Raw genomic sequence first — 56,849 nt, 5'->3', positions numbered from 1 at the left:
GGCGGTGTCACCCCGAACGGAACACCGCACAGCGAATCGATGTTCATCGATCAGCGCACCCGAGCCCAGAAGGTGCACGACGCTTTCGCGATGATCATCACCACCGCTGCTCGTGAGGGAGGCTTCCCACAGATCGGCGGCGCAGCTCCCACTCTCGTAGTGAGCGTCAGGGCCGACGACTACGCCACCGGCTCCGGATGGGCAACCATCGTGAACACCGGAGACCTCATTCCCTCACGGGTTGCCGAGCAGACCGGGTGCGCGGGCGGCATCCAACGCGTTCTGTTCGATGACAACGGCCGGATCGCGTCGCTCGGAACCTCCGCTCGCATCTTCAACGCACTGCAGCGTCGCGCGATCACGCTCCGCGACGGCGGATGCATCATCCCGGGCTGCACCACTCCCGCAAGCTGGTGCGAGATTCACCACGTTCGAGAACATGCCGACGGCGGCCCCACCCACACCGACAACGGCGTGCTGCTCTGCTGGTGGCACCATCGCAACCTGCATCTGTCGGAATGGCGGATCCGCATGAACGACGGAGTCCCCGAGATCCGTGGGCCACTCTGGTGGGACCGCACAAGGCGCTGGCATCCCACCGGCACGCCGCGGCCCCGCGACCGACACCGACAACGCGCGGGCTGATGCGGACTAACCCCGCAGCGCGAGCACGAACGGCAGCACCTCGGCGGCGCCGGCCTGCCGCAGTGCCCGCGCGGCAACAGTGAGCGTCCATCTGCTGTCAGCCTGGTCATCGACGAGCAGCACCGGTCCTGCTGGCACCTCAATCCCTTCCGCGCTGAATCGATCCCACACCCCTGCGAGGCGAAAGGCGCTGTTCCCGCCCGGCTGCCCCGTCGGCCCACCATCCACCATCGCGAGCGCGCCGATGTAGGGAAGCTTGCCGATCTCGGCAATCCCCCGCGCCAGCGAATCGACGAGCTGCGGGTGCGAACGCGACGACATCGCCACCACCGCGACCGGCCGCTCGCTCCAGCCCCAGTCCGCGAGCACTCGCACGCACGCCGCCAGCACCTGCGCCGACGCCGGAGCATCCGGCGCCCCGGCCGCAAACAGCGTTCGCAGCGTGCCGCCCCAGCCGAGATCCGTTAGGCGGGCGAGCGCCCGCCCCTCACTCGCCTGCTCGCCCGCAGGAATGCGCCCCTTCACCGCAACGCCGAGTCGGTCAGCCCCGGTGGGCCACTGGCGTCGCGGTTCGATCGCGACACCCACGCGATCGAGCGATTCGGATGCCGCGGCACTCGCCGACGCCCCGATCTCTGTCGGGAACCACGCCCCCGCGCAGCTATCGCACCGTCCGCACGGGGCAGCCGTGGCATCATCCAGCGAGCGCTGCAGGAACTCCATGCGGCATGCCCCGGTCTGCTCGTACTCGATCATGCTCTGCTGCTCGGCGAGGCGCTCGGCCGCGATGCGCTCGTAACGCTCACGGTCATACGTCCACGGCTGACCGGTGGCGACCCACCCGCCCTGCACCCGGCGCACCGCACCATCGACGTCCAGCACCTTCAGTAGCAGTTCGAGCGGTGTGCGGCGGATATCGACCATCGCCTCCAGCGCAGGAGTCGAGATCGCGGAATCGCCGAGGGCCGCGATCACCCGTTCGGCGCGCCCCTGATCGGGCATGGATGCCGTGGCGAAATAGTGCCAGATGTCGCGGTCTTCCGGCCCCGGCAGCAGCAGCACATCCGCACTGTCGCTCGCGCGCCCCGCACGACCGACCTGCTGGTAGTACGCAACCGGCGACGACGGTGCACCCAGGTGCAGCACGAACCCGAGATCGGGCTTGTCGAACCCCATCCCCAGCGCACTCGTCGCGACGAGCGCTTTGACCTCGTTGCGTTTGAGCATCCCCTCGGACTCTGCCCGCTCATCAGGATCGGTCTGCCCCGTGTACGCCCGCACCTCATGCCCGCGCTCGCGCAGCAGCCGAGCAGTATCGATCGCCGCGGCGACCGTGAGCGTATAGATGATTCCCGACCCCGGCAGCTCGTCGATATGGCTGAGCAGCCAGGCGAGTCGGCGAGCAGCATCCGGCAGTCGCAGCACTCCGAGCCGCAGCGATGTCCGCGCAAGCGGACCGCGGATCGTGAGCACCGGAACCCCCTCGTCGCCGGTCGCCCCCAACTGCTCCTCGACATCTGCCACGACCCGGCTGTTCGCCGTCGCCGTCGTCGCGAGCACCGGCACCTCGGCCGGCATCTGGGCGATCAGGTCGCGCAGGCGCCGGTAGTCGGGGCGGAAGTCATGACCCCAGTCACTGATGCAGTGCGCCTCATCGACCACGAGCATCCCGATGCGCTCCACCAGCGTCGGAAGCCGCTGCTCCCTGAACGCGGGATTGTTCAGCCGCTCCGGCGATACGAGCAGCACGTCGACCTCATCGCGGTCGAGCTGCGCAAGCACGTCATCCCACTCGTGCGCGTTCGTCGAGTTGATCGCGACCGCACGCACGCCCGCCCGCTCGGCCGCCACGATCTGGTCGCGCATCAGCGCCAGCAGCGGCGAGACCAGCACCGTCGGCCCCGCTCCCTGCCGGCGCAGCAGCAGGGTCGCGACGAAATAGACGGCAGATTTTCCCCACCCGGTGCGCTGCACGACCAACGCACGTCGTCGCCCTCTGACGAGCGCCTCGATCGCCTCGTACTGCCCGTCGTGGAAGGAGGCGTCGTCCCGCCCGACGAGCTCGCGCAGCGCGGCGAGTGCCGCCTCATGGGTGGCGTTGGCGTCGAGTGTCATACCCCCACTCTGCCTCAGACCGCTGACACGCCTGGGCGGGTGGTGTTGCGGCATCCGATATGAAAGAATTACTGAACGCACGGTCAGTAAAGACGAAGGAGTCAGGATGACCGACATCACCGCCGAACAGCAGCGCTTCGATGACCTCATCGCCGCCGACTCACGCATCGAGCCGCGCGACTGGATGCCCGACGACTATCGCCGCACCCTCATCAGACAGATCTCGCAGCACGCGCACTCCGAGATCATCGGCATGCAGCCGGAGGGCAACTGGATCACCCGCGCTCCGAGCCTGAAGCGCAAGGCGATCCTGATGGCGAAGGTGCAGGACGAAGCCGGTCACGGCCTCTACCTCTACTCCGCAGCGCAGACCCTCGGCATCACCCGCGACGAGATGACCGACCAGCTCATCACCGGCAGGGCCAAGTATTCGTCGATCTTCAACTACCCCACCCCGACCTGGGCCGACATGGGCGCGATCGGATGGCTCGTCGACGGCGCCGCGATCGTCAACCAGGTGCCGCTGTGCCGCGCATCGTATGGCCCGTACGGCCGCGCGATGATCCGCGTCTGCAAAGAGGAATCGTTCCACCAGCGGCAGGGTTTCGAGATCCTCCTGACGCTCATGCGGGGCATGCCCGCGCAGCGCGAGATGGCACAGGATGCGGTGAACCGCTGGTACTGGCCGTCGCTCATGATGTTCGGGCCGCCCGATGGCGATTCCCCGAACTCCGCGCAGTCGATGGCGTGGAACATCAAGCGCTTCACCAACGACGAGCTGCGTCAGCGCTTCATCGACATGCTCGTGCCGCAGGCCGAGATCCTCGGCGTCACACTGCCGGATGCCGAGCTGCACTTCGACGAAGAGACCCAACACCACCTCGGCGGCGAGATCGACTGGACGGAGTTCTTCGAGGTGCTGGGCGGCAACGGACCGATGAACGCCGAACGCGTGCGCGCCAGGCGCGAGGCGCACGAGGACGGCGCGTGGGTGCGCGAAGCCGCGGCGGAGTACGCGCGCAAGACAGCCCTTCGACAGGCTCAGGGACCGATCGATGGAGCGGCGGCATGAGCGAAACCTGGCCCCTGTGGGAGGTGTTCGTCCGCGCGAACCGCGGGATGAGTCACGTGCACGCGGGATCGCTGCATGCTCCGGATGCTGAGCTCGCCGTCCGCAACGCCCGCGACCTCTATACGCGACGAGGCGAGGGCACCTCGATCTGGGTCGTGCCATCGGATGCCATCGCCGCGAGCGATCCCGACGCCAAGGGCTCCTTCTTCGAGAGCCCCGCCGGCAAGAACTACCGTCATGCGGTGTACTACACCGCGTCCGAGGGGGTGCCGCACCTGTGAGGCAGAACCCGCACGTGACGGTCGACGAGCTCGACCTCGCCGCAGAGCTCACCGGCGAAGCGGATGCCACGGCGAGCGCAGCGGTCGCTGAATATGCTCTCTGGCTCGGCGACGACGCGCTGATCCTGTCGCAGCAGCTCGGCGCCTGGATCGCCCACGCCCCCGAACTCGAAGAGGACGTGGCGCTCGCGAACATCGCCCTTGATCTGCTCGGCCATGCCCGCTCGCTGCTGCGCTACGCGGGCACCGCCGATGGGCGCAGCGAAGACGACCTGGCGTACTTCCGCGATGAGCCGGAGTTCCGCAGTGCCTGGCTCTTCGAGCAGCCGAACGGCGACTTCGCGCAGACGATCGTGCGTCAGCTCGTGGCATCCGCGTATCTTTTCGAGCTGCATTCCGCGCTGCGAGCCTCGAAAGATCCGACCCTCGCCGCGATCGCCGCGAAATCGGTGAAGGAGGTCGACTATCACCTCGACCACGCCGCGCAGTGGACGCTTCGCCTGGCTGGCGGCACAGATGAATCCCGTCGCCGGATGATCCGCGCGGTGACCGATATCTGGCCGTACGTCGAAGAGCTGTTCCGCGATGAGCCGCTGATCGACGAGCTGAAGAGCATCGCGGTGCGACCCTCGGCACTCCGCGCAGGGTTCGACGCGGTGATCGAGGCGGTGTTCGCCGAAGCCGAGCTCGAACTCCCACAGGTGAAAGCGTCCGCGGGCGGTGGCCGTCGCGGCATCCATTTCTCCGCCCTCGGGCACATCCTCGCTGAGATGCAGGTGCTGGCGCGCCAGCATCCGGGGGCGACATGGTGACCCGCGCGCAGACTCAGTCACGCACCCGCGAGCAAGAGGCATGGCGAGTCGCGGCATCCGTCACGGACCCTGAGATTCCCGTCCTCACGATCGAGGACCTCGGCGTCCTGCGCGACGTCGCGGTCACCGAAGAACGAGATGGTGATCGCGTGAGGGTCACGCTCACCCCGACCTACAGCGGATGTCCCGCCATCGACGCCATGCGCGACGACGTGATCCTCGCGCTCACGGCCGCCGGCTTCGCCGATGTCGACGTGCGCACGACGCTCTCGCCCGCCTGGACGACGGACTGGATGTCGGATGCCGGAAAGCAGAAGCTCCGCGACTTCGGCATCGCTCCCCCGACCGGACGTGCCGCGCTCGGACAGGGCCCGGTTCGACAGGCGCAGGGTCCGGTGAAACTCCGCCTCGCGGTGAAGTGCCCGCGCTGTGGATCGATCGACACCCGCGAAGTCACCCGCTTCGGCTCGACCGCCTGCAAGGCGCTGTACGAGTGCCGCGCCTGTCTCGAACCCTTCGACCACTTCAAAGCCATATGACCACCCCAACGCGTCGGCGCGGCCGTTTTCATGAACTCGAGATCAGCGAGGTCCGTCCGCTGACCTCCGAGAGCATCGAGGTGACGTTCGCCGTCCCGCCCGAGCTGCGCGATGACTACCAGTACCTGCCAGGACAGTACGTCGCACTGCGCGCGCACGTCGACGGTCGCGAGATCAGACGCAGCTATTCGATCTGCCGGGCGCCGATCCCGGAGCGCATCAGCGTCGGCATCAAGCGCGATCTGGGTGGACAATTCTCGGTCTGGGCCCACGAGAACCTGAAACCCGGCGACCGCATCGAAGTCATGAGCCCGGAGGGCACATTCACCACCCGCCTGCCCGACCTCGACCACGCGCACATCGCCGGCATCGCAGCCGGGTCGGGGGTGACCCCGATGATGGCGCTGGCCGCGCACGTGCTGGCATCATCGCCGACAGCGCAGTTCAGCCTCGTCTACACGAACCGCTCCACCCAGGACGTCATGTTCCTCGACGACCTCGCCGACCTCAAAGACCGCTACCCCTCGCGCCTCGCGCTGCACCACGTGCTCTCCCGCGAACAGCGCACCGCTCCTCTGCTCTCCGGACGCATCGATGCCGAGAAACTCGATGCCATCTTCGACGGGCTGCTGCCGCCGGCGACCGTCACCGAGTGGTTCCTCTGCGGACCCTTCGACCTCGTCGCCCTCTGCCGCGAGACCCTCGAGCGGCGGGGAGTGCCTGCGAGCAGCATCCGTTTCGAGCTCTTCACGAGCGATGCCGACGGCCCCCGCGTCGACCGCGGACGCCCCATCGTCATCGACAGGGGCGCCGAGGTTCGCACGATCGAGTTCACGCTCGATGGGCTGTCGTCGATGGTCGAGTCTCCGGTCGCTGCTAATGAGGCGATTCTGGATGCTGCACTGAGGGTGCGCGGCGACGTACCGTTCGCATGCGCGGGAGGAGTGTGCGGCACGTGCCGCGCCCGCCTCACTTCGGGCGAGGTGCGGATGACGGAGAACTACGCCTTGGAGCCCGAAGAGCTCGCGCGCGGCTACGTGCTGACCTGCCAGTCCCACCCGACCACCGCGAAGGTCGTCGTCGACTACGACTCCTGACCTCACCTGCTGAACCTCGCCCATTGAACGGAGCGATCATGATCGACCTGACCATCACCGATGACGTCGCCCACATCGTGCTGAACGCGCCAGAGAAGCGCAACGCGCTCGATCCGTCTGCGCTGCACGAGCTCGGTACGGCGTACGACGATGCCGAAGCCGCAGGCGTCCGCGCCCTCGTACTGCGCGGCGAAGGCCCGGGCTTCTGCGCCGGCCGCGATATCGCCGGAGTCGACCCTGCGACCGACGACGTCTCCGGATACCTCGACGGCCTCGTCACCCCGCTTCTGAAGAAGATGTCGGCGTTCCCCGCACCGACTTTCGCCGCCGCTCACGGCGCCTGCCTCGGCGTCGGTCTCGGGCTGCTGATCGCCACCGACGTCGTCTACGTCGCCGACAGCGCCAAGATCGGCTCGCCGTTCGCCGCGCTCGGTGCGACGCTCGACTCCGGTGGGCACGCGCTGTTCTACGAACGCCTCGGCGCCCATAAGACTCTCGACCTCATCTACACGGGCCGGCTCATGACCGGCGCCGAAGCCGTGCAGTCCGGGCTGTTCTCGCAGGTGTTCGCGGCAGACGAAGTACGGCAGGCGACGGAGAGCGCAGCATCCCGCGCCGCGACGGGTGCAACGCGGTCGTTCCTCACGAGCAAGCACCTCGTCGCCCGGTTGCGCGACGAGCGCCTCGCGCTATGGGATGCCGTGGCCGCCGAGAACCTCAACCAGGAGAGCCTGCGCGACACCGCCGATTACCGCGAGGGATTCGCGGCGTTCCAGGCGAAGCGGAAGCCCGATTTCACGGGGCAGTGAGTCAGGCGCGGCGCGAAGAGACCACGCCGGCGATCGCCGTGGCGATCGCTGCGAGCCAGCCGAGGATCGCGACGATCATCGCGATGCCGAAGATGGTCGATGCGGCATCAGAGCTCATCCATCCCCAGGTCGAGACGACCGAGCCGACCGGCCCGGAGTCACCACCGTCTTCCAGAGTGAACATCATCAGCAGCATCGCTGCCCACGTCACCCAGCTGGCGACGTCGTAGAGCACTCGTGTGCTGCGCGTCGCCTTCCCGTCGCGGTCGAAGATCACGATGATCGGTGCGATGTACATCGCGATGGTCACCAGCGGCCCGACGAACAGGCCGATCGCGGCCATCCACCCCAACGGTGCGCCGAAGAGCCCGCGACCGAAGACGATCAACAAGACCAGCAGCACCGGAGCGATCCACTGGAAGATGCGCACGAACCGGCCGCCAGAGATTCTCATGGTTCCGAGACTAACTTCAGGTCGCACTTTCTGCCGGTTTGAGGGGGTCATAACGGCAGAAAGTGCGACCTGGATCGGGGGGGCTACAGCGCTCGCAGGATGTCGTCGACGCGCTCCTTGGCGTCGCCGAACAGCATCTGCGCGTTCTCACGGAAGAACAGCGGATTCTGCACGCCCGCGTAGCCCGCTGCCATGGAGCGCTTGAACACGATGACGTTCTCCGCTTCCCACACTCGCAGTACCGGCATCCCGGCGATCGGGCTCGACGGATCCTCGGCAGCTGCCGGGTTCACGGTGTCGTTCGCGCCGATCACGAGCACGACGGACGTCGATGCCAGATCGTCGTTGACCTCATCCATCTCGAGCACGATGTCATATGGGACCTTCGCCTCGGCCAGCAGCACGTTCATGTGACCGGGGAGGCGACCTGCCACCGGGTGGATGCCGAAGCGCACATCCACTCCGCGATCGCGCAGCTTCTGCGTGAGCTCGGCGACCGGGTACTGTGCCTGCGCGACAGCCATGCCATAGCCCGGCGTGATCACGACGCTCGAGGCGTTCGTCAGCATATCGGCGACGGTCTCGGCGTCGATCTCTCGGTGCTCGCCATGATCGACATCTTCCGATGCGGGCGCGGCGATGCCGAAACCACCGGCGATCACCGAGATGAACGACCGGTTCATCGCCTTGCACATGATGTACGACAGGTACGCACCGGAGGATCCGACCAGCGCACCGGTCACGATCAGCAGGTCGTTGTTGAGCAGGAAGCCGGCCGCGGCCGCGGCCCATCCCGAGTAGCTGTTGAGCATCGAGACGACAACGGGCATGTCGCCGCCGCCGATCGAGGCGACCAGGTGCCAGCCGAGCGCGAGCGCCAGCACGGTCACCACGATCAGCAGCACGAGCGACGGGGTGATGACGTACCAGACCGTCAGCCCGATGAACACGACGAGCGCACCGAGGTTCAGCACGTTCTTGCCGGGCAGTATGAGCGGCTTCGACGAGATGCGTCCCGACAGCTTGAGGAACGCGACGATGGACCCGGTGAAAGTCACGCCTCCGATGAAGATGCCGATGAATACCTCAGCATGGTGGATGTCGGCGAGCGCACCCGTGAGCCCCGGGCTGTGCAGGTGTCCGTTCCAGCCGACGAGAACGGCGGCAAGGCCGACGAAGCTGTGCAGCAGCGCGATGAGTTCGGGCATCCCCGTCATCTCGACGCTGCGAGCGCGCCAGAGTCCGATGACGGCACCGACGAGCATCGCGACCAGCAGCATCACGAGACCGATGATGGCCTGCGGCTCGCCCCAGGCGCCCTGGAACGTGACCCAGATCGTGGCGACCAGAGCGATGGCCATGCCGACCATGCCGTACGCGACGCCAGAGCGCGAGGACTCGTGCCGGCTGAGGCCGGCGAGGCTCATGATGAACAGCAGGGCGGCGACGATGTACGCGGCGCCCGCGACGGATGCGGCAATTTCGAGCGCGCTCACTTGCCGGCTCCCTTCGAGAACATCTTCAGCATTCGCCTCGTGACCGCGAACCCTCCGAAGATGTTGATGGATGCGACGAGCACAGCGATCGCAGACAGGATCTGCACCACGATGTTCGGGGTCGCGATCTGCACGATCGCGCCGACGATGATGATGCCCGAGATCGCGTTGGTGACGCTCATGAGCGGGGTGTGCAGCGCGTGCGACACCTTGCCGATGACGTAGAAGCCGATCACGACCGAGAGCATCAGCACGGTGAAGTGCTGTGGCAGCGGCGCGGGGGCGACAGCATTGACGAGGAAGAGCACAGCGATGCCGACGGCGATCAGCCCGGCCTTCGCGCCAGCCGAGAGGCCCTTCTTCTTCTCGGGGGCTGCGGGTGCGGCATCCGGTGCTTTCGCGACCGGCGCCGCCGATACCTGCACCGGAGGCGGCGGCCAGGTCTCTTCGCCGTCGCGCACGACCGTCACCGCCCGCTGCACGACGTCGTCGAAGTCAATGACGAGCTGGCCGTCCTTACCAGGGGTCAGCAGCTTCAGCAGATTCACGAGGTTCGTGCCGTAAAGCTGCGATGCCTGGGTGGGCAGGCGCCCTGCGAGGTCGGTGTATCCGAGAATGATCACGCCATTCTCAGTCACGACTCGCTCGCCGGCGACCGATCCTTCGACGTTGCCGCCGAGAGCCGCTGCCATATCGACGATCACGCTGCCCGGCTTCATGCTCGCCACATCTGCCGCGGTGATCAGAATCGGAGCTGCGCGGCCGGGGATGAGCGCGGTGGTGATGATGATGTCGACGTCGGCTGCCTGCTCAGAGTAGAGCTCGGCGGCCCGCCTGTTGTAGGCCTCGCTCGTCGCCTTGGCATAGCCGTCGGACGAGACCTCCTTCTGCTCCTCGGGCACGATCACCTCGAGATAGGTGCCGCCGATTGACTTCACCTGGTCGGCGACCTCAGGGCGAGGGTCGGTCGCGCGCACGATGGCGCCGAGGCTGGATGCTGCGCCGATGGCCGCGAGGCCCGCGACACCGGCACCGGCGACGAGCACCTTCGCAGGCGGCACCTTTCCGGCGGCGGTGACCTGACCGGTGAAGAAGCGCCCGAACTCGTTGGCTGCTTCGACGACCGCGCGGTAACCGGAGATGTTCGACATGGAGCTGAGCACGTCCATCGACTGCGCACGCGAGATGCGCGGCACGGCATCGAGCGCGAGCGCCGTGATGCCGCGCGTGGCGAGCGCCTGTCGCAGCTCGGGACGCAGATTCGGGCTGAGCTGCGCGATCAGCGTCGCACCATCCGCGATGCGAGCGATCTCCGCATCCGTCGGTGCGTTCACCTTCAGCAGGATCGGCGACGTCCACGCCTCATCGGCGCTGACGATCTCGGCGCCGGATGCCGCGTACGCGGCGTCGGGATAAGCGGATGCTGCGCCAGCACCCGCCTCGACCACGACGTCGTAGCCGATCTTGCGCAGAGCGCCGACCGTCTGGGGCGTCGCGGCGACCCGCGTCTCACCGACCTGTTCTCGCACGATGCCGATTCGCATCATTCACCGCTCCTGTCTCCGTCAGCATGGACCCGATGGCCCCGCACGACACACATAAGACGAGACTCTATCGACGGCGATTCAAAGCAAAGGAGATGTTTCGCCAAATCCCCCCGAAAGAAATGAGCTTCTTACCCTTGAGTGAAGTTGCCTCGCAGCGTTCGAGCGCGGGGATCAGGAAGCGGTCAGCACCAGCCCTGACCCGTCGGCCGCAACATCCACCCTGACGGTGTCTCCGTCGCGCACGCCGCCCGAGAGCAGCGCGGTGGCGAGCTTGTTCTGCACCTCGGTGGTGATGAGCCTGCGCAGCGGACGCGCACCGTACACGGGGTCGTATCCGCGCTCGGCCAGCCACGACCTGGCGTCGGGCGTGACCGCGAGCGTGAGCCGGCGGTCCCGCAGCCGCCGCTGCAGCTGGTCGACGGTGAGCTCGACGATCTGTGCGAGGTCGTCTTCGCTCAGAGCCTGGAACATCACGATGTCATCCAGACGGTTCAGAAACTCGGGCCGGAACGACTGGCGCACCAGCGCCATCACGGCGTCCCGCTTGTCTGCCATCGACATCACCGGATCGATCAGGATCGGCGAGCCGATGTTCGAGGTGAGGATGAGGATGACGTTGGAGAAGTCGACAGTGCGACCCTGCCCGTCGGTGAGCCGTCCGTCGTCGAGCACCTGCAGCAGCACATCGAAGACCTCGGGGTGCGCCTTCTCGACCTCATCGAGCAGCACGACGCTGTACGGGCGACGCCGCACGGCCTCGGTCAGCTGACCCCCCTGCTCGTAGCCGATGTACCCCGGAGGGGCACCGACGAGCCGCGACACAGAGTGCTTCTCGCCGTACTCCGACATGTCGATGCGCACCATGGCGTGCTCGTCATCGAAGAGGAACTCTGCGAGAGCCTTCGCCAGCTCGGTCTTTCCGACACCCGTGGGGCCGAGGAACAGGAACGATCCGGTCGGGCGACCGGGGTCGCTGATGCCCGCGCGCGAGCGCCGGACGGCGTCGGACACGGCAGCGACGGCCTCTTTCTGCCCGATCAGACGCTTGCCGAGCTCGCTCTCGAGGTGCAGCAGCTTCTCGCTCTCACCCTGCAGCAGCCGGCCGACGGGGATGCCGGTCCACGCGGCGATGACCGCGGCGATGTCTTCATCGGTGACCTGCTCATTGACCATCCGATCCTCGCCCGCTGACGCGGCCTCGGCCTGCTCAGCCTCGGCGATCTCGCGCTCCAGGCGCTTGATCGTCTCGTACTCGAGCTTGGACGCCTTCGTGTAGTCGGCGTTGCGCATCGCGAGGTCACGCTGCGTGATCGCGTCATCGAGCTGCTTCTTGAGCTCGCCAACGCGATTCAGTTCCTGGCGCTCACGATCCCAGCGCTCTTCGAGCCCCGCGAGTTCGCGCTCCAGCTCGACCAGCTGCTCGCGCAGTGCGGCCAGGCGTTCCTTCGAGGCGGCATCCTTCTCGCGCTTGAGCGCGAGCTCTTCGAGCTTCATCCGGTCGACCTGGCGCTTCAGCTGATCGATCTCGACCGGAGACGAGTCGATCTCCATCTTCAGCCGCGACATGGCTTCGTCCATAAGGTCGATCGCCTTGTCGGGCAGCTGGCGGCTCGGCAGATACCGATTCGACAGAGCGGCCGCGGCGACGAGCGCGCTGTCGGCGATCGTCACTCCGTGGTGTGCCTCATAACGACCCTTGAGGCCACGCAGGATCGCGATGCTGTCTTCGACAGTGGGCTCGCCGACGTACACCTGCTGGAAGCGGCGCTCGAGAGCTGCATCCTTCTCGATGAACTCGCGATACTCGTTCAGCGTGGTCGCGCCGATCAGCCGCAGCTCACCGCGGGCGAGCATGGGCTTGAGCATGTTGGATGCCGCAACAGATCCCTCGCCACCGCCCGCCCCCATGAGCGTGTGCAGCTCGTCGATGAACGTGATGATCTGCCCGTCGGACTCGGTGATCTCTTTGAGGACCTGCTTCAGGCGCTCTTCGAACTGGCCGCGGTACATGGCGCCGGCGACCAGAGCAGAGATGTCGAGAGTGATGAGGTCTTTGCCCTTGAGGGATTCGGCGACATCCCCCGCGACGATGCGCTGCGCCAGCCCTTCGACGACAGCGGTCTTGCCGACACCCGGTTCACCGATGAGCACGGGGTTGTTCTTCGTGCGGCGGGTGAGCACCTGGCTCACGCGACGGATTTCGCTGTCGCGACCGATCACGGGATCGAGCTTGCCCTGGCGGGCGCGGTCAGTCAGGTTGATGCCGAACTGCTCGAGTGCGGACTGCTGTTCATCTTGGGCGGGCGTGGTCATCTGTTTCCTCCTGGAGGACTCCTCGCAAAGTTGAGTGTTCTTGACTCAACTTTAGCAAAGCCACTGCCTGGGAGCAAGAGGCCGCGTATCCGAATCTTGGCTATGGTGTGGCCAAGAGAGATGGTGTGGCCAAGAGAGAAGGGGCATCGTGTCGATTCAACAGTCGCGGAGGCGACGCAAAGCTCTGCAGATCCTCGGCCTGGTCGCGATCGCGCTGCTGTTCGTCGTCGCCCTGTGGATCGACCTGACCACGCAGGTGTGGCAGCAGGCGGTCATCCTCGCCGGCATCGCGGCGGGGCTTCTCACCTTCCTGCTCACCGCCCTGTTCTTCGAGCAGTGGATGGCGCGCTCCGCGCACAAGCGCTGGTTCCCCGTCACACACCTCGCCCTCACTGATCTGCTGCATGCACTCAGCGACGAGGAGCGCAGCGAGTTCAGCCGCGGGCAGATCGCGGCTCGGTCCATCAAGAACGCCGGAGATCACGACTCCGCGCTCGTCGCGATCCACCACGAGCGCCGCGCCATCACTCACGCCCTTGCCCGCTGGGCGGGCTTTCTCGCCGCCAGCGCCGACGTGCAGGAGCTCATGGACCACATCGCCGAACTCGCCCTTCTGCTCGACGAGGCGCGAGATGCCGTGCTCGACGCCGAGAGCGCCCCGACCAGCGCCCCCGCTCAAGACGCGATGCGCGCCGCGATCGCGTCCGCGGATGCGTCGATCCAGGCCGCGGTGGATTCGATCCAGGCGACGCTCGGCGCGTTCACCGCACAACGCGCGGCCGCTCTTCAGCCCTGATCGGCGACCACGGCATCCCAGATCGCACCGGCGACCTCGCGCTTCGAACCCTCCACGGATGCCACCACCGCCCCGCCTGCTCCGAGAACCTCGACCGCATTGTCGGACTTCTCGAATCCGTGCTCTGCGTCAGCGAGGTTGACGACGAGCAGGTCGACGCCCTTGCGTTCGCGCTTGCGCACGGCACGCGCGCGGCGCTCGTCAGCATCCGTCAACGTCTCGGCGGCGAAGGCGACGATCTTCTGGCCCTCCCGGCGAGAGGTCGCAAGCCCCGCGATGATGTCCTCGTTCAGGACCAGGTCGATCCGGTCGAGGACGCCGTCCTCCTTGGTGAGCTTCTGATCCACCGAGGCAGCCGGCCGGTAGTCGGCGACCGCAGCCGCCATCACGATGATGTCGGCTAATGCCGCGGCATCCCGCATCGCCTCGCCCAGCTCCGCGGCAGTTCCCACCGCGCGAATGTCGACGAGCGGATGCTTCGCCGCGGCCAGCACGTCGGCCGCGACGTTCGCGGCGACAAGCATCACCTGTGCACCGCGAGCGGCTGCTTCCGCGGCGAGCGCTGCGCCCTGCCGACCGCTGGAGCGATTGCCGAGGAAGCGCACCGGGTCGATCGGTTCACGGGTGCCGCCGGCGGAGATCACGACCGTGCGGCCGACGAGATCCTGCGGGGCGAGCAGCCCGAGGGCGGCGGCGTGAATCTCTTCGGGTTCCTGCATGCGACCCGGCCCTGAGTCCCCTCCGGTGAGTTCGCCTTCTGCGGGTCCGAGGATGTGCACGCCGCGCGCACGGAGGGTCGCGATGTTGGCTTGCGTGGCCGGATGCCGCCACATCTCGGTGTGCATCGCCGGCGCGATCGCGACCGGAGCCATGGTGGCCAGAAGGGTGGTTCCGAGCAGGTCATCGGCAAGGCCCGCGGTCATCTTCGCGATGGTGTTCGCCGTGGCCGGGGCGATGACCACGAGATCGGCGGCTTGGCCGAGCGCGACGTGACGCACACGGGCGACATCGTCGTGCACGCTGGTGGTGACCGTATTGCGGCTGACCGCCTCCCAGGTCGGAGTGCCGACGAACCGCAACGCGTCTGCGGTGGGGATGACCGTGACGTCGTGCCCGCCCTTGATGAGCAGCCGCACGAGCTGCACCGTCTTGTACGCGGCGATGCCGCCCGTGACTCCCACAACGATGTTCATGCCTTGATTCTGCCTCAGCGTCCGGCAGCTAAGCTGGCCGCGTGTGCACCGTCGTCATCGATGTCGCAGAACCTGGTGGTTCGAGACTCCTCGCTGTCCGAGATGAGGACCCAGAGCGCGCGTGGGACTCGCTGGGTCCGTGGTGGCCGCAGCAGTACCCCGCAGTGTCCGGCATCCGTGATCGCCGCGCGGGCGGCGCCTGGCTCGCTGTCGACACCGAGGCCCACCGACTCGCGGTGCTGCTCAACCGCGCTGACGTTCTCGACCTTCCCGAAGATCAGGTGCGCACTCGCGGAACGCTCGCGCTCGAGTCCGTGGCGGGACGCTCACCCGAAGCGCCGCTCGCCATGCACGGCTTCAACCTCCTCGAGGTCACGCCAGATGCTGCGCGCGTACTGTCCTGGGACGGCGAAACCCTCACGGAGACCCCCGTGCCGCACGGCGTGCACATGATCGCGCACGACGGCCTGGACGACCCCGCCACTGCACGCATCGCACGCTGGCTGCCGGAGTTCCAGGCCCGTCCTGCTCGAACCGAGCACTGGGAGCAGTCGTGGGTGGATCTGCTTGCAGCATCCGCAGAACTCGACCCGACCGATGACGCCGCGATCATCCGCGACAACCGTCCGCACGGGTATCCGACGCAGTCTCTGCTCTACTGCGTGGCCGATGTCGGCCACCACGGCGTCACGATCGACGAGTCGAACCTGACCGCGCCGGGCCACTGGGGCTGAGCCGGACCCGAATCAGCGCTGCCAGATCCACCGGCGACGACGGCGGCGCACGAGCACCGGCTCGGGTTCCGGCGGCGGCGGCACCGCCGTGCGATCACCGCTCACCCATCGCAGCCACAGCGCATCCGGGTTGCCCTCGAGGATGAGCGCCCGGGTCAGCAGCGTCAGCGGGATCGAGAGGATGGCGCCGAGAGGTCCGATCACGAACGTCCAGAAGATCACCGAGAAGAAGCTCAGCGTCAGGCTGAGGTCCACCGCATCGCTGACGAACTTCGGCTGCACGAGCACCTGCAGCACCACGTTGACGACGCTGTACACAGCGATCACACCCAGCAGCAGCGGCCAACCGCCGATCGCGAACGCGAGCACAGCCGGTGGCACCAGCCCGAGGATGAATCCGATGTTCGGGATGAAGTTCGTCACGAATGCGAGGATCGCCCAGACGACCGGAGCGGGCACGCCCATCCACCACAGCGCAAGCCCATCGATGATCGCGACGATCGCACCGAAACTCGCGTTGACGATGTAGTACCGACGGATGCCGCGGTTGAGCTGCGAGATCCGCCCGATGACGTGGCTGCGCGTCGCGCCGAAGACAGCAGGTGCGTGCCGGTAGCGTGCCGCATCAACGGCCATGAAGATGATGTACGCGAACACGAAGAACAATGCGGTGGCGACGGCCAGCACGGTCCCGCCGACGCTCTGCACCATCTTGAGCAGGCTCGCCGGTGCCAGCAGCGACGTGACCGCATCCGACGCCTCCTGACCGAAGCCGAGGTCGGTGAGCCAGGTGACGAACACATCGAGCTGACGGGTGACTCCGCCGTCCGCGGCGAGATCCATGACCAGGCGCGTGAACTGATTTCCGGCGAACCAGAGCAGCGCCCCCATCGCGAGGAGGATCACGTAGGCCAGGAGGATCACGATCGTGGATCCGAGCCATGACGGCAGACCACGCCGCATCAGCGGCATCCGAGCCGGTTCGCAGATCACGACGATGACGATCGCCAGTGCGATGGGACCGACCACCTCTCGGGCGAGGAAGAGCCCCGCGATCACGATGACGGCAGCCGCAAGCGCCATCAGCACACGCAAGCTCGAGGAGAGCATGGGTCCCGGTGACGGCGCGGGACTGTTCGCGGAGGAGGAGCTGGTCATGTGGCCAGCGTATCGGCCGCACCGTGGCGGCCGGCGAGCACCCGTTCGTAGATCTCGATCATCGCCGCGGTGCGCGACGACTGCCGGAACTCCTCGCCGACCTCGGCGAGCGGAGACGGCGCCTCACCGGTCCTGATGTCGGATGCGGCGCGCGTGAGCGTGTCGGCAAGGGCAGGCACCGAAGCATCCGGAACCGCCCACAGACCACCGCGCAGCTCATCGGCGATGTCGGGGTCGCTGACGATCGTCGGCGTCCCGAGCGCTGCCGCCTCGAACGGGGTCATGCCCTGCGTCTCGAATCCGATGGAGGTCTGCACGACGGCATCGGCGTCGGCGATCCGCGCGAGCGTTTCGGCATACGGCAGGCGCCCAGCAAAGCGGATGCCGCTGTGCCCGCGTGCGATCTTCTCGGCCGCGCGCAGTTGTCCTCCGCCGCCGATGACCTCGATGTCCGCATCCACCTGAGAGGTGACGACCGCCTCGAGGAAGGGGAGCAATCTCTTCTCCGGGCTCATGCGTCCGAGCCAGACGAAGCGCGGACGCCCCGGCTCGCGCTCCTGGCGCGTGTCGAGGATCGGCGCGAGCAGGTCATCATCGATGCCGTTCCACACCACGTCCACCCGATCGAACACGCCGTTCTGCTCGAGCCTGCGGGCGAAGTGCCCTGACGGTGCGGTGACGGCGCTCGCCCCCTGCGCGAGACCGTGCAGGAACGCCCACCCGTCGCTGCCGGCAACGGGCTGCCCGATGCCACGCATGGACTGCCGCCGCCACATGTTCAGTGCGGCGAGGGCAGGGCGATGCAGCGGGGTGACGGCTGCCATTCCGACGTCGACCCGGTTGTGCATCGTGTGGACGACCGGGATGCCGTGGCGATGAGCGAAGCGGTGACCGATGAACGCGCCCCAGAAGTCGGCCTGCACATGCACGATATCCACCGGTGGCTGCGTCGCGAAGGCACGGTCGAGGAACAGGTCGGTGCGCCTGCCCGGCCACGACATCGAATACTCACGATCGAGCGTGATCGGGATCGAGGGCAGGTCGAAGGGGTTTGGCCACCCGAAGATCCTGTCGCTGTGCATCTTCGGTGCAACCACGGTCACGGTGTGCCCTGAGCGCTCCAGGTACTGCTTCTGCAGCCGCATCGACACCTGCGCGCCGCCGAGCGATGCGAGGTGCTGATCGCCGAAGAAGACGATGTGCATGCGCTGCTCCGTCACTCCGGGAGCGGCTGGTCGCGGTACAGCGCCTCGAAGGTGTCGAGGGTGCGGTTGATGTCGTGGACGGCGACGCCGTCGAGGGACGCGCGCTGCATGCGCTCGTACTCTGCGGGATCGGCCGTGAGCACATCGGTCAGGCGGGCTGCCAGCTCGGTGACGTTGCCCGGCTCGAACAGGTACCCGTTCTCGCCGTCGTGGACGAGATGCGGGAGGGCGACAGCATCCGCAGCGACGATCGGCAGGGCCGAAGCCATCGCCTCCATCGTGGCGATGGACTGCAACTCCGCGATCGAGGCGATCACGAACAGGCTCGCGCGCGAGAGGATCGCGCGCAGCTCTTCGTCGGTGGTACGCCCGTGGAAGGTGACGCGATCGGCGATGCCGAGCTCGCCTGTGAGTCGCTCGAGGCTCTTGCGCTGGTCGCCGCCGCCGACGATGTCGAAGGTCACATCCAGCGCAGGGTCGAGCTTCGTCATCGCCTCAAGGATCACCTCGACCTGCTTCTCAGCCGTCAGGCGGCCGACAAAGACGATCCGGTTCTTCTCGCGCGGTGCGATCACGGGGTCGTACTGCGTGCGATCGATGCCACAGCTGACCGGGATCACGTTCTGCACTTCGACCGTGCGCTCGAGGAAGTCCGCCGCGCGACGAGTGGGCGTGGTGATGGCGCGTGTGAGATCGAACGTGCGCTTGGCGTCATCCCACGCGAACTTCAGCACGAGGTTGTCGATGAACTTAGGCATCGTGGTGTGATCGAGGATGTTCTCGGCCATCACGTGGTTGGTGGCGATGATCGGGATGCCGCGCTGTGCGGCGATCCGCGACAGACCGCGGCCGATCACGATGTGCGACTGGATGTGCACGACATCGGGCTGCACCCGGTCGATCACCTTGCGGGCGTAGTGCTTCGAGCGCCACGGCCAGACGAATCGAATCCAGTCATGCGGCGCCCAGCGCACGGACGGCAGCCGGTGCAGGGTCATCGGCTCGCCCTCGATGACCTCGGTGGCAGGAGCCGTGCGACGGTACTCGCGGTTCGGGGCGACGACGTGCACATCATGACCGCGCTGCACCAGTCCTGCGGCGAGGCGCTCAGCGAACCGTGCGGCCCCGTTGATGTCAGGGGAGAAGGTGTCGCAGCCGATGAGGATCTTCAGCGGAGCGTCAGGTGAAGTCACGAAGTGGCAGCCTTAGGGATACGCGGAGAGCCCGGTTGTGGGCGCACGCCACTTTACCCGAGCGCCCTGCACGATCTCCGCTCCCCCGCCGCTTGCGCCGCGGGTAGCGTGAAGGCATGCGCATCACCGCTTCCGCCGATCAGAGCCTATGGATCCCCGTCACCGATTCGCTCGGCTGGAAGGGGCGCCGCCACCGCAAGGCGGCACTGCGGATGCTGCTGGGCCAGGCCAACCAGATGCTCGGGCGGGGCGAGAAGGAAGGCTCTCGCATGGGCGCCTGGGCGATGAGCCAGGCCGCTCCCCTGCTGATGCGCCGGATGGACGGCCGGCTCCTCGCCTGGACCTGGAAGGCCGAGCCCGACCTCGTGGCGGCCCTTGCCACCGTGCAGGAGCTCACCCCACCGGTGCGGATCGCGCGCGCGAACCGACCGATCGAGTACGACGACACCGAGACGTTCACGAGCGCACTCGGCGCCGGCGAGAAGCTCGTGATGATCACGCCTCCGACGCCTGAGGCCGCCCCCTTCGCCAACTACACCTGGGACACCGGTACGCACCTGATCACGCTCCAGGCGCTCAGCCGCGACCGGGAACGGTTCGGCACGCTCATCCCCGCGCTCGACGACCTGGCCCGCAGCCTCCGGATTTCTGACGATCTGTCCGGCGGCGAATCGCCAGACCTGCTACGCCTCGACCCTGCCTGAACCTGCCAGTGATGGGTTAGATTGACCACACGACGCCCCGGAAGGAGAACGCGATGGAGCGCACTCCCGCACCCGACACCGGGCTGATCGACACGATCGAGCTGAGGCTGTCGCAGCGTGATCTCGCCGCAGCATCCGCGGCGCTCGGTCCAGTGCCCGACCATCAGATCGTGCGGGTGCTCGATCGGCTGAACCCACGACAGTGCGCGATCGTCTATCGTCTGCTTCCCAAGCAGCGCGCGCTCGAGGTCTTCGAGGCTCTCGAACCCGAGTTGCAGGGCGAGCTGGTGCGCGGACTTCAGGATGCCGAGGTCGCCACGCTCTTCGCCGAGATGGACCCGGATGACCGGGTGTGGCTGCTCGACGAGCTTCCGGCGTCTGTCGCCCCGCAGCTACTGCGAGGACTCCCGGCCCGTGAGCGCGAACTCACCGCAGCGGTCCTCGGCTATCCGCTGGACTCGATCGGCCGCCGCATGAGCCCCGAGTACATCACCACCCACCCGCAGCTCACAGTGGCCGAGACGATGACCAGGCTCCGATCGCGCATCGATGACGCCGAAACCATCTACACACTGCCGGTGACCGACGCCGCACGGAAGGTCATCGGCGTCGTCAGCCTGCGCGACCTGCTCACCGCCGATGACGCAGACACCATCGATGCACTCATGCACGACGCCCACACGGTCGTCGCCGACGCCGATGCAGAGAGCGCAGCGCGTGAATGCACCGACCTCGGGCTGCTCGCAGTCCCCGTCGTCGACAGCGAAGACCGCCTGGTCGGCATCTTCACGATCGACGACGCGGCACGCATCCTCAAACGCGAAGAGAGCGAGGATGCCGCGCGCCAGGGCGGTGTCGAACCGCTCGGCCGGCCCTACCTCTCGACCCCGGTGCGCAAGCTCGTGCGCTCGCGCATCGTGTGGCTGTTCGTCCTCGCCATCGGCGCCACGCTCACCGTTCAGGTCCTGTCGGTGTTCGAAGCGACACTGGCGCAGATGACGGTGCTGGCCCTGTTCGTACCGCTGTTGATCGGAACCGGTGGGAACACCGGAAACCAGGCAGCGACGACGGTCACCCGCGCACTCGCGCTCGGCGAAGTGCGCCCCCGCGATCTGCTCAAAGTGCTCTCGCGCGAGCTGCGGGTCGGCGTGTCGCTCGGTGTGCTGCTGGGCCTTCTCGGATTCGCGATCACCTGGGTGGTCTTCGACTGGCACATCGGACTCGTGATCGGATGCACGTTGCTTGCCATCTGCACGGTGGCGGCGACCGTCGGAGGAATCATGCCGATCATCGCGCGAATGATCAAGGTCGATCCCGCCGTGTTCTCCAACCCGTTCATCACGACCTTCGTCGATGCCACCGGGCTTGTCATCTACTTCCTCGTCGCGAAGGCGATCCTGGGGATCTGAGGGTGAAAGCACGGTTCGCATTCGGCGTGCTTCGGCTCGCCACGGCAGCGGTCTGTCTGATCGCGCTCGTGCATCGGCTGTTCTGGGGGCTCAGCTCGCAGACCATCGCCGGCCGGAACTTCTTCGCGTATCTCACGGTGGAGTCGAACTGCGCACTGGTCGTGCTGCTCGTCATCGGCGGAGTGCTCGCCTTCCGCCGCGCGGAGGATCCGCGCTGGTTCAGCATCGCCCTCTCGCTCGTGCTCACCTGGACGATCACCGCGGGTCTCGCATTCGCACTGATCGTGTGGCAGGCGGGGCTCCGCGGCATCCGTGTCGATGTGCCCTGGTCTGATCAGGTGCTGCACTTCTGGCTGCCCGCGTTCACCGCGATCGCGTGGACGCTGACTCCCGGACACCGCTCCGTGACCTGGTGGATCATCCCCTGCTCGCTCGCCTTCCCCCTCGTGTGGGGTGGGGTGACGATGTGGCGCGGGCCGATGATCGGCTGGTATCCGTATTACTTTTTGGACCTGCGCCAGGTGAGCGGATTCGGCGAGTTCGCCGTGACGAGTGCACTGGCACTGGCGATCTTCGCGCTCGTGGCCACGGTGCTGGCGGTGATCAGCCGGGTGAGTCCCTCGCGGCGGAAGAAGGTCAGTCGGTCTGCTGCACGGGCAGGAACGGCACAAGCGACCTGAGCGCCTCGAGCAGTGCCTCCTGCTCTTCGAGTTCGGCGAAGTCCGCGGCTGCGGCGCCGCCCACGACGCCGACGAGGATCGCATCGCCGGTGACCGGCAGCAGGTTGATCCAGGTCCGCACAGTCTGATCGCCGCCGACGGTGTGCCAGATCGCGGCACCTGTCTCCCAGAAGGGTTCGTCGTAGCGCAGCCAGATCGACTCGATGTGGCCCATGCCGAGCGCGTTGATCGCACCGCGGTGCGAGAACGGCAACGGTGGCGAGAACTCGATCCGCTCGGTCTGCAGGACGCCGAGCGGCACGGTGACCACGACCCGATCGAAAGAGGTGGATTCGCCGGTGCCGAGGCGCAGGCTGACACCGGAGTCGTCGTAGGCGATGCGAGTGACGGGAGATGACAGAGTGAGCTGGGCGTTCGCGAGCATCTCGGTGATGTGCGCGTCGAAATCACCGGTGATGGCTCGCCGGGCAGCGGATGGCATTGACGGAGGGAACCAGGACGAGACGGTGTCGGCATCCGCCCCCGACGTCGTCGCGAGGTAGGCCAGGAGCGCCGCGAGATCGGGGTCCTCAGGGTCGGCACCGGTCAGGGTGAGCGCTTCGGCGAGCGAGACGTCGGTCGGAAGAGCCTCTGCGACAGTGATCGCCGCATCCAGTGGTGCGTTCGTGACCGGCTCGATGTCGCCGTCCGGTGTGCGCCACACTGCGGACGCGAGATCCGTCGCCTGCGGCAGGTCCAGCTCGTCACGGCTGATGTCCTCGCCTTCGGCGAGCGCGGGCAGCAGCCATCCGCCGAGCTGAACGGGAAGCGCCCAGTCGTCATCGATCTGCGAGAGCGTGCGGCCGCCGACTCTGTCACGCGCTTCGAACACGGTCACGGAGAGATCGGCGTCGGCAAGGCTCGCCGCGACGGTGGCTCCGGCGAGACCCGCGCCGATCACGGCGATCCGCTCTCCGCTCGTGGCTGTCGCACGCAGGCGCATCGCGGCGCTCTCGCCGGAGTGGATGGCACCGCGGATCGTGGCGGGGTTGTCGACATCCGTCGCCTCACCGGCGAAGAAGACGCGATCCGCGATCGGTTCTGCGAGCGTCGCGCGTGTGGACGACTGCACGCCGATTCGGGTGAAGCTGACCGCTCCGTGCGAGTAGGGGTCGGTGGCCCAGGTGCTCCGGATGCTGCCGGCAGGCGCGGGAACCTCGGTGACCGGCAGCGGCGTCAGACTGCGGGTCGGCGTGGGGGTAGGCGCAGGCTCGGGCGTGCACGACACGAGCAGCACTCCGAGGGCGCCGGCTCCGGCGCCGATCAGCAACTCACGACGCGACATCCTCACCCGCGCCAGACTACCCGCTCTGCCCGTGCGCGTGACGGCGCGAGGGCGCAGCTACGATCGAGGCATGACTGATTCCGCCCTCGTTCTGGTCGCCAACGCTGGGGAAGGTTCCATCAGCACCTTCCGTTTCGAGAACGGGCAGCTGGAGCGTCTGGCCGTCAACGAAGGACTCGACGGATGCTCGACGTTCGCCGTCGACTCAGAGCGCGACCTGGTCTATGCGGGCGTGAAGGGACCCACCGGCATCCTCACACTCGCCCTCGACCGCGAAAGCGGGCGGCTCACGCCGCAGTCGCGCCTCGACCTCCCCGATGGAGGAATGAACTACATCGCACTCACTCGGGGCGGAACGGGGCTGCTCGGCATCTCGTACTCGGGGGGCTTCGGAATCAGCTGCGCGGTCACCGACGGCGTTGTGAGCGAGCCGGTGTCGACGATCACGTTCCCCAACCTGCACTCGGTGCTGCCGAGCGCCGACGGCCGGTTCGCCTACTTCGTGTCGCTGGGTGCCGACCTCGTCGCGCAGTACGCACTCGACGATGATCTTCGCCTCATGCCGCTGGACCCCGAGACGGTCGCCGCTCCCGAGGGAAGCGGTCCTCGACACCTCGTACTGAACGAGGCGCAGGATGCGGTGTATGTGCTCACCGAGTTCTCCGGCGAAGTCCTCCACTACAGCCGCGACGCCTCCACCGGCGCGCTCACACTGCAGGGCACCACGACGGCGTATGACACCACGAAGAGCCTCGGCCACAGCGTGTTCGGAGCAGACCCGCTCGCGCATCACTACATCTGGGGAGCCGACCTCCACTTCGGCGCGAACGGCACACGGCTGTGGGCCACGGAGCGCACCGAGAACACGCTGGGAGCGGTGTCCGTCGCGGCCGACGGATCGGTGTCGGCGGCGGAACGGTTCACCGTCACCGAGCTGCAGCCGCGCGGCTTCGCGCTCAGCCCCGACGGCGCCCACCTCATCGCGACCGGCGAGAGGTCGACGCAGGTCTCGCTGTACGCCGTGCAGGATGACGCGCTCGAACTGCTGCAGCGCGCCGAGACTGGCAAGGGCGCGAACTGGGTCCGCTTCGTCTGAGCAGGCCTGATCGCGGAGCCTACTCCGCGTCGCTTCGCCCGCCAGGGCGCCACAGCACGACCTCGGTCGAACGGCGGATGCGACGTCCACCGGTCACTGGCGTGACTCCCGTGGCACCGGCGGCGAAGACGCGCACACCGGGACGGTTCTGTCGTTCGGCGCGCAGCGCGCCTTCAAGATCGAGGACACGGCGGCGCAGCATCCGCACCTCGTCCTCGAGGTCGAGCAGTCGAGCGATCGCCGGCAGGCTCATGCCCTCAGCGCTCATCCGCGCAACCTCGCGGAGCTGCTCGATGTTGCGCGCCGAGTAGCGGCGGGAGCCTCCACGCGTGCGGCCGGGCACGACAAGACCGATGCGATCGTACTGACGCAGCGTCTGCGGGTGCATGCCCGCGAGCTCAGCGGCGACGGCGATGGCGAAGACTGGAGCATCCTCATCGTCAACCATTGCCATCACCTCCGAGACTCGCGTACATCATCAGGCCTGCGCCTTCGCCATCATCTCGCCGCGCGGATTCTCCTTGGGCTCTGCCGCCTGGAAAGCGAGCAGCGCCTCGCGCGCCGCGTCATCCAGGTGCGAGGGCACAGCCACCTGCAGTTCAGCAAGCAGGTCACCGGTGCCCTTCGAGGTCTTCACACCTCGACCCTTCACCCGCAGGATCCGCCCCGAGGGCGTACCGGGTGCGACACGCAGCTTGACCACGTCGCCGGCGAGGGTGGGGACCTCGATCGTGGCACCGAGAGCTGCCTCGGTGAAGGTCACCGGCACCGTGAGGCGCAGGTTCAGACCGTCTCGCGTGAAGACGGGGTGCGAACGCACCTTGATCTGCACGACGATGTCGCCGTTCTCTCCGCCATCGGGCGACGGACGCCCACGGCCGCGCAGACGGATCTTCTGTCCGTCTGCGACACCCGCGGGGATCTTCACCTTGAACGGCTTGCCGTCTTCACCCTGCAACGTGATCGTCTCACCCTGCACAGCGGTGACGAAGTCGAGCGTTGTGCGCGCCGTGACGTCGGCGCCCTTCTGCGGTCCGCCGAAACCGCGGTATCCGCCGCTCGTCTGGCCGAAGCGGCCGGAGCCGAAGCTCCCCCCGCCCTGGCCCTGGTTGAACATCGCGAAGATGTCCTCGAAGTCGGCGCTCTGGCCACGGCCGCCCTGCCCGAACCGGCTGAAGACGTCTTCGAAGCCGCCCGCGGCGCCCGCACCGCCCGAAGTGAACCGCGCACCCGAGCCCATGGCCCGGATCTCGTCATACTCCTTGCGCTGCTCCGCGTCAGAGAGCACCGAGTATGCCTCGCTGATCTCTTTGAACTTCGCCTCGGCCGCTGCATCCCCCTGATTGGAGTCAGGGTGATACTTGCGCGCCAGCTTGCGGTAGGTCTTCTTCAGATCCGCATCGCTGACATCCTTGGCGACGCCGAGCGTCTTGTAGAAGTCCTTGTCGAACCAATCCTGGCTGGCCATAGATCACCTACTCTGCGGGAACAGCGACGACGACCTTCGCAGGTCGCAGCTCGACATCGCCGAGTCGGTAGCCGACCTCCACGACCTCGAGGATCGTGGACTTCTCCGCTCCCGGAGTCGGCTGCTGGAAGATCGCCTCGTGGTGCTGCGGGTCGAAGTCCTCCCCGGCGGCACCGTAAGCGATGACACCGAGACGCTCCACGACCGCACGCACCTTCTCGCCGATCACGAAGAAGGGCGTGCCTTCCTGCAGATCGCCGTGGGCCGCCGCGCGATCGAGGTCGTCGAGCACCGGAAGCAGACCCTTGGCCGCCTCACCCTTCGCTCGCGCGATCTCGACGTGACGCTGCTCCTCGGTGCGCCGACGATAGTTGGCGTACTCGGCCTGCAGGCGCTTGAGGTCATTGAGCATCGCAGACTCGGCATCTGCGAGAGCCGCGTCACCCGCGGCCGCTTCGTCGCTCTGTTCCGCGTTCAGGATGTCGTCGACCGTCAGTTCGTCCGCACCGTCGGCGGGCGACTCGTCGGCGCCCTCCGCGGCTGCGGCCTCTGCGGCGTCGGGGTTCACCTGCGACGCGGGGCCGGATGCCGTAGCATCCGACCCCTCGTCCTCAGGCCGAACCTCGCCGTTTTCGTCGAAGTTCTTCTCTGCCATGGTTACTTCTTCTCGTCCTCGTCGTCGATGACCTCGGCGTCGACGACATCCTCATCGGATGCTTCGTCTGCCGGAGCCTCGCCCTCAGCGGATGCACCAGCTGCAGCATCTGCCTGCGACTGTGCGTAGATGGCCTCACCGAGCTTGCCCTGCGACTCGTTCAGCTTGTCGAGTGCAGTCTTGACCGCGTCGTCGTCTTCGCCGGCAAGAGCCGCCTTCAGAGCGTCGACGTCAGCCTGGACCTCGTCCTTGACCTCGGCGGGGAGCTTGTCTTCGTTCTCCTTGATCAGCTTCTCGATCGAGTACGACAGGGTCTCGGCCTGGTTGCGCTGTTCGAGAGCCTCGGCGCGCTTCTTGTCTTCCGCAGCGTTCTCTTCGGCCTCGCGCACCATGCGCTCGATGTCGTCCTTCGACAGCGACGAGCCGCCGGTGATGGTCATCGACTGCTCCTTGCCGGTGCCCTTGTCCTTGGCGGACACGTGCACGATGCCGTTCGCGTCGATGTCGAACGTGACCTCGACCTGCGGCATGCCGCGGGGAGCCGGCGCGATGCCGGTGAGCTCGAAGGTGCCCAGCGGCTTGTTGTCACGAGTGAACTCGCGCTCGCCCTGGAAGACCTGGATCGCGACGGACGGCTGGTTGTCGTCTGCCGTGGTGAAGGTCTCGCTGCGCTTGGTCGGAATCGCGGTGTTGCGATCGATGAGCTTGGTCATCCGGCCGCCCTTGGTCTCGATTCCGAGGCTCAGAGGGGTGACGTCGATGAGCAGAACGTCCTTGCGCTCGCCCTTGAGGACACCGGCCTGGAGGGCAGCGCCGACGGCGACGACCTCATCAGGGTTCACGCCCTTGTTCGCTTCCTTGCCGGTCTCGCGCTTGACGAGCTCAGCAACTGCGGGCATACGGGTCGATCCGCCGACGAGCACGACGTGGTCGATGTCGGCGACCTTGACGTTCGCCTCGCGGATGACGTCTTCGAACGGCTTCTTCGTGCGGTCGAGGAGGTCCTTGGTGAGGTCCTCGAACTTCGCGCGAGTGATCGTCTCGGACAGCGAGACGGGGCCCGACTCGGTCAGCGACAGGTAGGGCAGGTTGATGGAGGTGCTGGTCGAGCTCGACAGCTCCTTCTTGGCCTGCTCGGCTGCTTCCTTCAGACGCTGGAGGGCAATCTTGTCGCCAGAGACGTCGACGCCGCTGGTCTCCTTGAACTGCTTGATCAGGTGGTCGACCAGACGCTGGTCCCAGTCGTCACCGCCGAGGCGGTTGTCACCCGAGGTGGAGCGCACCTGAATCGTCGAGAAGTCGTCGTCCTTGCCCACTTCGAGCAGCGAGACGTCGAACGTTCCGCCACCGAGGTCGAAGACGAGGATGAGCTCGTCCTCCTTGCCGCGGTCAAGGCCGTAGGCCAGAGCTGCAGCGGTCGGCTCGTTGATGATGCGCAGGACGTTGAGGCCCGCGATCTCACCGGCTTCCTTCGTCGCCTGACGCTCAGCGTCGTTGAAGTACGCGGGGACGGTGACGACGGCATCCGTCACGGTGTCGCCCAGGTAGGACTCTGCGTCGCGCTTGAGCTTCATGAGGATGCGCGCGGAGATCTCCTGCGGCGTCCACTTCTTGCCGTCGACGTCGAAGCCCCAGTCAGTGCCCATGTGGCGCTTGACGGATGCAACGGTGCGGTCGACGTTCGTGACGGCCTGGCGCTTGGCGGTCTCGCCGACGAGCACCTCGCCGTCCTTCGTGTATGCGACCACCGAGGGGGTCGTGCGGAAGCCCTCGGCGTTGGCGATGACCTTCGGCTCGCCACCCTCGAGGACGCTGACGACGGAGTTCGTCGTTCCGAGGTCGATTCCTACAGCACGTGCCATGCGATTCTCCTTCTGGTTGAAGTACGTAGTGAAGATATGGGGCGAATCAGAAACCTGAGTCGCAATGGCTCAACTGTATCGCGAGCGTGAAATGCTGTCAAGTGAACTTGATATGAACAGGCTCAACTTTTGCACTGACCTAGGATCTCCGTATGCATCGGTCGCGTGTCCTCCCTGCTGCGGTCGCGACGGCGGCCCTCCTGGCATTGTCAAGCGGGCTGTCCGGCTGCGCGCCGGCGCTCGGCGTCGGGGATTGGAAGCTGGAGCCCATCTCGTGGGATGCGCAGACCTTCGGCGACGTCGACGTCGCCTTCGGCATGTCAACAGTCGCCGCAGACGGAGTCGGAGGCTTCTGGAGCGGTTCCGCAGGCTCCTGGCTGCGCGTCGGAGCCGACGGCGAGACGCTCGCTCGATTCAACATCGAGGTGGAGCATCCGCTGCACGGGATCGGGGATGTCGCGGCACTGTCCCCCACCGAGCTGGTCGCGGTGCGATCCCGGAATGAACCGGATGCCACGCCAGGGCTCTCCCTCGTCGACATGGAGACGCTCGAGTACACCGACGTGCCGATGAAGCCGCTGCCGGAGGACGAGCCGGATCCGGCCGGCTTCGACTTCGGCGACTTCATGTTCGGCGCGCTGGCCGTGCACGACGGCGATGCCTACGTGATTCGATATCAACCGACGCCACCCACTCCCGCGATCGACTCCGAGGTCCTGCGCATCGATCTCGACACGGGCGAACGCGAGGTCGTGCACCGCGAAGCGCTGACGTTCGACGAGTCGACGCCGTCAGCTCCCGGAGCGCCGCCGGTCGACATCGATGTCGACGCCGAGGGCCGCATCTACCTGGCCACTCCGGCGAACCGCATCGTGCTCGCGCCCGACGGCACAGAGCTGTCCCGCACTGCCCAATCGGCGACTCGTCCTGTCGTCGCGGTGCGCCCGGATGGTCTCGCGCTGTGGTGGGGCGGCAGCGCAGAACCGTCGACAGCCGAGTCGGTCATCGTCGGCGGATCAGCCGAAGCCCGCGACCTGATCAAGGCGCGGCAGTCGTGCGACGAGCTGTACCGGCAGGACGCACTGCACCTGACATATGCGGACGAGCAAGAGCCGCTATCGCTGCTGTGCAGCCCGAATGCCGCCGCATGGGTGGGAGATGCGTGGGTGGTCGCGGTCGGCGGCGAGGGTGATGGCGTGCTCGTGCGGCTGACGCCGCCGGCTCACTTGCCGCCGGGAGGGCCGACGGTCAGCAGCACGACGTAGAGCGCCACGACGGCGACGGCGATGAGTGCCACAAGCAGGCCGGCGTGATTCAGGAACCAGCGCATCGTCTTGTCGTACCAGGTGCGGTCCTGCGGGTGCTCGCTCTCCTCGAGACGCCAGGCGCCCTCGAGTCGGCCCTTGCGGTGCAGCCAGATCTCCATCGGGATGGTCGCGAAGGGGACGATCGCGCTCGCGACCGCCAGGAGGCCGAGTCCGATCGACCAGCGCTGGTTGAAGGCGACGAGGATCGCCGTCGCACCATAGGAGAGGAACACGAAACCGTGGATGCCTCCGGCGATCGTCACCACGATCCCCGGAGCTCCGACAGCCCTGGCGATGAGCGCGGAGATCAACAGGGTCCAGGTGATCGCTTCGGCGATGGCGAGGACGCGGTAGAGGCTTGCAGGTGTGCGGAACATCGTGCTCCTTGTTCGTGGGACGAATCAACCGTACGTCACCCGGAATAGCAGTCACCTGACGGCGCGTCTGCCCGGCGCGTGGATGGACACCAACCGCCGTCCCACCTAGGCTTGCTCGTGCACCGGGAAGTATCCGGAAGATTCCGCGAGAGAGGAGCTGTGACATGAACGCTGTCGTTGTCGCGCCTCTCGCCGAACATCTTCTTCTCGAGGCCGCCCGCTACTGATCTGCGCGTGGTCTCCCTTCCGGAGCAACCACCGTGACTGATCCTTCTGCGTCCACCGACGCATCCTTCTTCTTCAACGAGAATCTCTCGTTCGCCGACGTCGAGCCCGGCGAAGACCAACGCTGGTCCACATGGCCGACGATCACCCCGACCGAGCGCGGACCTGTGCCCTGGCCGAGCTGGGTCGTGACCTCGGCCGGCGCACTCGACACCGAACTCGGCGTGCTCAAGACCGGCAAGGAGGCGGACGTGTTCCTCATCGAACGCGCCGTCCCCGACGACCCATTCCAGCGCACCCTGCTCGCGGCGAAGCGCTACCGCAGTCCCGAGCATCGATCGTTCCGTCGCTCCGGCATGTACACCGAGGGCCGAAAAGTGACCGACTCCCGCGCCGCGCGTGCCGTCGCGGGCAAGACGGCTTTCGGCCGCGAAGTGGCGGCAGCCGAATGGTCGTTCGCGGAGTTCGAGGCACTGACGCGCATGTGGCAATTGGGTGCGCCGGTGCCGTATCCCGTGCAGGTGAACGGCACCGAAGTGCTGATGGAGTTCATCGGTACGGATGCCTCGGCCGCTCCGCGCCTTGCGCAGGTGCGCGAGGATCGGCGGACGCTGGCGGACTATTACGCGCAGATCGTCGAGATCATGCGCATCTTCGCGGGCGCAGGCTTCGCGCATGGCGACCTGTCGCCGTACAACCTGCTGGTGCACGGGGGGCCGCGTGCGGGTGATCGACCTGCCGCAGATCGTCGATGTCATCGTGAACCCGCAGGGACTCGATCTGCTGCATCGCGACTGCGTGAACATCTGCGACTGGTTCACAAGGCACCGGGTCGAGTGCGACGCCGAAGCGCTGTTCGCAGAGCTGGTGGCCTCGTCGTACGCGTGAGTGAGAGCGCGCCGCGCGAGCTGTGCGGCGCGCCCGGCGCGCCGCAACCCGGCGTTCACCAGATCCGGCCAGACTGCGAGCATGAGTGCATCTGAGGATCCCCGCGTTCCGCGCCCTGAGGCGACAGCGAACAGCGGCGCGGTCGGGGTCGTCGGCCTGGAGCTGCGCGGTGAGACCGAGGCGCCGAAGAAACAGATCTACTCATGGGCACTGTGGGACTGGGCGACGCAGCCGTTCAACACCGTCATTCTGACGTTCATCTTCACGGCCCTCTATCTGACGACCTCGCAGTTCCTGCCTCCCGAGATCGCCGCACTCGACAAAGGCGACGCGATCCGCAAGGCGGCCGAGGCCGACCTGGCCTCTGGTCTCGGGCTCGGCTCGACGATCGCCGCCTTCGCGATTCTGCTGCTCGCGCCGGTGCTCGGACAGCGTGCGGATGCCGCGGGCCGCCAGAAGCTCTGGCTCGGCATCGGCACCGGCGCGCTCATCCTCTGCATGTTCGGGCTGTGGTTCGTCGAGCCGACTCCCACGCTGTTCTGGCTGGGCGTCGTGCTGATCTCGGCGGGAGCAGTGTTCGGCGAGATCGCCGCAGTGAACTCCAACGCCATGCTCGTCGGCATCGCGAATCCGAAGACCGTCGGCAAGATCTCCGGACTCGGCTGGGGCTTCGGCTACATCGGTGGGGTCGTCGCCCTCATCATCGTCATCGTCTTCTACGCGCTGAACTGGTTCGGCATCTCCGACGAGGGCGGCCTGCCGTTCCGCCTGATCGCCGTGGGCTGTGCGGTATGGGCGATCATCTTCAGCATCCCGATCTTCCTGAATGTTCCGGAGCCATCGATGGGGCGCCCCGAGCGCCGAGTCGGGTTCTTCAGGTCGTACGTGCTGCTCGTGAAGGACGTCGTCGGGCTGTACCGCTCCCCTGAGACCCGGCCGACGTTCTGGTTCCTGCTCTCCAGTGCCGTGTTCCGAGACGGGCTGGGCGGCATCTTCGCCTTCGGCGCGATCATCGCCGGGCAGGTGTTCGGCTTCGAGTTCCTCGAGCTCGCGATCTTCGGCATCGCGGCGAACCTCATCGCGGGTGTCTCGACGATCCTCGCCGGACGCCTCGATGACCGGTTCGGCCCGAAGCGCATCATTCTCTTCGCGCTGGCCGCGATGGTGATGGCAGGCCTCGCAGTCTTCTTCCTCGTGGATGCCGGAACGATCGTGTTCTGGATCGGCGGACTGCTGCTGTGTGCTTTCGTCGGGCCCGCGCAGGCGGCATCGCGGTCGTTCCTCGCTCGCGTCACCCCGGCAGGACGCGAGGGGGAGATCTTCGGCCTCTACGCGACGACCGGTCGCGCGGCGAGTTGGATGGCCGCAGGGGCCTGGACACTGCTCATCGTGCTCACGCACGACACGGCGTACGGCATCCTCGGCATCATCCTCGTACTGATGCTCGGATTCTTCCTGTTGCTGCCCGTGAAGTCGCAGCGGGTGGGCTGACTCACTTCGTCCAGTTATCGGCGAGCTTGCCGAGCAGGCGGGCGAGCTCGCGCGCCTCGTCGTCGGTGAACGAATCGAGCGCTTTCGAGAGCACTTCACGCTGCTCGCCGCGTATGCCGCGACCGATGCGACGACCTTCTTCAGTGAGCGCGATGCGCGTGCGACGCGCATCATCGGGGTCGGCCTCGCGCTGCACCATTCCGCGCTGAACGCCCTGCTGCACAAGACGTGACGCGCGGGGACGAGCACGGAAGTGGCAGGCGCGACGACCACTGATCCGCACCACGCGGGCCAGGCGAAGCATGCGGGCTAGATGAAAAACGTCGGTTGCACCCATGCGCAACCGACGTTTTTCATCTCCGCTGACCGTTCGAGTGGGCGTCCCCGCGCGCGTCGAGAACCAGAGCCAGCCGAGAACAGTTTCGTCGGTGGCGAGCGCCTGCGACGCGCGAAAGTGTTCTTCCGTGGCCGCGTCTTCCGTGGCCGGGCCTTCCGGCCGCGCTGAGCTACGCCGGCGACATCAGCCCGGAAGGCCCGAGACCACCATGAATCCGATCGCACCGAAGAACAGCACGGCAAGCCCGCCGTAGATCGCGATCGTCCAGCCGCGGTAGCTCTGCCCTGCCGTTCCGCCGGCAGCCGGGCTGACGTAGTTCCGGGTCGCTTCATCGCGAGCCGTCGCGGCGCGCGACGCAGCAGCGCGCGACTCGGCCTTCTGCGCAGCGGTCGGGGGCACAACCTCCTGCTTGTGGGCGGATGCCGAGGACCACGTGTCATCCGGCGCCCAGGTCCTGCGCTGCCGGAGCGCAGGAGCGGCCGCATCCGGTCCGACGCTCTCGGACGGTGCGGGCGGGATGACCGGCTCTGGGCTGGGTGGCGGCGGCGCGGCGGCGAACGCGGGTGGCGGCGGCACTTCGAACTGTTCGATCGCCGCGTCGGCGTCGGGAGCGGTGACGGTCTCCGGCGCCGGGACCTCGAAGGCTTCCACACCTGGCGTCGTGGTGGGTGCCAGGGTGGACGCCGAGGGCTCACCACCGTACGCTGGCGCATCGGAGGCGGCATCCGCCCCTGGGTTCTGCGGGTTCTCCGTGTTTTCGCCGCTCACGCTCTCGATACTACGTGCGGGCGCGGCGAAGCGCGCCGGGTCATCCGCCGAGCGACCCGACATCGGTGTTTCCGACGTCGGTGCGGTGGAAGTTCTGGAACGACCGGGATGCCGTCGGCCCGCGCTGCCCCTGATAGCGGTTGCCGTACGGGCCGGAGCCGTAGGGGTTCTCGGCAGGAGACGTCAGGCGGAAGAAGCAGAGCTGCCCGATCTTCATTCCGGGCCAGAGCTTGATCGGCAGCGTCGCCACGTTCGCGAGCTCGAGGGTGACGTGACCGGTGAAGCCTGGGTCGATGAAGCCCGCGGTGGAGTGCGTGATGAGGCCGAGGCGTCCGAGCGACGACTTGCCCTCGAGGCGCGCGGCGACGTCGTCGGCAAGACTGACCTGCTCGAAGGTGGCACCGAGCGCGAACTCCCCCGGATGCAGGATGAACGGCTCGTCGGGCTTCACCTCGATGAGGCGGGTGAGCTCAGGCTGGTCCTCGGCAGGGTCGATGAACGGGTACTTGTGGTTGTCGAAGAGGCGGAAGTACCGGTCCAGACGCACGTCGATGCTCGAGGGCTGAATCATCTCGGGCTCGTGCGGGTCCAGCCCGATCCGGCCGGATGCGAGTTCTGCCTTGATGTCGCGATCACTGAGAAGCACGCAACCAGCGTATGGCATCGGCCGCGGCGCTGATGCGTCTGGCATCCTGGACTCAGTTGACTACACGGAGGTGGCAATGGCGCACTCGATCGTCGTCGGCGCGGGCATGGTCGGGCTCGCGACAGCGTGGCATCTTCAGGAGCACGGCGTCGAGGTGACGGTCCTCGATCGCACCGACGTTGCCGCCGGTTCGTCATGGGGAAACGCGGGCTGGCTCACACCGAGCAAGACGATCCCGCTCGCCGATCCGAGCCTGTGGACCTACGGGCCGAAGGCGCTGATCGATCCGGATGCTGCGCTGCATGTGCCCTTCCGGATGGATCCGAAGCTCTGGGGGTTCCTCGCCAGATTCGCCGCGCACGGCACGACCCGCGCATGGGATCGGACGATGGCCGCACTCACTCCGATCGACAAGCTCGCCCTCGAGTGCTTCGACGAACTCACCGACGGCGGCGTGGACTCGTGGACCAGAGAAGGCCCTTTCGTCGTGGGCTTCGCGGCGGAAGCGCACGCCAGAGGATTCCTCCGCGAGATCGACGGAGTGATCAGGCACGGACAGGATGCTCTACTCGAACGGCTCGACTCCCCTCAAGAGCTCGCCCCGATGCTCTCGGACGCCGTGACCGTCGCCTACCGGCTGGAAGGACAGCGGTTTCTCGAGCCCGCCCCATTCGCGCAGGCCCTCGCGGATGCGGTCGTCGCGCGCGGCGCGACGCTGCGCACTGGCGCCGAGGTCGCCTCGGTCGGCGGTGGCAGCTCAGCCAGCGTCACCCTTTCCAGCGGCGAGCGCCTGTCCGCCGATTCCGTCGTCATCGCCACGGGTGCCTGGATGCCGAAGCTCGCGCGCAAGCTCGGCGTGCGGATGCCTGTGCAAGCGGGGCGAGGGTACTCCTTCACTGTCGAGACCGCGCAGAAGGCGGAGCATCCGGTCTACCTGCCGATGCAGCGCATCGCCTGCACGCCGTATCAGGGGCGGTTCCGGATCGCGGGGACCATGGAGTTCCGCGGGCCTGACGAACCGTCGCAGCCGCGGCGAATCCAGGCCATCATCAATCAGGCGCGGCAGATGTTCCGCGGCATCGATCTCGACGTACGCCAGGACGAGTGGGTCGGCTCGCGGCCGGTCACGCCCGACGGGCTACCGCTGATCGGTGCGACTCGCGCTCCCGGCGTCTATGTCGCAGGTGGGCACGGCATGTGGGGCATCGTGCTAGGACCGGCAACCGGAAAGATGCTCGCAGAGCAGATCGTGACGGGGAAGATCCATCCTGCGATCGCCGCGTTCGATCCACTGCGCTGACGCACCCGCCGCCCGGTCGCTGAACCTGTCGAAGTGTCGGGCAAGCCGATCAACTTTTGTTATGCTGGCCAGGCGCCGCAAGGCTGCGGGACTGTAGTTCAATGGTAGAACTTCTGCTTCCCAAGCAGATAGCGCGGGTTCGATTCCCGTCAGTCCCTCCACATCACCGCCGTCACCGGTGTGAGTTCTCAACGTAGTTGGCACTTTCGCAGGGTAGTTGGCACTCACCAAACAGTGTCGCGGACTTCGATACAGCGAAGAGGCCAGGGTCTACCTACCCATTTCTTGAGCAATGTCGTCACCTTAGTCGGCTGAACGAGGAGACCAAAGAGTGGGAGGACGTCGGCGAGCCGATCTTCCACAACGAGGTCGTGTTCGGGAAGCCGGCTGAGAACGTCGCTGCATCTCTCAAAGAGGGGAACCGAGTCATTGCTGCTTTCGGCGTATGTAAAGGACGGTCAGCGTCGGCAGGGCACGCAGATCGTGGCGGATGCGGTCGCTCCTTCGTTGAAGTTCGCGAGGGTGGGCGTGCACCGCAGTCCAAAAACGCCGAGCCCGGAAGCTTCGGCGACTGGGCCGGTGGCGACGACTGAGACGCCCTGGCAGGTCACGGCCATCGCCCCTTGACCGCTGAACGTCTCAGAAGGGGCGTACGGATCCGCCCCCGGATCCGTACGCCCCCTCTCTGTGTCGGCGATGTCGCACACGACCGACCGATCAGGCCAGAAAAGGTCGAGAGAAAGCAGCATGAGCGAGCGAAACCAGATCACGGATGTGCAGTAGCGATCGAGCGTCACACGCTTGTTCGATGGTCCCGAGCAGAACCACCGGCCCGGAGGCGCATGGCGTCGCCTGGACCCAGCCGAAGTCGGCAAGCCTGGCATCGTCGAGCTGAGCCAGGACGCATGGACCATCAGGCCGTCGTCCGCCGGTGCCGATGCCGATGCCGATGCCGACAAGTTCTACTGGGAAATCGAATCTCCGGCCCCATCGGCAGCCGAGTGGCACGGCACGGCGTCGTGCGGCGAAATGATCGAACGGCTCAGCGCGGCGATCGACCACGACACAGCGATCAGGCGGCTCGATGACGCCAAGCAGATGCCCCTCGCTGCGGAACTGATACCTCGCATAGCTGGTAGCTTCCCCGTTCCGATTGGTCGCGGGGCGAGGACTCGACGTTCGCGCAGACTCTCGAGTACCCCGCCCCCCGTTTAAGGTTTCGCGGAGCACGACGAACGTGTTCCAGAGCTCGGTGCGAGTACGGATCAAAGTCTTGAGGCGGGCCGGGGACGGGCGCCGCGCGTCCGTCGGCAAACTCTCCACAGGCGGTGTGCTGGCGTCCCTCCGCGATCGCGCGAACCGCTGTGGCGAACGGCTCTCACGCCGAAGCCCTCAGCAACCGTCACAGCACTTCCTATCGACTGAGACATCAGTCCGGGTTTCCCACTCCAATGCCGTTTAGAGTACGCAATAGCTTTGGAAGTGACACCACATGTCACGCGTCCGCGCGAGTACGGCGCGTTCAGCCAGACGAGAACGGCCACGATCAGGTATGACGCGGAAGATCGATCCCGGCAGGCAGAGCCCGCCGGGATCGAGTGGTTACTTCTGTTTCATTCCCACTCCGTCGAGAACGGGGTAGCCGGCCTGCCACTCTTGGACCCCGACGAGGTCGTCGCTGTAGGCGATGGTGTAATTGCGCCACATCACTGGAATGTACGCCGAGATCGTCTCGCGCGTCAGCTCCGCGATCTCGAAGAAGATCGCTTCCCGCTCGTCGTCGTCTACGGTCGACTGAGCCTTGAGCATCAGGTCAGTCACGCCGGGAACGTCGACCTTACCGGGATTGCGGATCGTGTCAGTACTCAGGTGCCGCCACAGGAAAGGAGTCGGCTCAAGGTCGGGTACCAAGTTCTGTGTCGCGATGGCGATCGTCGGCTTGATCCAGGTTGCCTCTGTGATCGCGCTTCCGGTCGGGAACGTGAGCTCCACGTCGACACCAATCTCCGCCCAGCTGGCCTGAATGGACTCGGCGATCGCCCTATTATTCGCGTCCGCAGCCATCGTGTACGTGAAACCGTCCGCGTAGCCGGCCTCGGCCAACAGCTTGCGAGCGCCCTCTACGTCGAAATCGAACGGTTCCAAATCGGCATCGAAGCCGAAGCGCCCAGGCACGACGAACTGATTGGCCGCTTCCCCTCGACCGAACGCGAGCCCATTCACGATGCCCTCACGGTCGATTGCCATAGCCAAAGCCATCCGAACCCGTGGATCCGCAAGCTCCGGCGCCAAGTCAGGGTTGAGGCTTATCGACATCAGCTGTGAACCATTGAGCGCGTAGGTGGAAGATCCCGCCGCCTCAACGGCGTCCGCCTGCGGTGCCTCGATAATCGCCATGTCAAGCTCGCGCGAGCGGATTGCGTTGGACATGGCTACTGGGTCTTCGATCGCACGCAAGGTCACTCCGGCGACCTGCACCGCGTCCGGGTCCCAGTAATCAGGTTTGCGCACGACGTCCAATTGGACTCCGGGAGTGTCCTTCTCTACGAGGAACTTGCCGGTTCCGACTGGGGACTCGAAGTCGCCAGACGCGACACTTTCGGAACTGAGCATGATACCGACGCGCCCTGCCAGGAGACCAGGCAACCCGACGTTGGGGGTCGACAGCACAACGCGGACCGTCTGCTCGTCAACGATCTCTACGTTGCTCATCGATGCGAGGTCAGCGCCGATGTTCGATCCCTCGCCGGCATAGTACTCGAGCGTGGCTTTCACGTCCTCGGCGTCGAAAGATGAACCATCACTGAAGGTTACGCCGTCCCGGAGCCCGAACTCCCACGTAAGTCCATCATCTACGGTCACCCACGTTTCAGCGAGAGCGGGAACCAATTCGAGGTCTGCTTCCAGCGCAATCAAGTTGTCATAAATGAGCTGGTAAATAGGGACAATAGTGGCACCCGGCATTTTCGACGGATCCCACGAATTCAGCAGGAAACGGACGCCGACCGAAATCGTCGCCTCGGGGTCGGTGGCCGCGTCCGCGGGGGCGGGCGTTTTATCGCCGATAGAGCAGCCGGTGAGCATTACTGCGGTCAGGGCAGCGACCGCCACCCATGTTCTGTGCCGGCGCTTCCGTGTAGCGTTGCGCATTTCACTCCTTTGTGTTGCGACCGAACCACAAAAACATCGATCGTGGTTCCAAAGTTTACATATATGCACACCGGTGTCAACGTACGAGCATGCCTCCGCGGGCGACGTTTCACGACCACCCCGCTCGGTAATGAAACATCAGCAACATCACTGTCGCCGGGCTTGACAGTAGCGTACATCTAGCGAACTGCCCCCCGTGTCTCCGATTAGCCTGGGCTCCGAATCTGATCTGTGATCGACACAAGAGCACGGACGTGTACACATACTGCCACCGAACGATTGTATTGCTGTGGCATTTTCTGATTTGACGCCGACTCGAGCAAGGTGTCATGATCAGAGAGCCCGAGCACCACAATCGACCGTGCCTCATTGGAGAGAGCTAAACCGTGGAGCTATGGAACGCGCTCGATGCATGGAGAAACCCGTCGCGGCTGAGCACCATCAAATTGGAGTCCTGACCTATCGCTGTTTCGCGTTCAAAAGACGCCCTTATTACAGCGCTAATTGTCGAGCATAATTGCAATTGTCGGAGCGTGACACAGACCTTCATGCTCAGACACCAATGCGACTCACCCTGATAACGCAGATTACAGAGTGGTAGGAGCGAACTTGGAATACGACGTCATTGTAGTTGGGGCCGGCTCAGCGGGAGCGGCCCTCGCCTCGCGGCTCTCGGAGAACCCAAAGCGATCCGTCCTGCTCATCGAGGCAGGTCCGGACTACCCCACGCTGGACGATTTGCCGGACGAGCTCAAGTACGGGCATGCGACTGAACTCGACATGACTACGACAGCACACAACTGGCAGTTCACGGGCAAGGCAACCGATGAGGCACCAGAGGTCGTTGTACTCAGGGGGAAAGCGACAGGCGGCACGAGCGCCATCAACGGCCAGATCTTCGTCAGAGGCATCCCTGAGGACTTCGATGAGTGGGCAGCCGGAGGCAACGACCGATGGTCATACAACGAGGTGCTCCCGTACTTCCGCAGGCTGGAGCAGGACCGTGACTACGATGACGAGTTCCACGGCGCTTCCGGCCCGATCCCAGTGCACCGCTATCCCCGATCGGAATGGAATGCTGACCAAGTCGCGTTCTATGAGGCGTGCCGCGCGGCCGGGTTCCAGAATTGCGGAGACCACAACGCGCCCGGCTCAACCGGTGTCGGGCCAACACCTCTCAACAATCCCGGAGGAATTCGGTATAGCACGGCCCTGGGTCATCTGACGCAGGCCCGTCACCGTTCGAACCTGACCATCTGGGCAGACACCTTCGTGCGCCGCCTTGTGATCGAAGGCGATCGTGTCGCCAGCATCGAAGTCTCCCGCGGGGGGGAGGTGCTGCGGGTGCGGGGAAGAGAGGTTGTTCTCAGCGCGGGAGCTATCTGCTCTCCGCACATCATGATGCTCTCCGGTGTTGGACCCGCGCGCCAGTTGATGGAGTGTGAAGTTCCGGTGCTGGTGGATCTTCCTGGTGTCGGTAAGAACTTGGACGATCATCCTGCCGCTTGGGTGACCTGGCACACACAGCCAGGGCATGCAACCGACCCCCGTGCGCCGCGCGCACAGATTTCTCTGCACTACTCCAGCGAATCGTCAGAGTTCCGCAACGATTTGAAGGTCTCGATGCAGTCTTACGCCACTGAACGGGCGCAGCCCGGCCAGCCTCGCAAACCACTCGGTGTCCGCATGGTTGTCGGACTGCAGCGTCCGCTCGGAAGCGGCGAACTCTCGCTAGTATCGAACGACCCGGAAGTTCAGCCCACCATCGATTTCCGGCTGCTAGAGAAAGAAGAAGACCTCGCCCGAATGGTCGAGGCCGTCCGGCTTGCAGTGAGACTCGGTGAACATCAAAGCTTCGCCGGCATTCTCGATGACCGGATCGAGCCGCGGGACGAAGATCTGGCGACCGATGAGGCGCTGATCGGATGGCTGCGGCGAACCTCTATGTCCTCGCTGCACATAACCGGAACCTGCAAGATGGGGCCGACCACCGACCCTGCCGCCGTGGTAGATCAAGCAGGCCGCGTGTATGGCGTCGCCAACCTTCGGGTCGCAGACACCTCGATCATCCCCCAAGGGGTACGCGCCGCCACGAATGCAACTGCGGTCATGATCGGGGAGCGCATCGCCGCACTGATGGATGAAGATTCACACCTGAGCGAAGGAACACAGCAATGATGAACGAGTCCTCAGCACGGCTTGAGGCGGGCGTCGACGCCGCGATTCCGTCACCCGTCGGCGAGCGCGGATCCGGCCCTGCAGAGTCACGCGAACAGACATTCTTGAGTGTCGCGCAGTTGGAGACTCAAGCGCGCGAAGTGCTCCCTGCGGGGGGCTTTGATAATCACTTCGGCCGCGAGGGCGCCCCGACGTGGGAAACACTGACCGCGAACCGTTGGGCATTCCAGCGACGGCTCATCCGCGGACGGGTTCTCGCCGGAGTCGTCGAACCCGACATCAGTACGTCGATCCTCGGAAAGCCAAGCCCGCTTCCCGTCATGATCTCTCCAGCCGGCGGCCAGCAGCGATTCCACCCCGAAGGCGAGGGCGCTATGGTCGAAGCCGCCGCCAAGACGGGCATCCCCATGGGGCTGAGTACCCTCTCGACGCTCTCACTCGAAGAGGTTCGAGATCGCGCTCCGTCCGCGCGCCTCCTGTTCCAGCTCTACATGCTTCGAGACGAGTATGTGACCAATGACCTCGTCAGCCGTGCCGAGGAGCAGGGATACGAGGCCATCATCCTCACAGTTGATCACATCGTCGGCGCACGCCGATTCCCCGAGCGCGCGGCGCTGCACGGAGTCTCTGATGTCTCCCCAATCGTGTGGCCACACCTGAATGGACCGCCCAGGTGGGCCAATGTCGAGAAGTACAGAGGCACAAAGCACGAGATCCCAGAGGTCTTCGGTCAGGCTATCCAGCCGTCATTGACTTGGGATGACGTTACTAAGCTCCGCGCTCGCACGTCGTTACCGATCGTCATCAAGGGCATACAGACACCGGCTGACGCGATCAGCGCGGTTGATCACGGCGCCGACGCGGTGATCGTATCCAACCACGGTGGTGTGCCGCCGTCCATGGGTGCAATGGCGCCGTGCTTGGAAGCCCTGCCCCAGATCAAAGAGGCGGTCGGCAACGGGATGGAGATCTACCTTGACAGTGGCGTCCGCAGCGGCGTGGACGTGTTCAAGGCCCTCAGCCTTGGGGCTGATGCGGTGCTCGTCGGCCGAGCCGCCCTGTGGGCACTGGCCGTCGGAGGTCGGGCGGGTGTGAGACGAGTCGTCGACATCCTGTCCGACGAATTGTCCTCGACCCTAGCTTTGACCGGTTGCCAGACCGTAAACGACGTCGCGCGCGCTGACGCACTGTGGAGCGGCGAACAGCGCTGGTGATACCTCGCTGATCGCGAAACGCAGGTGTGCACGCCCAACGCGCAAGCTGGTCACACTGTCCACTCGAATCAACGCCAAGGAATCCCATGCCACTCACGCTTCAAAAAGTTCAGGACCTCATCAGCGGCGCCATCGAGCGTGCCACTGAGCTTGAAACACAGATCACCGTGGCGGTGGTCGACGAAGGCGGACATCTGAAGGCTTTCGGACGCATGGACGGTGTCCCACCGCTCACCGTCCAGGTGGCCCAGGCCAAAGCGAACAGCGTCGCCATTTTCGGCTACGACGGCGCAACCCTTCGTCGTATGCAGGAATCCGCACCCAGTTTTTTCGCCCAGTTGGCCCAGGTCGTCCAGACTCCGATTCTGGCAGGCGGGGGCACGGCGCTCATCCGCGAGGAGGGGATAGTCGTCGGGGCGATCGCAGTCAGCGGCGCGGCAACCTCCGCACAGGACGACGAGTGCGTCGAAGCCGCTCTTGCCGTTCTCTCCTCCTAGGTGTTCTTCCCACTGACGTTATGGACGCGGTCGATGGGTGAGGCCTCTGAGAGCGGTATGCGGTCTGTGGTGATTGTAGTCGTGGATCCAGGCCTGGTAGGCGCCTGCTCGGGCGGTATCTGATCCGTAGTGGCGGGCGTAGGCCCATTCGAACGCAAGGGTGCGGTGGAATCGCTCGATCTTCCCGTTCGTCTGCGGTCGATAGGGGCGGGTGAATTTGTGTTTTCACCTGCTCGCTGAGCGCGTCGTTGAACAGCCGTGAACGGTAGCGGGAGCCGTTGTCGGTGAGGACGCGGAGCACGGTGATACCCAAGCTGGCGTAGAACGCGTTCGCGCGCTCCCAGAACCCTGCCGCCGTCTCCTTCTTCTCGTCATCGAGGATCTCGGAGTAGACCACTCTCGAGTGGTCATCGATCGCGGGGTGCAGGAACGAGTACCCGACACTCGTTTTGTTCTTCTTGCCTTTCGCTTGGCCGAGGGTGCGATGTCCTCCTCCGTCAGGGATCCGGCCGAGCTTCTTCACATCGACATGGACCAGATCGCCGGGGCGTTCATGTTCGTAACGCACCGGTTTCTGCTTGCGCACCCGCACCCCGGTGTTCAGATCGATGTGTCCCAGCAGTGGCACACGGCAGCGGGCGAGGACCTTCGACACCGTCGATTGCGGCAGACGCAGGTGATAGGCGATTCGGTGCGGGGCCCCACCGTCTGGTGACTCGCAATGCGACGATTCGTCGCTCAGTTTTCTGGGGTGTCTGGCCCGGCGATCGCAGTGGCCGCGAGGAACGGTCCAGGAGGCCGCTCTCGCCCTCGGCCCGGTAGCGGGCCACCCATTTCGAGACGGTACCGCGCGCGACCTGGAGGGATTGCTGCTCGGCCCTCCCGGCACCGGCAAAACCCATCTCGCGAGCGGGCTAGGAATGATCGCTGCCCGCCATGGGCACCGGGTGCTATTCGCGACCGCGACGGAATGGGTTACCCGCCTCACCGACGCGCACCGTCAAGGCCGGCTCCCACAAGAGCTCGCACGATTGCGACGCTACGGGCTGATTATCGTCGACGAAGTTGGCTACCACCCGTTCGAGCAAGACGCCGCGAATCTGTTCCTCTAGCTCGTGTCATCTCGCTACGAACACGCCTCACTCATCCTCACCAGCAACCTGGCATTCTCCGGCTGGGGCGGCATTTTCGGAGACAAAGCCGTCGCCGCCGCGATGATCGACCGCATCGTCCATCACGCCGACGTCGTCACCCTCAAAGGCGCCAGCTTCAGGCTCCGAGGACGAGGCATCGACAGCCTCCCCAGCATCAAAACCACAACCAACCAAACGCCTGACTAAACTGCTCGAAACCGTTCACTTTTCGAACGGCCGCAAACGTTCAAAGTTCGCGCGCCGCCGACAAGAACGGGGGTTCAGGCGTGCACGATATCTGGAGACATCACAGGATTCTGGGTAGATCCAGGTTCATTAGGGCTAGATCCATTTTCGTCGTGGGCACCATGTGGGCACGGCGACCTCAGCGCTCGAGGACCGCCAAACTTGACGAGCTCAGACGCATCAGGAGCGCCGCCCGGCGGTTATATCGAGGGCGCGAATCGAACCCGTAGGTCAGCTTTCCTGATTTTGCCGCTCGCCGTTCGGGGCAGCTCATCGACGATCACGGTCTTCGCGGGCACCTTGTAGCGCGCCAGTCGCCCATCCAGATGAGCACGCACCTGATCGGTGTCGATCGTGATGCCGTCCCGAACAGTGAGCACAGCCCAGGGCACCTCGCCCCAACGCTCGTCGGGAACTCCGATGACGGCCACACCGGTGACACCATCCATGTCGTTGATGAGGTTCTCGATCTCGGCGGGGTAGATGTTCTCACCGCCGGAGATGATCATGTCCTTGAGTCTGTCCGAGATGTAGAGCACGCCGTCGCCGTCGAGGTATCCGAGGTCACCGGAGCGGAACCATCCGTCTGCGGTGAACGCTTCCGTCGTTGCCTGGGGTCGACCGTGGTAGCCGGCGAACACGTTGGGTCCCGAGATCTCGATCTCCCCGACTGTGCCGCTCGGCACGGCACGGCCATCCTCGCCCGCGATCCGCACATCGGTGAAGAAATGCGGAACCCCGACACTCCCCTGCTTCTCGCGCGTGCGCTCAGGAGCAAGTAAGGTCGCGCCCGGAGCAGTCTCGGTCATTCCGTAACCCTGCGAGAACGACAACCCTCGCTCCTCGTAGGCGTTCAGGACGCGTGAGGGTACGGCGGATCCTCCGCAGGTCAGCTTCCGCATGTTCGAGACGTCTGTGGCGGCCCAATCGGGGTGATCACAGAGCAATTGGTATGTCGTCGGCACGCCGGAGAGCATCGATACGCCGTGGTGCTCGATGAGCGCGAGCGCACGACCTGGATCGAACCGCTTCTCGAGCACCAGCGTGCCGCCCTTGATGATGATCGGAAGCGCGCCCATCCCGAGGGATGCGACGTGGAAAAGCGGCGAGATCATCAGGGCCACATCGGTCGAGACAATGTCGTAATCGATGATCGCGTTCAGCGCCGCCCAGGTCAGGTTCCCGTGCGTGAGGACCGCGCCCTTCGGCTTGCCCGTCGTTCCCGAGGTGTAGAGGATGGCCGCGGGCCGGTCCAGCGCGGCAGGCGCATCCTCCGAATTGCGCTGCCGCGGAACGCCCACGGCTTCGCGCGGCGCAGATGCCTCCCACTCATGCGCGGAACCCGCCGCGATCACATGCGCGACCGACGACACGACGTCCGATACTCGAGCGCTGAACTCGGCATCGTGGATCAGCACTCGCGCTCCCGAGTCCGTGAAGACGTGCTGGATTTCCGGAGGAGCGAGTCGGGTGTTGACGGGCACGAATACCGCCCCGATTTGTACTGTTCCGAACAGTGCCGCGAGGAAGTCGGGACTGTTCTCGCCCAGGTAGGCGACGCGATCTCCCGGCCCGGTGTCGCGACGGACGAGATTGGCCGCGACGATGTCGGCCATCTCCGCCAGTTCACGGTACGTGAGCTCTTGCCCGTCATCGAAGACGAGCGCGGTCTTCTCCGGTGTCTTCAGACGACGCGTCGCCATCCAGGAACCGAGTCCATGATCATGCATCGTATGTCTCTCCGTCGAGGCTGGCAGTCGTCTACGACCGTCGCGATGGTGGAATCTCCGGTCCGGCGCGCTGGGGAGGCCGACCCGGAGAGTGCGTCAGGCGTAGAAGCGCTGCAGGCTCCGGGCGACGACGGCGGGCTTGCCGTTGCCTTCCGCCTCGATCGTGACATCGATCGTGAGCTGGGCGCCGCCGGCGACCTCGGTGACCTCGGCGACCGTGGCCGTCGCGCGGACGCGCGATCCGACCTTGACGGGCGACACGAAGCGGACCTTGTCGAGACCGTAATTGACCTTGGTCGTGACACCTTCGACGTCCAGCAGCGACTCCCACAGCGGGATGAGCAGCGACAGGCTGAGGAATCCGTGCGCGATCGGACCGCCGAAGGGTCCGTCCTTCGCGCGCTCGGGGTCGGTGTGGATCCACTGGTGGTCATCGGTCGCATCGGCGAACGTGTTGACCCGTTCCTGAGTGATATCGATCCACTCGGACGGGCCGAGCTCCGATCCGATGAGTGTGGCGAGGTCCGCGTAAGTGACGGTGGTGGTCATAGTGGTGAGTCCTTTCAGAGGGGAATGACGTCAGCGTTCAAGCGTCGAGGCCGAGGAGACGGGCCGCGTTGCCTTTGAGGATTCCCGGCATCACCTCGGGCTTGAGTGCCGTCTGCTCGACATCCTTGAGCCATCGGTCCGGGGTGATGAGCGGGAAGTCCGACCCGAACAGGACGCGCTTTTTCAGGAGCGAGTTCGCATACCGGACGAGTTCGGCGGGGAAGTACTTCGGGCTCCACCCGGACAGGTCGATCCAGGTGTTGTGCTTGTGCGTGGCGACCGAGAGCGCCTCGTCCTGCCACGGCACAGACGGGTGCGCCATGATGATCTGCAGGTCGGGATTTTCTGCGGCCACACCGTCCAGCAGCATCGGGTTCGACAGCCCGAGCCGAAGGCCACGGCCTCCAGGAAGGCCTGCGCCGATACCGGTCTGCCCGGTGTGGAACAACGCGACGACACCGGCATCCTGCAGAGCTGCATAGATCGGCTGATAGCGCACGTCGCTCGGATCAAAATTCTGCACCGTCGGGTGGAACTTGAAGCCGCGCACGCCATGATCGCCGATCAGGCGAGCGACCCGCTCGACCGCGTCATCCCGGTTCGGGTCGACCGAGCCGAACGGGATGAGGACGTCGTTGTTACGCGCCGCGCCTTCTGCGATCTCCGCGCTGGAGATCGGCGGGTGCTCCAGGTGAGTCTCGGCGTCGACCGAGAACACGACCGCCGCCATCTTGCGCTCACGGTAGTACTCCGCGATGGAGTCAAGGTCGGGGCGCCCGGCATCGGTGGAGAAGTACTTCGTCGCGGCCTCGTTGAGGTCATCGGGCAAGGAGGTGTGTCCGTGTCCGTCGACTTCGACATGCACGTGCATGTCGATCGCAGTGATCGCCTCGAGGTCGATCGCAGATTCGTAGCGGGTCATCGCGGGCATCGGATCACGCCTGAGCGGGCTGAAGCTCGGCAGGAAGCGCCGGGAACTTCTCGCCGACCGACTGCACGTTGCCCGTGAGGAGAGCAGACTGCTCGACGAGCGCGTCGAAGGTCCATCCGCCGTCGCGGTACTCGGTAACGGCGGGCTCCGGGTGGCTCCAGACCTGCAGACGGTCGCCGCCGACGCCGATCGCCTGACCGGTGATCGCGGCTGCTTCGTCGGACGCGAGGAATGCAATGAGGCCGGACACGTCGGATGCGTTGCCGAAGCCGATCTCCTTGCGGAAGAACTCCGGCATTGGCTCGCCCTTCGCATCGGCCTCGACCGCAGCGGCGAAGTACGGCACGGTGGCGGTCATCGCGGTCGCAGCAACCGGAATGACTGCGTTGGCGGTAATGCCTGCCTTCTTGAGCTCAAGCGCCCAGGTTCGGACCATCCCGACAATGCCGGCCTTGGCAGCGCCATAGTTGGTCTGGCCGAAGTTGCCACGCTGACCAGTCGGGGACCCGATCGTGATGATGCGGCCAGCGACACCGTTCTCGCGCATGTAGGTCGCTGCCTCGCGGACGCAGGTGAAGGTGCCGCGGAGGTGCACGTTGATCACCAGGTCGAAGTCCTCGTCGCTCATCTTCCAGAGCACGGTGTCGCGGAGCACTCCCGCGTTGGTGACGAGGATGTCGAGTCCCCCGAAGGAGTCGACCGCAGTCTGTACGAGTTGCTTCGCCGTCTCAGTCGAACCGACCGGCGCGACCACGGCGACTGCCTTGCCACCGTCGGCCTCGATGGTGGCAACCGCATCTGCGGCGGTCTGCGCGTCGACGTCGTTGATCACGACGGATGCGCCCTGCCGCGCGAGTTCCTGGGCGTAGGCGAGGCCGAGGCCGCGGCCCGAACCTGTGACAATGGCGACTTTGCCGTTCAGCGACATGGTGTGCTCCTTAAGGTCGTAAATTGATAAGACCACACAATAGTAGGAAAAGTCAACTATCTACTTCTTCATTCGCTATGCTGGTCGTGTGACCACCGACATCGACACCCCATCACGTCAGCAGCAGCTGGCCGCTGGCAGCATCGGGAGCGACGTCAGCTTCCTGATGGCCCGCGCGAACGCCGTCTCGCTTTCGACCGCCAACACCCGGCTCGCCGGCCACGGCCTCCGCGTGCGTTCGTACAGCGTGCTGGCGCTCGCCTGCGACGGTGGCCGGCCCAGTCAGAAGGAGATCGCCGAGCTGCTGCGGCTGGATCCCAGCCAGGTGGTCAGCCTCATCGACGATCTCCAGGAGCGCGGATACGTCGAACGCGTGCCGGACCCCCGCGACCGTCGATCGAATGTCCTCGTTGCGACACCCGAGGGTAAAGCAACACACGCCCGCGCCCGCGTCGAAGTACGACAGGCCGAGGAAGAGCTACTGGCTCCCCTCACCGCATCCGAACGCGAGACGCTCAGCCGTGTGCTCCGGCAGCTCGCCTTCCCATCCGATTGAGCCGACGCCCGAACACTCGTCTCGCAGCCTTAGCAAACCCGCCTCCAGAATCGAGCAGATGATGACATCCGTCGCCCTTCCCCGCACGATCTTCGACGAGTCGCACGACGAGTTCCGAAACGTCGTTCGTCGTTTCGTCGAACGCGAGGTCAGCCCGAATCTCGAAGCGTGGGGTGAAGCAGGTCGCGTCGACCGCAGCTTCTTCCGCAAGGCAGCCGAGACCGGCCTGATCGGCATCACCGCACCCGAGGAGTTCGGTGGCGGCGGCGTCGAAGACTTCCGATACAACGCGATCATCATCGAGGAGTTCGCCCGCGCCGGCGCGACAGACGTCTCCATGTCGATCGACGGCGAAAACGACCTCGTGGCACCCTACTTCATCGCCTTCGGCTTACCCGAGCAGAACGCCCGCTGGCTGGCTCCGATGATCTCCGGAGACCTGGTCGGCGCCATCGCTTTGACTGAGCCAGGCACGGGCTCCGACCTCGCAGCCATCACGACGACAGCGATCGCGGATGGTGACGACCTCATCGTCAATGGATCCAAGACCTTCATATCGAACGGGTTGCTCGCGGACTTCTTCATCGTCGCCGTCAGCACCGATCCCGCAGCCGGCCGCAAGGGCATCACGTTGCTCATCATGGATGCTGATACTCCGGGATTCACTCGCAACGGACCGCTGAAGAAGATCGGCCTGTCCGCGCAGGACACCGCCGAGCTGTCTTTCGCCGACGTGCGCGTTCCGCGCACGAACATCCTCGGCACGGCGGGCGAGGGCTTCACCCACATGCGGCGGAACCTCGCGGTCGAACGTCTCAGCATCGCCGTGACATCCATGGCGCGGATGCGGGCGACGTTCGACCAGGCGCTGATCTACGCGACCGAGCGCAAGGCCTTCGGCGAGCGCATCGCGGACTTTCAGGCCAACCGCTTCTACCTGGCTGAGCTTGCCACCGAGATCGAGGTGACGCAGACGTTCATCGATCGGTGTATCCTCGACGCATCCGGCCACGAGTTGGACGAGGTGACTGCGGCGATGGCGAAGTGGTGGGCAACAGAACTGCACCAGCGGGTCATCCAGCGCGCCCTGCAGCTGCACGGCGGCTACGGCTACATGCGCGAATACGCCGTGGCGCACGACTACATGGACTCCCGCGTCGCTACGATCTTCGGCGGCACCACGGAGATTATGAAAGAGATCATCGGGCGGCGCCTGACGCGCTGAGATCTGCGGCGATCAGGTTCGCAATCAGGGGCGGGCGCTCCAACATGATGTCGTGCCCGGCACGTGGCCCATCGACGAGCTCCACGCTGGCCGGTGCCCCACCGGCGCTCTCGTTCACGCGACCTGGGTGGCGAACGGCGATGCCGAACCCGCGAGCACATGCACGCTACCAGAACATGTCGTACGCTCCAGAATTGTATTGACTTCCGGGGCGTGAGCACACTCGGAACCAACGCTCGCCTACCGTGCACCTTGTAAGCTGGCGAGCATGAACGAGCCGGCCCTCACGGTCGATGAACGACTCGCGCTCCTGGCGGCGGGGCACTTTGACGCCGCCCAGGTCGTGCCTGCGATCCTCGATGTCACGAACGCCGACCCTGCCGCAGTCCTCGCGATCCGCACGCTGCCAGCGATCACGTACGAACGCGTCGCCGAGGAGATCCCCCCGCGCCAGAGCGAGACCGCAGATCTCGCGGTTCCCGCGTCCTCCGCGGATGCACTCGTCACCGCCGTGAACCGCAACCCGGTGGCATCCGTCGTCCTCACCCAGCTCGTCCGGGCCACCGCGGCCCTTCCGATCGATGACGCGCTGGCGATGGAGTCGATCTCCTACTCCGCCCTGCAGGCAGGACAGGAATACCAGACGTGGCTGTCACGGCGTCGGGCGCCCGAACCCGCGGGCGATCCGAGCCCTCGCATTCGGATCGAGGCCGATGTCGAGGCCGTCACCATCTGGCTCGACCGCCCCCTACACGCCAACGCGCTCGACACCCGTGCACGGCATGAGCTCGTCGAAGCGCTGACTGGGCTGCGGTACGACGAAAGCCGAATCATACTGCGCGGCGTCGGTCCGCACTTCTGCGCCGGCGGCGACCTCGAGGAGTTCTCCGCCCCCACCGACGTCACCGAGACCCATCGCGTGCGCCTGCGCCAGGGACTCGCAGCCACCGTGGCGCACCTGGGCGCTCGCCTCGATGCGCACGTGCACGGTGCCGTCATCGGCGCGGGTTTGGAACTGAGCGCCTTCGCCGACCGAATCATCGCCCGACCGGATGCCCGCTTTCGTTTGCCCGAGGTGCGGATGGGCCTTCTTCCGGGTTCGGGTGGCACGGTGAGCGTACCGCGCCGCATCGGGGCGAACCGCGCGCTGGTGCTCATGCTCACCGGCCGGGTCCTCGATGCCGAACGAGCGCTGGCCTGGGGCCTGATCGACGAGATCGCACGATGATCGAGTCCGCTGACCTCGTCGCGGACAGCTTGCGCGGAGCGCTCGACGATCCGTTTCCGGGTGTCCTCTCACCCCGGACTCATACCTCGGCTCCGGACTTCACACGCACCTTGACAATCTCCGGCGCACGGCCGTCGGCCGATGTCAGCGCCGTGATCGAGCGCTTGGGCTCACTGGCCGACATGCTCGCTGAGCGCGCCGGTGCGGATCGGCCGGGAATTGATGGTGGCCTGCTCGCCGAACGCGAGCGGCTGTCGCAGGACACCCACATCCCGGCATCGGGGCGATCGCTGCGGGGTGCGACGCGGCTGCACCGCTGCTCCGACGGATGGCTCGCCCTCAACCTCGCGCGCGATGACGACCGCGAGAGCCTCCCCGCCCTCACCGGCGGAGCCGTAGAGCCCGCCGGTGACGGCCTGCTGGAGTGGTGCGCGCAGAAGCGTACAGGCGACGTCCTCGCGCGGGCCCGGCTGCTGGGGCTGGCGGTCGGCATCCTGCCGTCGGCCACGGCCACGGCCACGGCCACGGCCACGGCGTCGCCGTTCGCGGTGGACGCCTCGGCCGCGCGGAGCGGGCGCCAGTGGCGCGACCGCGTCGTCGTCGACCTGTCTCGGCTGTGGGCGGGACCGCTGGCCGGTGCACTGCTGGCGGAGAGCGGTGCACACGTAATTCGGCTCGTCGATGTGACCGCACCGGCGACAGTGGAACCGACAGACGCCGCCTTCGAGAGCCGCCTGCACTCCGCAAAGGAGACACGGGAGCTCGATTTTGCCGATCGCACGCACCTCGCGCAGATAATCGGCGAGGCGGATATCGTAATCACCTCGATGCGACCGCATGCGCTCGCCCGTTTCCCTGCGGCGCGACCCGACGCGCTGCATCTGGCCATCACCGCGCACGGCACCGGATCGGGCATCGACCGCGTGGGCTTCGGCGATGACTGCGCGGTGGAGGGCGGGCTCGTCGCCTGGTACCCCTCCGACACGGGTGGCAGCCGCCCCGAGTTCCTCGGAGATGCCATTGCCGACCCATTGACAGGGATCATCGCGGCGGTCGCCGCGTTCGGCATGGCGGCGAACGGCCGCGCGGGCCGCGTGGACATGGCGCTGTCACAGGTCGCGGCATGGACGGCATCCGTCTCGGCGATCTCATGAGCGGCACGATGGTGACCCATCCGCGCATGATCAGCGGCCTCGACTGGCGCGGATCCGCGATCGACGTGCACATCGCCGACGGCGTCATCGTCGCCGTGTCGCCCTCCTCTGCGCCGCCACCCCGCCGCACTCTTCTTCCGGCGCTGCACGATCATCACGTGCACCTGTACGCGGCGGCCGCGCGACGGAGGTCGATCGACGCGAGCGGCTGCCGCAGTCGCGAGGATTTCACCGCGATGCTGCGTGCCGCCGCGACGCGGGGCGAGCCGCTGCGGGTGGTGGGGTACGACGACACAGTCGTCGGTCCCCTCGACCGAAGCTTTCTGGACGAGCTGCTCGGCGCCCGCATCCCGGTGCGCGTGCAGCACCGCGGAGGGCACCTCTGGGTGCTCAGCAGCGCCGCGTGCCGGGCCCTCGAATCTACGGTGGAAGTTCCCGCCGACGGGCGATTCTGGGACCAGGATGCCACCTTGGCCACATCTACGACGACCTCAGCCGAGGCACTATCATCGGTGATCGCGCGGCTGCACTCCCGCGGCGTCGTGAGCACCGACGACATGACTCCGACGCTGTCGCATATCGATGCAGAGACCCTTCGCAGCCTGGTGGGCTCGGACCTGGCGCTGACGGTCTTCGGTGCAAACTCTGATCCCGCACGCGCACACGCCGCAGCCGACGGCGTCAAGATCGTGCTCGCAGACCACGAGGTGCCGCTGCCCGAGACGATCACCGCGGCGGTGGCTGCCGCCCGGCCGGCCGCCGTCGCGCTGCACTGCGTCACAGCCGACACCATGGCGATGCTGCTCGCCGCGGCTGACGTGCTGCAGGCCCGCGACCGCATCGAGCATGCCTTCGTCGCCGCCGCCGAGGTCACGCTGCTGTGGGCGGCGCGCCACGCCGACGCGCCCGCAATCGGTGTGCATCCGGGATTCCTGCGCACCCACGGCGACCGTCTCCGCCGCCATGGCGTGGCGTCTGATGTCGCGAACTACCTGCGGGTGCGATCCTGGGCAGACGCCGGGCTAACACTGCTCGGCGGAACGGATCTGCCTTTCTCCACGGATGACCCCTGGACGGCGATGCAGGCTGCAGTGGACCGTCGTACCGCGTCGGGGGTCATCCTCGGCGAGGACGAGGCAATCAGCCCGGAGGATGCCTTCACGCTGTTCCGTCGCGGAGGGTGGAACGGGACAGCACCGCGCCTGGACCTGGGCCCCGGAGACCCGGCGGACCTCTGCATCATCGACGGCACCTGGACTGATGCCCGCCGCGATCTGTCCAGGGTCGACGTGCTCGCCACGTTTCGAGACGGTCGGGACGTCTTCGGTTCCGCATAAGGCACGAGGCTTTCGGATCGACGGCCGCGCCGTACAGAAGCTTTATATTCAGTATTCTGGCACACGTGCGAATACTTCAACGTTACATCTAGAGTGGAGACGAACCGACCGATTCTGGAGGATCCCGTGGCCGACATCTCCCGACAGCTCCGCTCCCTCGAGCCCCGCATCGCCCTGGGTACGAACGCCTTCGGCTGGACGGCATCGACAGACGAGTCCGCCGCAGTGCTCGATGAGCTGCTCAACCGCAGCACCTCACCGATCCTGCTCGACACCGCCGACGTCTACACGGCGCCCGGATCCAGCGACGAGGTGCTCCGCACCTCGGAAGGAGTGATTGGCGCCTGGCTGTCCTCCCGTCCAGGCGTCCGGGAGCGGACGCTCATCGCCTCAAAAGTCGGCGGCGGAAGCGGGCGCGGCCTCCTCTCCGCGGATGCGATTCGGCGCGGCGCGGAAGGGTCACTGGGACGGCTGAACACCGACCATCTCGACGTCTTTTACGCCCACAAGGACGACCCGACCGTGCCTCTCGAGGAGACAGTGACGGCGTTCGATGCACTCGTCAGCGAGGGCCTCATCCGAGGCGTCGGCCTGTCAACCTACACGCCTGAGCGGATGCGTGAATGGATCGAACTCGCCGACCGCATCGGGGCACGCCGCCCCGTCGCAGTTATGCAGCGATACAACCTCATCTCACGGCGAAGCTTCGAACGCGACTATCTGCCGATAATCGCCGAATTCTCCCTCGCCGGGTTTGCGTACTTCGTCCTCGCATCCGGTCTGCTCACCGGGAAGTTCTCCTCACAGGACGAGGTCACCGCCAGCGCGAGAGCCAAGATGACCGCGGTGTTCACCAAGGATGAGGCGTTTACGTTTGTCGAAATCCTCCGTGACATCGCACGCCAGGTGGGCCGCTCACCGGCAGCCGTGGCTACCGCGTGGATGACCGGACGCGAGGGCGTGACGGCGCCTGTGGTCGGCGCGCGAACACCTCAGCAGCTGTCGCAAATCCTTGACGAGCTGGCGCCGCTTCCAAGCGAAACCGCCGCTGCACTTACGGAGGCGTCCATGTCGTTCGCGTGAGCACCCGGCGGTGGACACCGCGCGGCGGCAGAGGCCCGCTCAGATGATCGAAGCGCCGCCGTCGATCACGATCGCCTGCCCTGTCGTGTACGACGCGAGAGGCGACATCAGGAACACCACTGCGTCCGCAACGTCGGATGCGGGAGCTGCGGGGGCCAGCGGCACGGCGGGTGCGTCGATGACCGATCCGGTCATGGGATTGAGGATCCCTCCAGCACAGACCGAATTCGCACGTATGCCTTGCTCGGCTCGTCGCACCCCAACCTGTCGAGCGATCTGGGTGACAGCTGCCGCCATCGCTGAGTACGGGGCACTCGCGCCGGGAACATCCACCGCGGCCGCGGTCGTCGACTGCAGCACGATGCTGCCACCCCGGCGGTCGGCCATGTGATCGGCGATCAGATCTACCAGGCGCACGACATCCGAGACCGACGACATACCGGCGAGCCCGCCAAGCCATGCGACGTCGAATCCTTCGCACCAGTCGAAGACAACAGCGGGAAGGACAGCCCCTTCCGAAACCGCGGAAGCGACCTTGCCTCCGGCACCGGAATGCTTCGCCGCCAAAGCCGCTACCGCCTCCGCTACGTCGTCCACGAGCAGCACCGCGGCACCTTCCACGATGAGTCGCTCTGCCACCGCGGTTCCGATAGCCGAAGTCGCGTCCGTGACGAGCGCCGTCTTGCCAGCCAGTTTGAGATCCATATCTGCCCCTTGCCTCTGAATATGCGCACGAACGTGCGACGACTTCGACGCACCCCGGAGCAAAATAAATCAATATAGCCCCGATCATATGTTGATATAATGCATATTGAAACTCGAAGAGGAGAAGATCATGGATCTCGGACTTGACGGAACGGTGGCCGTCGTCACCGGTGGTGGCAGCGGAATCGGACGCGCGACAGCACTGCGCCTCGGCCGGGAAGGCGCGGCTGTCGTCGTCGCAGACCTCTCGGAGGAGCGCGCAGACACGGTGACGCGGGAGATCATCGCCAACGGTGGTGTCGCACTCGCCGCACCCGGCGACGCATCCACTGTCGACGGCGTCGATCGCATCGCGTCGCTCGCCGAGCAGTGGCGGGGTCCGGCGACGCGCCTGTGCTTGAACGCAGGCATCGGCGGTGAAGGCGATGTCCGCTCCATGAGCGTCGATGATTGGCGCCTAGTGTTTGCGATTAATCTCGAGTCGCAATTCCTCGCCGCTCAACGCTTCCTCAACCCAATGATCGAGGCCGGTGGCGGCGCCATCGCGACGACAGGCTCGTTCGGCGCTTTTCGTTCGGGTCACCCCACCTCCACCCCCGCCTACGGCGCATCGAAGGCCGCCGTCACGCAGTTCGTCCGCCACCTCACCGCGCGCTTCTCGGCGCACGGTGTTCGCGCGAACTGCATCTGCCCGGGATCGGTGCAGACAGGATTCGGCTCGGCCGCCGTCGGGTCCGGCACGATGGTCACGGCCCCGATGCGCGCCCCCGCCGGACGCCGCGCGCAGCCGGAGGAGATCGGTGACTGGATGGCATTCCTGCTGTCCGATCGCGCCCGCCACCTTCGCGGTCAGGTCATCCTGGTGGATGGCGGCCGCTCCGCAGTCTGAGTCGTGCAGGACACGAGGAAGCGGGGGGGGGGGTGGGCGCAACCCCCCCCCCTCCCCCCTTCCCCCTCTTTCCCCCCCACCCACCACAAGCACAAAAAACAACACCCCCCCCCCCCCCAC

At 66.0% G+C, this 56,849-nt stretch carries 51 protein-coding genes, 1 tRNA gene and 2 pseudogenes (1 of these 54 cut by a window edge); 29 read left to right on the top strand and 25 right to left on the bottom strand.

The genetic code is table 11. The features are described 5' to 3' along the window. Positions 1-645: the final stretch of an HNH endonuclease signature motif containing protein gene (locus ACTU6U_RS07385; RefSeq protein WP_443468480.1), read on the top strand. Its footprint begins 882 nt before the window's first position; the window shows 645 of its 1,527 coding nt (coding positions 883-1,527); its start codon lies off the left edge, out of view; it ends in the stop codon at positions 643-645. Positions 646-651: 6 nt separating this feature from the next. Here the strand turns inward: ACTU6U_RS07385 and ACTU6U_RS07380 are convergent, their stop codons facing one another. Beyond that, positions 652-2,760, bottom strand: a complete 2,109-nt coding sequence (locus ACTU6U_RS07380) for a RecQ family ATP-dependent DNA helicase (protein ID WP_443468479.1) — start codon at positions 2,758-2,760, stop codon at positions 652-654. 106 nt (positions 2,761-2,866) lie between these two features. On the opposite strand from ACTU6U_RS07380, the gene paaA reads away from it, so the two are divergent. Genes paaA through ACTU6U_RS07350 form a run of 6 tightly spaced genes read left to right on the top strand, consistent with a single transcriptional unit; the run spans position 2,867 to position 7,370 of the window. Beyond that, positions 2,867-3,832, top strand: coding sequence for a 1,2-phenylacetyl-CoA epoxidase subunit PaaA (gene paaA, locus ACTU6U_RS07375; RefSeq protein WP_443468478.1), 966 nt, complete (start codon positions 2,867-2,869; stop codon positions 3,830-3,832). Continuing rightward, positions 3,829-4,113, top strand: coding sequence for a 1,2-phenylacetyl-CoA epoxidase subunit PaaB (gene paaB / locus ACTU6U_RS07370; protein ID WP_443468477.1), 285 nt, complete (start codon positions 3,829-3,831; stop codon positions 4,111-4,113). Before paaA ends, paaB begins: the two co-directional genes overlap by 4 nt. Continuing rightward, positions 4,110-4,925, top strand: coding sequence for a 1,2-phenylacetyl-CoA epoxidase subunit PaaC (paaC, locus tag ACTU6U_RS07365; protein ID WP_443468476.1), 816 nt, complete (start codon positions 4,110-4,112; stop codon positions 4,923-4,925). The genes paaB and paaC overlap by 4 nt, the downstream gene beginning before the upstream one ends. After that, on the top strand, positions 4,919-5,464 hold the full coding sequence (gene paaD / locus ACTU6U_RS07360; RefSeq protein ID WP_443468475.1) for a 1,2-phenylacetyl-CoA epoxidase subunit PaaD: 546 nt from the start codon (positions 4,919-4,921) through the stop codon (positions 5,462-5,464). Before paaC ends, paaD begins: the two co-directional genes overlap by 7 nt. After that, entirely contained in the window at positions 5,461-6,561 is a 1,101-nt protein-coding gene (gene paaE / locus ACTU6U_RS07355; protein WP_443468474.1) for a 1,2-phenylacetyl-CoA epoxidase subunit PaaE, read from the top strand. Before paaD ends, paaE begins: the two co-directional genes overlap by 4 nt. Before the next feature lie 38 nt (positions 6,562-6,599). After that, the gene (locus tag ACTU6U_RS07350; RefSeq protein ID WP_443468473.1) at positions 6,600-7,370 is read left to right on the top strand and encodes an enoyl-CoA hydratase/isomerase family protein; all 771 of its coding nucleotides are present in this window, start codon (positions 6,600-6,602) and stop codon (positions 7,368-7,370) included. A 1-nt stretch (position 7,371) separates the two neighbouring features. Here ACTU6U_RS07350 and ACTU6U_RS07345 read toward each other — a convergent pair whose 3' ends face one another. The 4 genes from ACTU6U_RS07345 to ACTU6U_RS07330 form a co-directional block, all read right to left on the bottom strand. Beyond that, the gene (locus ACTU6U_RS07345; protein WP_443468472.1) at positions 7,372-7,824 is read right to left on the bottom strand and encodes a hypothetical protein; all 453 of its coding nucleotides are present in this window, start codon (positions 7,822-7,824) and stop codon (positions 7,372-7,374) included. A gap of 83 nt (positions 7,825-7,907) precedes the next feature. Further along, a complete protein-coding gene (gene pntB, locus ACTU6U_RS07340) occupies positions 7,908-9,251 on the bottom strand; it encodes a Re/Si-specific NAD(P)(+) transhydrogenase subunit beta (protein ID WP_443468851.1) in 1,344 nt (447 codons plus the stop codon). Positions 9,252-9,316: 65 nt separating this feature from the next. Then, the gene (locus ACTU6U_RS07335) at positions 9,317-10,867 is read right to left on the bottom strand and encodes a Re/Si-specific NAD(P)(+) transhydrogenase subunit alpha (RefSeq protein ID WP_443468471.1); all 1,551 of its coding nucleotides are present in this window, start codon (positions 10,865-10,867) and stop codon (positions 9,317-9,319) included. Positions 10,868-11,038: 171 nt separating this feature from the next. Further along, positions 11,039-13,180, bottom strand: a complete 2,142-nt coding sequence (locus ACTU6U_RS07330; RefSeq protein ID WP_443468470.1) for an ATP-dependent Clp protease ATP-binding subunit — start codon at positions 13,178-13,180, stop codon at positions 11,039-11,041. A gap of 148 nt (positions 13,181-13,328) precedes the next feature. Here ACTU6U_RS07330 and ACTU6U_RS07325 point away from each other — a divergent pair, with 148 nt between their 5' ends. After that, positions 13,329-13,976, top strand: a complete 648-nt coding sequence (locus ACTU6U_RS07325) for a hypothetical protein (protein WP_443468469.1) — start codon at positions 13,329-13,331, stop codon at positions 13,974-13,976. Here ACTU6U_RS07325 and coaBC read toward each other — a convergent pair. Then, a complete protein-coding gene (coaBC, locus tag ACTU6U_RS07320) occupies positions 13,967-15,187 on the bottom strand; it encodes a bifunctional phosphopantothenoylcysteine decarboxylase/phosphopantothenate--cysteine ligase CoaBC (protein WP_511261858.1) in 1,221 nt (406 codons plus the stop codon). The genes ACTU6U_RS07325 and coaBC overlap by 10 nt on opposite strands. A 23-nt stretch (positions 15,188-15,210) precedes the next feature. On the opposite strand from coaBC, the gene ACTU6U_RS07315 reads away from it, so the two are divergent. Then, positions 15,211-15,903, top strand: a complete 693-nt coding sequence (locus ACTU6U_RS07315) for an NRDE family protein (RefSeq protein ID WP_443468467.1) — start codon at positions 15,211-15,213, stop codon at positions 15,901-15,903. A gap of 12 nt (positions 15,904-15,915) precedes the next feature. Here the strand turns inward: ACTU6U_RS07315 and ACTU6U_RS07310 are convergent, their stop codons facing one another. The 3 genes from ACTU6U_RS07310 to ACTU6U_RS07300 are packed head-to-tail and all read right to left on the bottom strand — an operon-like array spanning position 15,916 to position 19,459. Next, on the bottom strand, positions 15,916-17,061 hold the full coding sequence (locus ACTU6U_RS07310) for an AI-2E family transporter (protein WP_443468466.1): 1,146 nt from the start codon (positions 17,059-17,061) through the stop codon (positions 15,916-15,918). Then, the gene (locus tag ACTU6U_RS07305) at positions 17,058-18,266 is read right to left on the bottom strand and encodes a glycosyltransferase family 4 protein (RefSeq protein ID WP_443468465.1); all 1,209 of its coding nucleotides are present in this window, start codon (positions 18,264-18,266) and stop codon (positions 17,058-17,060) included. The genes ACTU6U_RS07310 and ACTU6U_RS07305 overlap by 4 nt, the downstream gene beginning before the upstream one ends. Positions 18,267-18,277: 11 nt before the next feature. Continuing rightward, positions 18,278-19,459 (bottom strand): glycosyltransferase, encoded by a 1,182-nt coding sequence (locus ACTU6U_RS07300; protein WP_443468464.1) that lies wholly within the window; start codon positions 19,457-19,459, stop codon positions 18,278-18,280. A 116-nt stretch (positions 19,460-19,575) separates the two neighbouring features. On the opposite strand from ACTU6U_RS07300, the gene ACTU6U_RS07295 reads away from it, so the two are divergent. From ACTU6U_RS07295 to ACTU6U_RS07285, 3 genes are read left to right on the top strand one after another with little or no spacing between them, the layout of a single operon-like run. Then, complete coding sequence (locus ACTU6U_RS07295) at positions 19,576-20,163, top strand: hypothetical protein (protein WP_443468463.1); 588 nt, start codon at positions 19,576-19,578, stop codon at positions 20,161-20,163. Between the two features lie 53 nt (positions 20,164-20,216). Then, positions 20,217-21,572 (top strand): magnesium transporter, encoded by a 1,356-nt coding sequence (gene mgtE, locus ACTU6U_RS07290; RefSeq protein WP_443468462.1) that lies wholly within the window; start codon positions 20,217-20,219, stop codon positions 21,570-21,572. Between the two features lie 2 nt (positions 21,573-21,574). Beyond that, positions 21,575-22,252 (top strand): Pr6Pr family membrane protein, encoded by a 678-nt coding sequence (locus tag ACTU6U_RS07285; protein ID WP_443468461.1) that lies wholly within the window; start codon positions 21,575-21,577, stop codon positions 22,250-22,252. On the opposite strand, the gene ACTU6U_RS07280 is transcribed toward ACTU6U_RS07285, so the two are convergent. Continuing rightward, complete coding sequence (locus ACTU6U_RS07280) at positions 22,209-23,576, bottom strand: flavin monoamine oxidase family protein (protein WP_443468850.1); 1,368 nt, start codon at positions 23,574-23,576, stop codon at positions 22,209-22,211. The genes ACTU6U_RS07285 and ACTU6U_RS07280 overlap by 44 nt on opposite strands. A 70-nt stretch (positions 23,577-23,646) precedes the next feature. Between ACTU6U_RS07280 and ACTU6U_RS07275 the strand changes: the two genes are divergently transcribed. Continuing rightward, the gene (locus ACTU6U_RS07275; protein ID WP_443468460.1) at positions 23,647-24,672 is read left to right on the top strand and encodes a lactonase family protein; all 1,026 of its coding nucleotides are present in this window, start codon (positions 23,647-23,649) and stop codon (positions 24,670-24,672) included. A gap of 19 nt (positions 24,673-24,691) precedes the next feature. Here the strand turns inward: ACTU6U_RS07275 and ACTU6U_RS07270 are convergent, their stop codons facing one another. From ACTU6U_RS07270 to dnaK, 4 genes are read right to left on the bottom strand one after another with little or no spacing between them, the layout of a single operon-like run. Then, on the bottom strand, positions 24,692-25,120 hold the full coding sequence (locus tag ACTU6U_RS07270; protein WP_443468459.1) for a heat shock protein transcriptional repressor HspR: 429 nt from the start codon (positions 25,118-25,120) through the stop codon (positions 24,692-24,694). Between the two features lie 30 nt (positions 25,121-25,150). Next, entirely contained in the window at positions 25,151-26,140 is a 990-nt protein-coding gene (locus tag ACTU6U_RS07265; RefSeq protein WP_443468458.1) for a DnaJ C-terminal domain-containing protein, read from the bottom strand. A gap of 7 nt (positions 26,141-26,147) precedes the next feature. After that, entirely contained in the window at positions 26,148-26,795 is a 648-nt protein-coding gene (locus ACTU6U_RS07260) for a nucleotide exchange factor GrpE (RefSeq protein ID WP_443468457.1), read from the bottom strand. 2 nt (positions 26,796-26,797) lie between these two features. Then, positions 26,798-28,657, bottom strand: a complete 1,860-nt coding sequence (dnaK, locus tag ACTU6U_RS07255; protein WP_443468456.1) for a molecular chaperone DnaK — start codon at positions 28,655-28,657, stop codon at positions 26,798-26,800. Between the two features lie 152 nt (positions 28,658-28,809). On the opposite strand from dnaK, the gene ACTU6U_RS07250 reads away from it, so the two are divergent. Continuing rightward, positions 28,810-29,922 carry an SMP-30/gluconolactonase/LRE family protein gene (locus tag ACTU6U_RS07250; RefSeq protein ID WP_443468455.1) on the top strand — a complete coding sequence of 371 codons (1,113 nt, stop codon included), beginning with the start codon at positions 28,810-28,812 and terminating at the stop codon, positions 29,920-29,922. Here the strand turns inward: ACTU6U_RS07250 and ACTU6U_RS07245 are convergent. After that, complete coding sequence (locus tag ACTU6U_RS07245) at positions 29,880-30,341, bottom strand: DUF3817 domain-containing protein (RefSeq protein ID WP_443468454.1); 462 nt, start codon at positions 30,339-30,341, stop codon at positions 29,880-29,882. The two genes, ACTU6U_RS07250 and ACTU6U_RS07245, sit on opposite strands and share 43 nt — an antisense overlap. A 260-nt stretch (positions 30,342-30,601) precedes the next feature. Between ACTU6U_RS07245 and ACTU6U_RS07240 the strand changes: the two genes are divergently transcribed. Both ACTU6U_RS07240 and ACTU6U_RS07235 read left to right on the top strand, forming a co-directional pair. After that, complete coding sequence (locus ACTU6U_RS07240; RefSeq protein ID WP_443468453.1) at positions 30,602-31,549, top strand: RIO1 family regulatory kinase/ATPase domain-containing protein; 948 nt, start codon at positions 30,602-30,604, stop codon at positions 31,547-31,549. Beyond that, positions 31,536-32,945 carry an MFS transporter gene (locus ACTU6U_RS07235; protein WP_443468452.1) on the top strand — a complete coding sequence of 470 codons (1,410 nt, stop codon included), beginning with the start codon at positions 31,536-31,538 and terminating at the stop codon, positions 32,943-32,945. The genes ACTU6U_RS07240 and ACTU6U_RS07235 overlap by 14 nt, the downstream gene beginning before the upstream one ends. A gap of 1 nt (position 32,946) precedes the next feature. Here the strand turns inward: ACTU6U_RS07235 and ACTU6U_RS07230 are convergent, their stop codons facing one another. The 3 genes from ACTU6U_RS07230 to dcd form a co-directional block, all read right to left on the bottom strand. Beyond that, positions 32,947-33,249, bottom strand: a complete 303-nt coding sequence (locus ACTU6U_RS07230; protein WP_443468451.1) for a MarR family winged helix-turn-helix transcriptional regulator — start codon at positions 33,247-33,249, stop codon at positions 32,947-32,949. A gap of 216 nt (positions 33,250-33,465) precedes the next feature. Then, entirely contained in the window at positions 33,466-34,050 is a 585-nt protein-coding gene (locus ACTU6U_RS07225) for a hypothetical protein (protein ID WP_443468450.1), read from the bottom strand. Positions 34,051-34,090: 40 nt separating this feature from the next. Next, entirely contained in the window at positions 34,091-34,696 is a 606-nt protein-coding gene (gene dcd, locus ACTU6U_RS07220) for a dCTP deaminase (RefSeq protein WP_443468449.1), read from the bottom strand. 76 nt (positions 34,697-34,772) lie between these two features. Between dcd and ACTU6U_RS07215 the strand changes: the two genes are divergently transcribed. Continuing rightward, complete coding sequence (locus ACTU6U_RS07215; RefSeq protein ID WP_443468448.1) at positions 34,773-35,996, top strand: NAD(P)/FAD-dependent oxidoreductase; 1,224 nt, start codon at positions 34,773-34,775, stop codon at positions 35,994-35,996. A gap of 87 nt (positions 35,997-36,083) precedes the next feature. Beyond that, positions 36,084-36,157 (top strand) — tRNA-Gly (locus ACTU6U_RS07210). Between the two features lie 1,441 nt (positions 36,158-37,598). On the opposite strand, the gene ACTU6U_RS07205 is transcribed toward ACTU6U_RS07210, so the two are convergent. Further along, positions 37,599-39,107, bottom strand: coding sequence for an ABC transporter substrate-binding protein (locus tag ACTU6U_RS07205; RefSeq protein ID WP_438253900.1), 1,509 nt, complete (start codon positions 39,105-39,107; stop codon positions 37,599-37,601). A gap of 648 nt (positions 39,108-39,755) precedes the next feature. On the opposite strand from ACTU6U_RS07205, the gene mftG reads away from it, so the two are divergent. The 3 genes from mftG to ACTU6U_RS07190 all read left to right on the top strand — a co-directional run bounded on the left by mftG (position 39,756) and on the right by ACTU6U_RS07190 (position 43,035). Continuing rightward, on the top strand, positions 39,756-41,324 hold the full coding sequence (gene mftG, locus ACTU6U_RS07200) for a mycofactocin dehydrogenase MftG (RefSeq protein WP_443468447.1): 1,569 nt from the start codon (positions 39,756-39,758) through the stop codon (positions 41,322-41,324). Next, positions 41,321-42,538, top strand: a complete 1,218-nt coding sequence (locus tag ACTU6U_RS07195) for an alpha-hydroxy acid oxidase (RefSeq protein WP_438253898.1) — start codon at positions 41,321-41,323, stop codon at positions 42,536-42,538. Before mftG ends, ACTU6U_RS07195 begins: the two co-directional genes overlap by 4 nt. A gap of 86 nt (positions 42,539-42,624) precedes the next feature. Further along, positions 42,625-43,035 carry a GlcG/HbpS family heme-binding protein gene (locus ACTU6U_RS07190; RefSeq protein ID WP_438253897.1) on the top strand — a complete coding sequence of 137 codons (411 nt, stop codon included), beginning with the start codon at positions 42,625-42,627 and terminating at the stop codon, positions 43,033-43,035. Here ACTU6U_RS07190 and ACTU6U_RS07185 read toward each other — a convergent pair. Further along, a pseudogene (locus ACTU6U_RS07185) lies at positions 43,032-43,904 on the bottom strand (IS481 family transposase); the annotation flags it as partial. The gene ACTU6U_RS07190 and the pseudogene ACTU6U_RS07185 sit on opposite strands and share 4 nt — an antisense overlap. Here ACTU6U_RS07185 and ACTU6U_RS07180 point away from each other — a divergent pair. Next, positions 43,902-44,375, top strand: a pseudogene (locus tag ACTU6U_RS07180) (ATP-binding protein); the annotation flags it as partial. The pseudogenes ACTU6U_RS07185 and ACTU6U_RS07180 sit on opposite strands and share 3 nt — an antisense overlap. 239 nt (positions 44,376-44,614) lie before the next feature. Here the strand turns inward: ACTU6U_RS07180 and ACTU6U_RS07175 are convergent. The 4 genes from ACTU6U_RS07175 to ACTU6U_RS07160 all read right to left on the bottom strand — a co-directional run bounded on the left by ACTU6U_RS07175 (position 44,615) and on the right by ACTU6U_RS07160 (position 48,552). Beyond that, positions 44,615-46,144: an acyl-CoA synthetase gene (locus tag ACTU6U_RS07175; protein WP_443468446.1), complete on the bottom strand. Its 1,530-nt coding sequence runs from the start codon at positions 46,142-46,144 to the stop codon at positions 44,615-44,617. Between the two features lie 96 nt (positions 46,145-46,240). Beyond that, complete coding sequence (locus ACTU6U_RS07170; protein WP_438253895.1) at positions 46,241-46,693, bottom strand: MaoC family dehydratase; 453 nt, start codon at positions 46,691-46,693, stop codon at positions 46,241-46,243. Between the two features lie 37 nt (positions 46,694-46,730). Continuing rightward, the gene (locus ACTU6U_RS07165) at positions 46,731-47,615 is read right to left on the bottom strand and encodes an amidohydrolase family protein (RefSeq protein ID WP_443468849.1); all 885 of its coding nucleotides are present in this window, start codon (positions 47,613-47,615) and stop codon (positions 46,731-46,733) included. A 13-nt stretch (positions 47,616-47,628) separates the two neighbouring features. Then, positions 47,629-48,552 carry an SDR family oxidoreductase gene (locus tag ACTU6U_RS07160; RefSeq protein WP_443468445.1) on the bottom strand — a complete coding sequence of 308 codons (924 nt, stop codon included), beginning with the start codon at positions 48,550-48,552 and terminating at the stop codon, positions 47,629-47,631. A gap of 88 nt (positions 48,553-48,640) precedes the next feature. Here ACTU6U_RS07160 and ACTU6U_RS07155 point away from each other — a divergent pair, with 88 nt between their 5' ends. The 6 genes from ACTU6U_RS07155 (at position 48,641) to ACTU6U_RS07130 (ending at position 55,135) form a co-directional block, all read left to right on the top strand. Then, positions 48,641-49,108, top strand: coding sequence for a MarR family winged helix-turn-helix transcriptional regulator (locus ACTU6U_RS07155; protein WP_438253893.1), 468 nt, complete (start codon positions 48,641-48,643; stop codon positions 49,106-49,108). A gap of 58 nt (positions 49,109-49,166) precedes the next feature. Beyond that, the gene (locus ACTU6U_RS07150) at positions 49,167-50,333 is read left to right on the top strand and encodes an acyl-CoA dehydrogenase family protein (RefSeq protein ID WP_443468444.1); all 1,167 of its coding nucleotides are present in this window, start codon (positions 49,167-49,169) and stop codon (positions 50,331-50,333) included. A 268-nt stretch (positions 50,334-50,601) separates the two neighbouring features. Further along, positions 50,602-51,561 carry an enoyl-CoA hydratase/isomerase family protein gene (locus ACTU6U_RS07145; protein ID WP_438253890.1) on the top strand — a complete coding sequence of 320 codons (960 nt, stop codon included), beginning with the start codon at positions 50,602-50,604 and terminating at the stop codon, positions 51,559-51,561. Next, entirely contained in the window at positions 51,558-52,715 is a 1,158-nt protein-coding gene (locus ACTU6U_RS07140; RefSeq protein ID WP_438253889.1) for a CoA transferase, read from the top strand. The genes ACTU6U_RS07145 and ACTU6U_RS07140 overlap by 4 nt, the downstream gene beginning before the upstream one ends. Continuing rightward, complete coding sequence (locus tag ACTU6U_RS07135; protein WP_438253888.1) at positions 52,685-54,052, top strand: amidohydrolase family protein; 1,368 nt, start codon at positions 52,685-52,687, stop codon at positions 54,050-54,052. Before ACTU6U_RS07140 ends, ACTU6U_RS07135 begins: the two co-directional genes overlap by 31 nt. A 126-nt stretch (positions 54,053-54,178) precedes the next feature. Then, complete coding sequence (locus tag ACTU6U_RS07130; protein WP_438253887.1) at positions 54,179-55,135, top strand: aldo/keto reductase; 957 nt, start codon at positions 54,179-54,181, stop codon at positions 55,133-55,135. Between the two features lie 39 nt (positions 55,136-55,174). Here the strand turns inward: ACTU6U_RS07130 and ACTU6U_RS07125 are convergent, their stop codons facing one another. Continuing rightward, positions 55,175-55,840, bottom strand: coding sequence for an SDR family NAD(P)-dependent oxidoreductase (locus ACTU6U_RS07125; RefSeq protein WP_438253886.1), 666 nt, complete (start codon positions 55,838-55,840; stop codon positions 55,175-55,177). 130 nt (positions 55,841-55,970) lie between these two features. Here ACTU6U_RS07125 and ACTU6U_RS07120 point away from each other — a divergent pair, with 130 nt between their 5' ends. Next, positions 55,971-56,729, top strand: coding sequence for an SDR family NAD(P)-dependent oxidoreductase (locus ACTU6U_RS07120; protein ID WP_438253885.1), 759 nt, complete (start codon positions 55,971-55,973; stop codon positions 56,727-56,729). The last annotated feature ends 120 nt before the right edge of the window (positions 56,730-56,849 follow it).

The sequence above is a fragment of the Microbacterium zouquanmingi genome, assembly GCF_052266695.1.
Lineage (GTDB): Bacteria > Actinomycetota > Actinomycetes > Actinomycetales > Microbacteriaceae > Microbacterium.
This window is presented reverse-complemented; position numbering and strand designations above follow the sequence as displayed.

Bases quoted from the DNA above. Each gene is read 5' to 3' on its own strand.
- pntB (WP_443468851.1), bottom strand. From the start codon at position 9,251: ATGAGCCTCGCCGGCCTCAGCCGGCACGAGTCCTCGCGCTCTGGCGTC.
- ACTU6U_RS07170 (WP_438253895.1), bottom strand. From the start codon at position 46,693: ATGACCACCACCGTCACTTACGCGGACCTCGCCACACTCATCGGATCG.
- ACTU6U_RS07160 (WP_443468445.1), bottom strand. From the start codon at position 48,552: ATGTCGCTGAACGGCAAAGTCGCCATTGTCACAGGTTCGGGCCGCGGC.
- ACTU6U_RS07330 (WP_443468470.1), bottom strand. From the start codon at position 13,180: ATGACCACGCCCGCCCAAGATGAACAGCAGTCCGCACTCGAGCAGTTC.
- ACTU6U_RS07335 (WP_443468471.1), bottom strand. From the start codon at position 10,867: ATGATGCGAATCGGCATCGTGCGAGAACAGGTCGGTGAGACGCGGGTC.
- ACTU6U_RS07345 (WP_443468472.1), bottom strand. From the start codon at position 7,824: ATGAGAATCTCTGGCGGCCGGTTCGTGCGCATCTTCCAGTGGATCGCT.
- ACTU6U_RS07275 (WP_443468460.1), top strand. From the start codon at position 23,647: ATGACTGATTCCGCCCTCGTTCTGGTCGCCAACGCTGGGGAAGGTTCC.
- ACTU6U_RS07280 (WP_443468850.1), bottom strand. From the start codon at position 23,576: ATGTCGCGTCGTGAGTTGCTGATCGGCGCCGGAGCCGGCGCCCTCGGA.
- paaA (WP_443468478.1), top strand. From the start codon at position 2,867: ATGACCGACATCACCGCCGAACAGCAGCGCTTCGATGACCTCATCGCC.
- ACTU6U_RS07150 (WP_443468444.1), top strand. From the start codon at position 49,167: ATGATGACATCCGTCGCCCTTCCCCGCACGATCTTCGACGAGTCGCAC.
- ACTU6U_RS07305 (WP_443468465.1), bottom strand. From the start codon at position 18,266: ATGCACATCGTCTTCTTCGGCGATCAGCACCTCGCATCGCTCGGCGGC.
- ACTU6U_RS07235 (WP_443468452.1), top strand. From the start codon at position 31,536: ATGAGTGCATCTGAGGATCCCCGCGTTCCGCGCCCTGAGGCGACAGCG.
- dnaK (WP_443468456.1), bottom strand. From the start codon at position 28,657: ATGGCACGTGCTGTAGGAATCGACCTCGGAACGACGAACTCCGTCGTC.
- mgtE (WP_443468462.1), top strand. From the start codon at position 20,217: ATGGAGCGCACTCCCGCACCCGACACCGGGCTGATCGACACGATCGAG.
- ACTU6U_RS07270 (WP_443468459.1), bottom strand. From the start codon at position 25,120: ATGGTTGACGATGAGGATGCTCCAGTCTTCGCCATCGCCGTCGCCGCT.
- ACTU6U_RS07165 (WP_443468849.1), bottom strand. From the start codon at position 47,615: ATGACCCGCTACGAATCTGCGATCGACCTCGAGGCGATCACTGCGATC.
- paaE (WP_443468474.1), top strand. From the start codon at position 5,461: ATGACCACCCCAACGCGTCGGCGCGGCCGTTTTCATGAACTCGAGATC.
- ACTU6U_RS07350 (WP_443468473.1), top strand. From the start codon at position 6,600: ATGATCGACCTGACCATCACCGATGACGTCGCCCACATCGTGCTGAAC.
- ACTU6U_RS07125 (WP_438253886.1), bottom strand. From the start codon at position 55,840: ATGGATCTCAAACTGGCTGGCAAGACGGCGCTCGTCACGGACGCGACT.
- ACTU6U_RS07145 (WP_438253890.1), top strand. From the start codon at position 50,602: ATGAACGAGCCGGCCCTCACGGTCGATGAACGACTCGCGCTCCTGGCG.
- ACTU6U_RS07215 (WP_443468448.1), top strand. From the start codon at position 34,773: ATGGCGCACTCGATCGTCGTCGGCGCGGGCATGGTCGGGCTCGCGACA.
- ACTU6U_RS07120 (WP_438253885.1), top strand. From the start codon at position 55,971: ATGGATCTCGGACTTGACGGAACGGTGGCCGTCGTCACCGGTGGTGGC.
- ACTU6U_RS07245 (WP_443468454.1), bottom strand. From the start codon at position 30,341: ATGTTCCGCACACCTGCAAGCCTCTACCGCGTCCTCGCCATCGCCGAA.
- ACTU6U_RS07175 (WP_443468446.1), bottom strand. From the start codon at position 46,144: ATGCATGATCATGGACTCGGTTCCTGGATGGCGACGCGTCGTCTGAAG.
- ACTU6U_RS07380 (WP_443468479.1), bottom strand. From the start codon at position 2,760: ATGACACTCGACGCCAACGCCACCCATGAGGCGGCACTCGCCGCGCTG.
- ACTU6U_RS07190 (WP_438253897.1), top strand. From the start codon at position 42,625: ATGCCACTCACGCTTCAAAAAGTTCAGGACCTCATCAGCGGCGCCATC.
- ACTU6U_RS07230 (WP_443468451.1), bottom strand. From the start codon at position 33,249: ATGCTTCGCCTGGCCCGCGTGGTGCGGATCAGTGGTCGTCGCGCCTGC.
- ACTU6U_RS07135 (WP_438253888.1), top strand. From the start codon at position 52,685: ATGGACGGCATCCGTCTCGGCGATCTCATGAGCGGCACGATGGTGACC.
- paaD (WP_443468475.1), top strand. From the start codon at position 4,919: ATGGTGACCCGCGCGCAGACTCAGTCACGCACCCGCGAGCAAGAGGCA.
- ACTU6U_RS07265 (WP_443468458.1), bottom strand. From the start codon at position 26,140: ATGGCCAGCCAGGATTGGTTCGACAAGGACTTCTACAAGACGCTCGGC.
- paaB (WP_443468477.1), top strand. From the start codon at position 3,829: ATGAGCGAAACCTGGCCCCTGTGGGAGGTGTTCGTCCGCGCGAACCGC.
- ACTU6U_RS07195 (WP_438253898.1), top strand. From the start codon at position 41,321: ATGATGAACGAGTCCTCAGCACGGCTTGAGGCGGGCGTCGACGCCGCG.
- ACTU6U_RS07295 (WP_443468463.1), top strand. From the start codon at position 19,576: ATGCGCATCACCGCTTCCGCCGATCAGAGCCTATGGATCCCCGTCACC.
- ACTU6U_RS07310 (WP_443468466.1), bottom strand. From the start codon at position 17,061: ATGACCAGCTCCTCCTCCGCGAACAGTCCCGCGCCGTCACCGGGACCC.
- ACTU6U_RS07260 (WP_443468457.1), bottom strand. From the start codon at position 26,795: ATGGCAGAGAAGAACTTCGACGAAAACGGCGAGGTTCGGCCTGAGGAC.
- ACTU6U_RS07250 (WP_443468455.1), top strand. From the start codon at position 28,810: ATGCATCGGTCGCGTGTCCTCCCTGCTGCGGTCGCGACGGCGGCCCTC.
- ACTU6U_RS07140 (WP_438253889.1), top strand. From the start codon at position 51,558: ATGATCGAGTCCGCTGACCTCGTCGCGGACAGCTTGCGCGGAGCGCTC.